Origin of the sequence: Ehrlichia japonica (assembly GCF_000632845.1) — a bacterium.
Classification (GTDB): Bacteria; Pseudomonadota; Alphaproteobacteria; order Rickettsiales; family Anaplasmataceae; genus Ehrlichia; species Ehrlichia japonica.
This window is the reverse complement of record NZ_CP007474.1, coordinates 1,038,088-1,095,758: the sequence shown is the minus strand read 5'-3', so window position 1 is coordinate 1,095,758 and position 57,671 is coordinate 1,038,088. Positions and strand designations below refer to the sequence as shown.

General features: G+C 30.5%; 50 protein-coding genes, 5 tRNA genes and 1 pseudogene. 33 read left to right on the top strand and 23 right to left on the bottom strand.

Annotation, left to right across the window (positions count from 1 at the left end; all coding sequences use genetic code 11):
• Positions 1-28 precede the first annotated feature (28 nt).
• From EHF_RS04280 to hemA, 3 genes are all read left to right on the top strand, one after another.
• A tRNA-Lys gene (locus EHF_RS04280) sits at positions 29-102 on the top strand.
• 27 nt (positions 103-129) lie between these two features.
• A complete protein-coding gene (gene tyrS, locus EHF_RS04275; protein ID WP_044195616.1) occupies positions 130-1,380 on the top strand; it encodes a tyrosine--tRNA ligase in 1,251 nt (416 codons plus the stop codon).
• Between the two features lie 43 nt (positions 1,381-1,423).
• The gene (gene hemA / locus EHF_RS04270; protein WP_044195612.1) at positions 1,424-2,620 is read left to right on the top strand and encodes a 5-aminolevulinate synthase; all 1,197 of its coding nucleotides are present in this window, start codon (positions 1,424-1,426) and stop codon (positions 2,618-2,620) included.
• 10 nt (positions 2,621-2,630) lie between these two features.
• Here the strand turns inward: hemA and EHF_RS04265 are convergent, their stop codons facing one another.
• A complete protein-coding gene (locus EHF_RS04265) occupies positions 2,631-2,999 on the bottom strand; it encodes a YraN family protein (RefSeq protein ID WP_044195609.1) in 369 nt (122 codons plus the stop codon).
• Between the two features lie 382 nt (positions 3,000-3,381).
• On the opposite strand from EHF_RS04265, the gene secF reads away from it, so the two are divergent.
• A complete protein-coding gene (gene secF, locus EHF_RS04260; protein ID WP_044195608.1) occupies positions 3,382-4,263 on the top strand; it encodes a protein translocase subunit SecF in 882 nt (293 codons plus the stop codon).
• 543 nt (positions 4,264-4,806) lie between these two features.
• Here the strand turns inward: secF and EHF_RS04255 are convergent.
• A tRNA-Cys gene (locus EHF_RS04255) sits at positions 4,807-4,881 on the bottom strand.
• Positions 4,881-5,780, bottom strand: a complete 900-nt coding sequence (locus EHF_RS04250) for a class I fructose-bisphosphate aldolase (RefSeq protein ID WP_044195607.1) — start codon at positions 5,778-5,780, stop codon at positions 4,881-4,883. The genes EHF_RS04255 and EHF_RS04250 overlap by 1 nt, the downstream gene beginning before the upstream one ends.
• A gap of 367 nt (positions 5,781-6,147) precedes the next feature.
• Here EHF_RS04250 and EHF_RS04245 point away from each other — a divergent pair, with 367 nt between their 5' ends.
• The 7 genes from EHF_RS04245 (at position 6,148) to EHF_RS04780 (ending at position 9,804) form a co-directional block, all read left to right on the top strand.
• Entirely contained in the window at positions 6,148-7,356 is a 1,209-nt protein-coding gene (locus EHF_RS04245; protein WP_044195605.1) for a pyruvate dehydrogenase complex dihydrolipoamide acetyltransferase, read from the top strand.
• A gap of 609 nt (positions 7,357-7,965) precedes the next feature.
• Entirely contained in the window at positions 7,966-8,115 is a 150-nt protein-coding gene (locus tag EHF_RS04790) for a hypothetical protein (protein ID WP_156928275.1), read from the top strand.
• A gap of 31 nt (positions 8,116-8,146) precedes the next feature.
• Entirely contained in the window at positions 8,147-8,323 is a 177-nt protein-coding gene (locus EHF_RS04785; protein WP_156928274.1) for a hypothetical protein, read from the top strand.
• Between the two features lie 538 nt (positions 8,324-8,861).
• Positions 8,862-9,239: a DUF3514 domain-containing protein gene (locus EHF_RS04235; protein WP_044195600.1), complete on the top strand. Its 378-nt coding sequence runs from the start codon at positions 8,862-8,864 to the stop codon at positions 9,237-9,239.
• Positions 9,240-9,250: 11 nt separating this feature from the next.
• On the top strand, positions 9,251-9,469 hold the full coding sequence (locus tag EHF_RS04230; protein ID WP_269493483.1) for a DUF3514 domain-containing protein: 219 nt from the start codon (positions 9,251-9,253) through the stop codon (positions 9,467-9,469).
• Positions 9,405-9,596 carry a DUF3514 domain-containing protein gene (locus EHF_RS04925; RefSeq protein ID WP_084475755.1) on the top strand — a complete coding sequence of 64 codons (192 nt, stop codon included), beginning with the start codon at positions 9,405-9,407 and terminating at the stop codon, positions 9,594-9,596. The genes EHF_RS04230 and EHF_RS04925 overlap by 65 nt, the downstream gene beginning before the upstream one ends.
• Before the next feature lie 70 nt (positions 9,597-9,666).
• Positions 9,667-9,804, top strand: coding sequence for a hypothetical protein (locus tag EHF_RS04780; RefSeq protein ID WP_156928273.1), 138 nt, complete (start codon positions 9,667-9,669; stop codon positions 9,802-9,804).
• Between the two features lie 270 nt (positions 9,805-10,074).
• Here EHF_RS04780 and EHF_RS04225 read toward each other — a convergent pair whose 3' ends face one another.
• Positions 10,075-10,356 (bottom strand): hypothetical protein, encoded by a 282-nt coding sequence (locus EHF_RS04225; protein WP_044195594.1) that lies wholly within the window; start codon positions 10,354-10,356, stop codon positions 10,075-10,077.
• Positions 10,357-10,634: 278 nt separating this feature from the next.
• Here EHF_RS04225 and guaA point away from each other — a divergent pair, with 278 nt between their 5' ends.
• The 3 genes from guaA (at position 10,635) to gshA (ending at position 15,674) form a co-directional block, all read left to right on the top strand.
• The gene (guaA, locus tag EHF_RS04220; protein ID WP_044195592.1) at positions 10,635-12,215 is read left to right on the top strand and encodes a glutamine-hydrolyzing GMP synthase; all 1,581 of its coding nucleotides are present in this window, start codon (positions 10,635-10,637) and stop codon (positions 12,213-12,215) included.
• A 693-nt stretch (positions 12,216-12,908) separates the two neighbouring features.
• The gene (locus EHF_RS04215; RefSeq protein WP_044195590.1) at positions 12,909-14,159 is read left to right on the top strand and encodes a citrate synthase; all 1,251 of its coding nucleotides are present in this window, start codon (positions 12,909-12,911) and stop codon (positions 14,157-14,159) included.
• A 312-nt stretch (positions 14,160-14,471) separates the two neighbouring features.
• Positions 14,472-15,674 (top strand): glutamate--cysteine ligase, encoded by a 1,203-nt coding sequence (gshA, locus tag EHF_RS04210; RefSeq protein ID WP_044195944.1) that lies wholly within the window; start codon positions 14,472-14,474, stop codon positions 15,672-15,674.
• A 369-nt stretch (positions 15,675-16,043) separates the two neighbouring features.
• On the opposite strand, the gene holA is transcribed toward gshA, so the two are convergent.
• Positions 16,044-16,997 (bottom strand): DNA polymerase III subunit delta, encoded by a 954-nt coding sequence (gene holA / locus EHF_RS04205; RefSeq protein ID WP_269493463.1) that lies wholly within the window; start codon positions 16,995-16,997, stop codon positions 16,044-16,046.
• A gap of 370 nt (positions 16,998-17,367) precedes the next feature.
• Between holA and EHF_RS04200 the strand changes: the two genes are divergently transcribed.
• From EHF_RS04200 to EHF_RS04640, 10 genes and pseudogenes are all read left to right on the top strand, one after another.
• Entirely contained in the window at positions 17,368-18,600 is a 1,233-nt protein-coding gene (locus EHF_RS04200; protein WP_044195584.1) for a lipoprotein-releasing ABC transporter permease subunit, read from the top strand.
• Between the two features lie 44 nt (positions 18,601-18,644).
• Positions 18,645-19,388, top strand: coding sequence for a hypothetical protein (locus EHF_RS04195; protein WP_232228939.1), 744 nt, complete (start codon positions 18,645-18,647; stop codon positions 19,386-19,388).
• Complete coding sequence (locus EHF_RS04190; RefSeq protein WP_044195577.1) at positions 19,385-20,629, top strand: heme biosynthesis HemY N-terminal domain-containing protein; 1,245 nt, start codon at positions 19,385-19,387, stop codon at positions 20,627-20,629. The genes EHF_RS04195 and EHF_RS04190 overlap by 4 nt, the downstream gene beginning before the upstream one ends.
• A 5-nt stretch (positions 20,630-20,634) precedes the next feature.
• On the top strand, positions 20,635-20,889 hold the full coding sequence (locus EHF_RS04185; protein ID WP_044195575.1) for a DUF1467 family protein: 255 nt from the start codon (positions 20,635-20,637) through the stop codon (positions 20,887-20,889).
• Between the two features lie 361 nt (positions 20,890-21,250).
• The gene (gene atpH / locus EHF_RS04180) at positions 21,251-21,814 is read left to right on the top strand and encodes an ATP synthase F1 subunit delta (RefSeq protein ID WP_044195572.1); all 564 of its coding nucleotides are present in this window, start codon (positions 21,251-21,253) and stop codon (positions 21,812-21,814) included.
• Positions 21,815-21,816: 2 nt separating this feature from the next.
• Positions 21,817-23,343, top strand: a complete 1,527-nt coding sequence (atpA, locus tag EHF_RS04175) for a F0F1 ATP synthase subunit alpha (protein WP_044195569.1) — start codon at positions 21,817-21,819, stop codon at positions 23,341-23,343.
• Between the two features lie 27 nt (positions 23,344-23,370).
• Positions 23,371-23,871, top strand: coding sequence for a transcription elongation factor GreA (gene greA, locus EHF_RS04170; protein ID WP_044195567.1), 501 nt, complete (start codon positions 23,371-23,373; stop codon positions 23,869-23,871).
• Positions 23,872-23,888: 17 nt separating this feature from the next.
• Entirely contained in the window at positions 23,889-24,527 is a 639-nt protein-coding gene (gene ribB / locus EHF_RS04165; RefSeq protein WP_044195564.1) for a 3,4-dihydroxy-2-butanone-4-phosphate synthase, read from the top strand.
• Positions 24,528-24,548: 21 nt separating this feature from the next.
• A complete protein-coding gene (gene smpB, locus EHF_RS04160) occupies positions 24,549-24,995 on the top strand; it encodes an SsrA-binding protein SmpB (RefSeq protein ID WP_044195562.1) in 447 nt (148 codons plus the stop codon).
• Between the two features lie 412 nt (positions 24,996-25,407).
• Positions 25,408-25,641: pseudogene (locus EHF_RS04640) on the top strand (F0F1 ATP synthase subunit A); the annotation flags it as partial.
• A 190-nt stretch (positions 25,642-25,831) separates the two neighbouring features.
• Here EHF_RS04640 and EHF_RS04155 read toward each other — a convergent pair.
• Positions 25,832-28,252, bottom strand: a complete 2,421-nt coding sequence (locus EHF_RS04155; RefSeq protein ID WP_044195559.1) for a valine--tRNA ligase — start codon at positions 28,250-28,252, stop codon at positions 25,832-25,834.
• Between the two features lie 597 nt (positions 28,253-28,849).
• On the opposite strand from EHF_RS04155, the gene EHF_RS04150 reads away from it, so the two are divergent.
• Together EHF_RS04150 and ygfZ are read left to right on the top strand one after the other, a co-directional pair.
• A complete protein-coding gene (locus EHF_RS04150) occupies positions 28,850-30,787 on the top strand; it encodes a heme lyase CcmF/NrfE family subunit (protein ID WP_044195557.1) in 1,938 nt (645 codons plus the stop codon).
• 398 nt (positions 30,788-31,185) lie between these two features.
• Complete coding sequence (gene ygfZ, locus EHF_RS04145; RefSeq protein ID WP_044195942.1) at positions 31,186-32,022, top strand: CAF17-like 4Fe-4S cluster assembly/insertion protein YgfZ; 837 nt, start codon at positions 31,186-31,188, stop codon at positions 32,020-32,022.
• Positions 32,023-32,459: 437 nt separating this feature from the next.
• Here ygfZ and purF read toward each other — a convergent pair whose 3' ends face one another.
• From purF to EHF_RS04095, 11 genes are all read right to left on the bottom strand, one after another.
• Positions 32,460-33,848, bottom strand: coding sequence for an amidophosphoribosyltransferase (purF, locus tag EHF_RS04140; protein ID WP_044195939.1), 1,389 nt, complete (start codon positions 33,846-33,848; stop codon positions 32,460-32,462).
• Positions 33,849-34,086: 238 nt separating this feature from the next.
• A complete protein-coding gene (pth, locus tag EHF_RS04135; RefSeq protein ID WP_044195554.1) occupies positions 34,087-34,668 on the bottom strand; it encodes an aminoacyl-tRNA hydrolase in 582 nt (193 codons plus the stop codon).
• A gap of 15 nt (positions 34,669-34,683) precedes the next feature.
• Positions 34,684-35,316, bottom strand: a complete 633-nt coding sequence (locus EHF_RS04130) for a 50S ribosomal protein L25/general stress protein Ctc (RefSeq protein WP_044195551.1) — start codon at positions 35,314-35,316, stop codon at positions 34,684-34,686.
• A gap of 663 nt (positions 35,317-35,979) precedes the next feature.
• Positions 35,980-36,672, bottom strand: coding sequence for a ComF family protein (locus EHF_RS04125; protein ID WP_044195549.1), 693 nt, complete (start codon positions 36,670-36,672; stop codon positions 35,980-35,982).
• A 4-nt stretch (positions 36,673-36,676) separates the two neighbouring features.
• Entirely contained in the window at positions 36,677-37,822 is a 1,146-nt protein-coding gene (gene dapE / locus EHF_RS04120; protein ID WP_044195546.1) for a succinyl-diaminopimelate desuccinylase, read from the bottom strand.
• A gap of 617 nt (positions 37,823-38,439) precedes the next feature.
• Positions 38,440-40,146, bottom strand: coding sequence for a cation:proton antiporter domain-containing protein (locus EHF_RS04115; protein WP_044195543.1), 1,707 nt, complete (start codon positions 40,144-40,146; stop codon positions 38,440-38,442).
• Between the two features lie 16 nt (positions 40,147-40,162).
• Positions 40,163-40,744 (bottom strand): thioredoxin family protein, encoded by a 582-nt coding sequence (locus EHF_RS04110; protein WP_044195540.1) that lies wholly within the window; start codon positions 40,742-40,744, stop codon positions 40,163-40,165.
• Between the two features lie 102 nt (positions 40,745-40,846).
• The gene (locus tag EHF_RS04635) at positions 40,847-41,281 is read right to left on the bottom strand and encodes a CopD family protein (protein WP_084475745.1); all 435 of its coding nucleotides are present in this window, start codon (positions 41,279-41,281) and stop codon (positions 40,847-40,849) included.
• Between the two features lie 552 nt (positions 41,282-41,833).
• On the bottom strand, positions 41,834-42,832 hold the full coding sequence (locus EHF_RS04105) for a pyruvate dehydrogenase complex E1 component subunit beta (RefSeq protein ID WP_044195537.1): 999 nt from the start codon (positions 42,830-42,832) through the stop codon (positions 41,834-41,836).
• Positions 42,833-43,269: 437 nt separating this feature from the next.
• Positions 43,270-45,225 (bottom strand): hypothetical protein, encoded by a 1,956-nt coding sequence (locus EHF_RS04100; RefSeq protein ID WP_044195535.1) that lies wholly within the window; start codon positions 45,223-45,225, stop codon positions 43,270-43,272.
• A gap of 32 nt (positions 45,226-45,257) precedes the next feature.
• Positions 45,258-45,339, bottom strand: a tRNA-Leu gene (locus EHF_RS04095).
• Positions 45,340-45,431: 92 nt separating this feature from the next.
• Between EHF_RS04095 and tldD the strand changes: the two genes are divergently transcribed.
• Positions 45,432-46,835, top strand: coding sequence for a metalloprotease TldD (tldD, locus tag EHF_RS04090; protein ID WP_232228985.1), 1,404 nt, complete (start codon positions 45,432-45,434; stop codon positions 46,833-46,835).
• A gap of 520 nt (positions 46,836-47,355) precedes the next feature.
• On the opposite strand, the gene ychF is transcribed toward tldD, so the two are convergent.
• From ychF to EHF_RS04075, 3 genes are all read right to left on the bottom strand, one after another.
• A complete protein-coding gene (gene ychF / locus EHF_RS04085; RefSeq protein ID WP_044195529.1) occupies positions 47,356-48,444 on the bottom strand; it encodes a redox-regulated ATPase YchF in 1,089 nt (362 codons plus the stop codon).
• Positions 48,445-48,751: 307 nt separating this feature from the next.
• Positions 48,752-49,273, bottom strand: a complete 522-nt coding sequence (ispF, locus tag EHF_RS04080; RefSeq protein ID WP_044195526.1) for a 2-C-methyl-D-erythritol 2,4-cyclodiphosphate synthase — start codon at positions 49,271-49,273, stop codon at positions 48,752-48,754.
• A gap of 230 nt (positions 49,274-49,503) precedes the next feature.
• Positions 49,504-50,256, bottom strand: a complete 753-nt coding sequence (locus tag EHF_RS04075; protein WP_044195523.1) for an IspD/TarI family cytidylyltransferase — start codon at positions 50,254-50,256, stop codon at positions 49,504-49,506.
• Positions 50,257-50,495: 239 nt separating this feature from the next.
• Here EHF_RS04075 and EHF_RS04070 point away from each other — a divergent pair, with 239 nt between their 5' ends.
• The gene (locus tag EHF_RS04070) at positions 50,496-51,791 is read left to right on the top strand and encodes a hypothetical protein (protein WP_044195521.1); all 1,296 of its coding nucleotides are present in this window, start codon (positions 50,496-50,498) and stop codon (positions 51,789-51,791) included.
• A gap of 92 nt (positions 51,792-51,883) precedes the next feature.
• On the top strand, positions 51,884-53,200 hold the full coding sequence (locus EHF_RS04065; protein WP_044195518.1) for a hypothetical protein: 1,317 nt from the start codon (positions 51,884-51,886) through the stop codon (positions 53,198-53,200).
• Positions 53,201-53,377: 177 nt separating this feature from the next.
• Here EHF_RS04065 and purE read toward each other — a convergent pair whose 3' ends face one another.
• Together purE and EHF_RS04055 are read right to left on the bottom strand one after the other, a co-directional pair.
• Positions 53,378-53,878, bottom strand: coding sequence for a 5-(carboxyamino)imidazole ribonucleotide mutase (gene purE, locus EHF_RS04060; RefSeq protein WP_044195515.1), 501 nt, complete (start codon positions 53,876-53,878; stop codon positions 53,378-53,380).
• Positions 53,865-54,314 (bottom strand): TlpA family protein disulfide reductase, encoded by a 450-nt coding sequence (locus EHF_RS04055; protein WP_232228938.1) that lies wholly within the window; start codon positions 54,312-54,314, stop codon positions 53,865-53,867. The genes purE and EHF_RS04055 overlap by 14 nt, the downstream gene beginning before the upstream one ends.
• Before the next feature lie 411 nt (positions 54,315-54,725).
• On the opposite strand from EHF_RS04055, the gene EHF_RS04050 reads away from it, so the two are divergent.
• From EHF_RS04050 to EHF_RS04045, 3 genes are all read left to right on the top strand, one after another.
• Positions 54,726-55,028: an integration host factor subunit alpha gene (locus EHF_RS04050; RefSeq protein WP_044195509.1), complete on the top strand. Its 303-nt coding sequence runs from the start codon at positions 54,726-54,728 to the stop codon at positions 55,026-55,028.
• Positions 55,029-55,040: 12 nt separating this feature from the next.
• Entirely contained in the window at positions 55,041-55,421 is a 381-nt protein-coding gene (locus tag EHF_RS04630) for a MerR family transcriptional regulator (RefSeq protein ID WP_084475744.1), read from the top strand.
• Positions 55,412-55,490 (top strand) — tRNA-Pro (locus EHF_RS04045). Before EHF_RS04630 ends, EHF_RS04045 begins: the two co-directional genes overlap by 10 nt.
• A 384-nt stretch (positions 55,491-55,874) precedes the next feature.
• Here the strand turns inward: EHF_RS04045 and EHF_RS04040 are convergent.
• Positions 55,875-55,962: transfer RNA gene (locus tag EHF_RS04040), tRNA-Ser, on the bottom strand.
• Positions 55,963-56,208: 246 nt separating this feature from the next.
• On the opposite strand from EHF_RS04040, the gene EHF_RS04770 reads away from it, so the two are divergent.
• Positions 56,209-56,976: a TRP47 family tandem repeat effector gene (locus tag EHF_RS04770; RefSeq protein ID WP_052349285.1), complete on the top strand. Its 768-nt coding sequence runs from the start codon at positions 56,209-56,211 to the stop codon at positions 56,974-56,976.
• The last annotated feature ends 695 nt before the right edge of the window (positions 56,977-57,671 follow it).

Here is a 57,671-nt window from a genome sequence, read left to right as displayed (position 1 = left end):
TGTAGATACTTAATATATCTTTAGTTGAGATCCCGTAGCTCAGTTCGGTAGAGCGTCTGACTTTTAATCAGTAGGTCGCGCGTTCGATTCGCGCCGGGATCACTGGTTTTTTAATAATCTGTTTCTAAAATGAAGTTCAAGTCTCAGTTCTTAAGCTTTTTATATTCTCGAGGGTATTTTAATCAATGTACTAACGTTAGTGCCTTGGATCAATTAATGGGCCAACAATGTATACGTGCGTATATAGGATTTGATTGCACTGCTAAAAGTTTACATGTTGGTAGTTTGGTGCAGATTATGGTTTTAAGGCACCTTCAGAGGTTTGGTCATAAACCGATAATATTGTTAGGAGATGGGACAACTAAAATAGGTGATCCTTCTGGTAAGGATAAGTCACGAATAATGCTGTCTGCTAATGAGATTGAGGAAAATACGTTAGGTATTTGTGAAGTATTAAAGAAGTTTATTGTATTTGGCGATGGAACACACGATGCGTTGTTAGTACGTAATGCTGAATGGTTAGATGATTTAAATTATATAGAGTTTTTAAGAGATATAGGTAAACATTTTTCCGTAAACAACATGTTGACTTTTGATAGTGTAAGATTGCGTTTGGAAAGAGAACAAAATCTTAGCTTTTTAGAATTTAATTACATGTTGTTACAGTCATATGATTTTGTAGAGTTAAATCGACGTCATAATTGTTTACTACAAATAGGTGGCTCTGATCAATGGGGTAATATTGTTAATGGTGTGGAATTGGGCAGGAAGTTAAGATTACCAGAACTTTTTGGCCTTACTACTAATTTAGTACTTACAAGCTCAGGTGAAAAAATGGGTAAGACTGCACAAGGTGCAGTGTGGTTGGATGGTAATATGTATAATCCCGTTGATTATTGGCAATATTTTCGTAATGTTAAGGATGAAGATGTAGGTCGTTTTTTAAGGTTATTTACAGACTTATCTCTTGATGAAATAAAAGAGTTGGAGCTTTTACAAGGACATGAGATTAATGAGGCAAAGAAAATATTGGCTACTGAAGCTACTAAAATCTGTTACGGAGAGCAAATTGCTCAAAGTATTGCTAATGATGCACTTAAAGTTTTTGAGCATAATGATGATTCAGGTTTATCAGCTTTTTATGTGAGTAGGTGTGATATAGAGTTAGGACTACCTATAATAAAATTACTTCAAATATCTGGGATGGAAAAAAGTAGTAGTAGTGCTAGAAGATTGATTAATGGTAAAGGATGTAAAATTAATGATGTGGTTTTGCTAGATATGAATTACAAGTTATCTTTAAAGGACTTTTGCAATACATACTATGTTAAATTGAGTTGTGGTAAGAAGCGTCATTTAAAGATAATGTTAGAGGAATGATTTTTGATTAGGTTTTATATTAAAGCACAGGGTAAAAGGAATTATGATAAATTATGAAGAAATCTTTTTTAACCGAATTAAGCATATAAAAGATGAAGGTCGATATAGGGAATTTACTGGATTTTCACGTATTCCTGGTCAATTTCCTTATGCTATTGAATGTAGTGTAAATAATGTAGTTACTCTGTGGTGTAGCAATGATTATTTAGGTATGGGACAAAATGAACATATGATTCTTGCTATCAAGAATTATGGCAGTAGTGTAGGTGCTGGAGGTACAAGGAATATTTCTGGAACTACAAAAGAAATTATTGAACTTGAAGAGTCATTAGCAGATTTACATAAGAAACCAGCTGCTCTAACTTTTGTATGTGGTTATGTTGCAAATCAGACTACTATTAGTACATTGCTTTCTGTGATTCCAGATATTGTGGTTTTTTCAGATGAAAAAAATCATTCTTCTATGATAGAGGGGATCAGAGTCAGTAATAGAGCAAAATATATATTCAGGCACAATGATGTTGGTCATCTTGAAGATTTTTTGAAATCTGTTGATATATCTGTGCCTAAAATTATAATATTTGAATCTTTATATTCTATGGATGGAGATGTAGCTCCGATTTCGAAGATTTGTGATTTAGCCGATAAATATAATGCAATAACTTATTTAGATGAAGTGCATGCAGTTGGCATGTATGGAAGCCGTGGTGGAGGTATATCAGAGCAGGAAAACATATCTGATAGGATTACAATCATTCAAGGAACGCTTTCCAAAGCTTTTGGGGTTATGGGAGGATATATTGCTGGATCAAAAAATTTAGTGGATGTTATTAGAAGTTTTGCTCCTGGCTTTATTTTTACTACAGCATTATCCCCGCTTATTGCATCATCTGCTAGAATAAGTGTTGAACATTTAAAAAATAGTTCTATTGAGAGAGAAAAGCAACGTGAAGTTGTTAGTAAAGTAAAGGAGTCTTTTTCTAAGGCTGGGATTAATTTTGTTAAAACAGATACACATATCATTCCTATTATTATAGGTGATTCAATGGCTTGTAAGAATATTTCACAGGTATTGCTTAAGGAGTATAAGATATATATACAATCTATCAATTATCCTACTGTGCCTGTAGGTACGGAAAGATTAAGAATTACTCCAACACCTTGTCATACGGACGAGATGATAGGTGAATTAACTCAAGCTTTAGTTAGTGTTTTGCGAAGATTTAAAATAATGGATTAATCAAAGCAAGTTAAAGTTCTTGCCAAGCATGTGGAATATGTATCAATCCTTTTGAAAGTGAAAGAAAATATAAATCAAATCTTATATTGTATTCTTCAAATTTTGTATGGTACGTAATAAAGTGTTTTGCTACTCTGATAATAGATCTTTGTTGCTTGTTGGTGATAGGAATCTCTGATCTAAATATACTGGTTTTAACTTCTATAAAAACTAAGTGTTTGTTCTTAAGAGCAATTATATCTATTTCTCCTAGCACGCATTTGTACCTGTGTTTTATAACGTGATATCTTTTGCACTTTAAAAACCAAATTACTACTATTTCTCCTAAATATCCTACAATGTTGTAAATGAAATGCTTATAATTCTTAGTGTAAAACACTGTGTAATGATGAAATGATGAATAAACCAATATACCAAGTTTCTTATGTAGAAGAAACGTTTTTGTGTTTGTTATATTTATGTAAACTTATAAAGTGAATTTGCATCTATGTTTTATAATATGATATCTTTTACACTTTAAACACCAGATTACTACATTTCTCCCAAGTATCTCGCAATGTTAAAAATGAACGGTCTGTAGTTCTTATTGAGAAGAGTATATAATGGAAGTATTGGTAAAGTTACTATACAAAATTTTTTTAATGTAGGAAAAAATAATAATTATATATTTTTAGTGTTTATTGCATTATAGGAAAGTGTTTTTTCTTGAATAAGCATTAGAAATCACATAGGCTTAGTAAGTTAATTTATAGTTTTGAGTAGTGGTTTTTCTTAGTGGTACAAATATAAATTTTTCTAAGTATAGGATATATGCTGTATCTTGTAGTGGTGTCCTCATGCTTGTTTCAATATTGCTTGTTTTATTGAAAGGTATATACTTTGGTACAGACTTTGCAGGTGGTATAATAATCGAACTTCGTGCGAATCAAATAGATACTAAAAATGTTAATCTAAAACTACAGGAAAATGGTTTTATAGGTTTCTCTGTTCAAGGTTTTAAAAATAATGATAAAGAATTAATGATTCGTTTTAAGAGTGAAAAAAATTCGAATCAATTGCATGCTATTGAAAAGATAAAAGGTGTATTAGAAGAAATACTAGGTGAAGTAACTTATTTAAAAATAGATTATGTTGGGCCACAAGTTGGGTATAAGCAGATTTTTGAAGGGTTATGCGCAATAATACTTTCATTGTTAGGAATGTTTTTATATTTGTGGTTAAGGTTTCAGTGGAGGTTTGCATTAGGTGGTGTTTTAGCTCTAATACATGATGTTGTTTTAACATTGGGGTTAATTAGCTTATGTAATATTGAGTTTAATCTTTCTTCGACTGCGGCAATCTTAACAGTTATTGGTTATTCGGTTAATGATTCAGTAGTAATATATGATAGAATTAGAGAATTACTTAAGAAGAAAATACAAAAAAAGCTACCTGATATCATTAATATGAGTATTAACGCTACTTTATCAAGAACAATATTGACGTCTGGTACCACTATGTTAGCATCTATCCCTTTAATGTTATTATGTCAGGGTACAGTTAGAGAATTGAGTATAATTGTGTTTTTTGGTATAGCGGTTGGAACATATTCATCAGTATTTATAGCGACAACATCTTTATCTAATAATATTAACAAAGCTTAGAGGATTATAAGTGCTGTTTTATAGATAGCAACAATCTTTATCTAATAATATTAGCAAAGTTTAGAGGATTGTAAGTGCTGTTTATAGGTAGCCACAACTTCTTTATCTAATAATATTAACAAAGCTTAGAGGATTATAAGTGCTGTTTATAGATAGCAACAATCTTTATCTAATAATATTAGCAAAGTTTAGAGGATTGTAAGTGCTGTTTATAGGTAGCCACAACTTCTTTATCTAATATTATTAACAAAGCTTTTGAATATTTTGTTAAAATTTTTCCTCCGATTAGTAATCGTAGTGTTTTGCTAGTGTAGTAATGGATAGGCTTATTGTATATAAGATTTTTAATTTTTTTATGACAATAAAACTTTCAATGCATAATTCCAACAATAAGTTGTATTTTATCAAGCAATAATTTAAGTGTTATTTTATGTTTTGAGGCAATATTTTAAAGAAAAGATCCTCAAAGAGAATTTGTGGTGGGGTTTCAATAATAGAATTTGTTACAATCAAATTTTACAAAGAATTTCTTATATTAGAAATTGGAGGCCAGGACCGGAATCGAACCGATGTAAAAGGATTTGCAGTCCTCTGCATGAACCATTCTGCCACCTAGCCTAACTGTTATAAATTTTTACTATTTTTCCTATCATTGATATAGCATTACTTTTTGATCTTTGGAAGGAATTACGTCCTATAATCGATCCATCTCCTCCACCTAATTTTATTGACTGTATTTCTTTAAATAATTCTTCATCAGTTTTTGTTTCTCCACCCGAAAAGACAACTAACCTCCTTCCTGCAAAGCAGGATAATTTTATATATTCTATCCTTTTTTCTAAAGATGAAATATCATAAGGTATAGGATCTCGTTCTATATGATTTGTTGGTAACTTGACTTTTATGATATTTGCTCCAAGTGATGCTGCAATATGTGCAGCATATGCTACTATATCTATTGCTGTTTCTCCTTGTTTTGAAATATCATTTCCTCGTGGATATGACCATATTACAACTGCTAACCCTGCTGCTTTTGCTTCTGCAATAAGGTCTCTTGTTTCTCGAATCATAGAAAAGAAATTATGAGAACCTGGGTAAATAGTTATTCCTATAGCTGAACATCCTAATTTTAACGCATCCTTTATAGAAGAAGTTACCACTTGATCCAGATTATTTCTTGGAGAAAGCAGTGTAGAGCTATTTAGTTTAAGTATAAGAGGTATAAGACCAGCATAAGTAGATGCTCCTGCTTCAAGCATACCAAGTGGAGCTGCATATGCGCTAAACCCACTTTCAATGGCTAATTTAAAATGGTAATGTGGATCATAAGATTGAGGATTTTGTGAGAAGCTCTTGGTTGGTCCATGCTCCATTCCTTGGTCGACGGGTAATATTAACAACTTCCCGCTACCAGCTACCTTACCATGTAACAACATTCTTACCAGGTTTGCTTTTACCCCTGGATTCTCGCTTTCGTAAAACCCCAAAATATCTTGAATACGATTACTGGCTAGCACAAAGTTTCTATACGTTAAACAAATATAATAATATTAGCAAGTTTTTTGTCTACTACAAGAAATAAAATGTGTTTGCATTAGTTTAACTTATATATTGATGACGGAAGGTATTCATAAGTAGCTTGTATAGATGATAATTGATAGATAGATTATTAATGTATACCATGGGGGTGTATTGTATAAGTTGTGTCAGATTTGATATAATTTTACTAGTTTAACTTAGGTCTATTCGGAACAATTGGAAATAATGTGCTTTAAGTATAAATTATTTATCCCTATTGCTTAGAATAAATGGTGCCTATAATGGGATTGACAATACATGCCTAATACTGTAATGGTGTATAAAAGATTTTTTTGATGTTAAATAATGCCAATAGAAGTATTGATGCCTGCTCTTTCTCCAACTATGAAAAGTGGGACTATAAGAAAGTGGTATAAGTCAGAAGGGGATGTAGTCAAATCAGGTGATATAATAGCTGATATAGAAACTGATAAAGCTGTTATGGAATTTGAGTACACAGATGAAGATGGTATAATGGGCAAAGTTTTCTTTGAAGAAGGAAGCAAGAATATAGAAGTGAACCAATTAATAGCATTAATTGCTGTAGATGAACAAGATTTAGTCGGAATTCATTCATATAAGAGAAGTGATGATATCCCTAAAGATGAATCGGTTACATCACAGGTTAGTCAACAGGTTGTAAATACTGAAATGTTAAATAGCCCTTCTGATTCATGTAAAAGAATTAAAATTAGTCCTTTAGCCAAAAAGATTGCTTCCGACCTATGTGTTGATATCAATTTAGTAAAAGGAACGGGTCCTTATGGAAGAATTGTAAAAGCTGATATACTAGATGTTGTAAATCAAAAAGGTAATGTTTCTAATTCTTCTGTAGAGAGTTCTTTTACTGAAATTAGTAGCATGCGTAGGGTAATAGCAGAACGTTTAGTATATTCTAAACAAACGATTCCTCATTTTTATGTTTCGATAGATTGTTTGGTAGATGATCTATTAAAGCTAAGATTAGAAATTAATGCTGAAAATCCTGATAGTAAAGTTACAGTAAATGATTTCATTATTAAAGCTGTTGCTATGAGTATTAAGAAATTTCCTGAAATTAATGTATCTTGGTCTGATGATGAAATAGTTGTATTTCATAGTGTTGATATTTCAGTTGCTGTATCTATTGATAATGGACTTATTACCCCAATTGTTTTCAATGCAGATAAAAAATCTTTGTTAGAAATATCAAGTGAAGTTAAAGTATTAGCTAGTAAAGCTAAGTCTGGCAAATTAAAACCAGAAGAGTTCCAAGGTGGAGGTTTTACTGTTTCTAATCTTGGTATGTTTGGTATTAAAGAGTTTTATGCAATTGTTAATCCTCCACAATCCTGTATAATGTCTGTTGGATGTTCTGAAAAGAAAGCGATAGTTATTGATGACCAAGTATGTATTTCAAATGTTATGACAATAACATTATCTGTAGATCATAGAGTGATTGATGGTGTGCTAGCAGCAAGATTTTTAAATTGCTTTAAGTCTTATTTAGAGAAGCCGTTTTTAATGTTGATATAGACAATTTTAAGCCTTACATTACTCTCATTGGGTTGTTTTTGTATTTATATTGAAATAGTTGTATATCTATCTTAGCTTTTTCATATGCTTAATCTACATTTCCTTTAGTTGTTAAACTGTTTGAACAAATAATATTTATCTGACTGTGTTTTTGTTGCGTATCAATTCACTGTTTGATATGTGTTATCTAGGTAACTTTGAGAAAAAGAAATGGTGTAAATATATAATAAGGTTGGATTATGTATATTTATTCTTAGCTAGGTTTCTTTTAAGATTTGTGAGGTTTATTTATGAAACTTCTGGAGAATTAGCTATCTTGAATAAGGAAATATTACCACTATGTTTAGAGTGTATTGTTTTAATTATATTTGTTAAAAGTAATTTTTTGCTTTTTCATATAGTTAGAAAGTTAGGATAATGTGTTGTATTGTTTTATTAGGTAATTCTCTTACGTGAATGGGTAGTAATAAAACTACTATATTGTTTAAAAGAATCAGTAAATTATGATATACCCTAAAGTAACTAACCTAGCCTATCTTTTCTGGCTATTAATAAGGTGTATTTCTGATACTTCCTATAAGTGGTGCTGTTATTTCTGTAGTGACGTTAATGAATGATGATGAAACTACAAAAGCTGTATCGAAGTCATCTGCTAAATCTAGTAAAAAGAGAAAATCGAAGAGTAAGAGAATCAGTGATGAGTTGGAGCAACAGTTGACACAGCGGCTCTCTAATTTAGAGCTTGAACTTCTATGCTAAAGAGTGTTATAGTAACGGAAGAAACAGGCTTGTGTGCTATAACAAAGAAGAGACCAGGATTAGATCTGGTCCTGTATCAGGAAATCTAATAGCATTGTCCAATAGGTCTTCTAGAAGAAGTCACGAAAAATTAAGAGACACTAAGAAAGATCCTCTTTTTAATGTGTCAAAAAGTTGTATTCAAACTGAAAAATTTCTTGTGTTGTAAGTCATGAGGAGGCTGTTAATCAATCACAAAATTTGGAAAGTAAGTATTAAAAGAAGGCGCAAAGCCAAAGATTCGTGGTGATCAAGCCTCAGGAAAACCTTTAAGTAGGAATGTTGGGAAGGATAGTATTTATGGACTTAAGTAGTGCTAGTTCTATGGCGTCAGTGAATTGTACTGGCAAGTTAAAGTAAAGACACTGGGTTCAAAGGAAAAAAGCTCTAATGAGCAGAATGGAAAAACAAGCTGCTTAAAAGGTGAGGGAGTTACTACAAAATCAAAATAAGACTACAGAAATCTCTAAGGGCAGTTGGCAGTGTTACGCTTCCTAATAATGTTGAGGCTGAATCATCAAGTACTAGCTTAAACGGACTACAGAAGGAGGAGGATATTAACACCAGTAACGTTTTGCCTGTAAAACATCTTATGTGACTCTCCCTCGTGTTTTCTTACATGCTGAGCAATGGTCTGCTAAAGAGTCTAGATACAGTATAATGCGCTTCCAAGGTACTCTAATATTTTGTAAGGATGCATACGGAATATGGCTCTTAGTTTTATGGTAAATGTGTTTGATGTGCATGAGAATAAGCAGGTTATGCTTAAGAGTGAATACAAGTGTTTTTTTGTCGGCCGCCGGGTAACTGAAAATTTGCCCCTATGTGCCTTCGTAATTAAACTGGGAGCTCTTGAGCATATGCTAACTAGATTTTATCAAGCTTGTGTATATAATAGTGTGAAATATTGTGCAAGTCATTTTGATAATCAAAAATTGGTAGATAGTATGATTATTAAATTGCGTGCTGCAAGTCATTCTCAGTTAATATCTCCATTAACACGACCAAGTACAATTTTCTATAATTATGTAAGTTTTCTCAACATCAAACTACTTATAAGCTGTATCCTAGTAAGTTTTATGTGAACTTACTAGACATGTGTTGTAAATTTGTATGCATGTCAAGTGCAAGTAAGAAATTTGCGAGCTTAGTAGATCTTATAGTATTATCTTGTGTTACGTGTTTTGGACAGATGTATCATGTGATGGTTAAAGCGGAAAGTTTTGTTGGAAAAATCAAGATAGGAAAGGATACAAAAGCTAATTGCAAAAGGACATATAGGAAAAGAGTTACTATTTCGTACTGTAGCCTTTAGTCAGTGCTCTTGCAGTATTAGGAGAGCATTTAGGCATTTATATCACCCAGCGAAGAATCATGTACATGAAATTTCTGGACTCAACATTCCATGGAGTATCATGCGACGATGTCCTAAAGGGTTTTGATGATAAAGTAAACATCATATGGATACAAATTCTATGAATTTTGATCTTATTGTGGCTAATATAGTACGTTATGCAAAAAACGTTTCTGTTAGATAAGAATGCTCTATCTCTTATACGACAAGATATAGACATGTATTATAAAGTGGTAGAAAAGGAATATCTAACAATGGGATATGACTCATCTTGTGATTACCAAAATCTAAGTTAATATTAGATATTTACAAATATATGAACTTGTGAATGTTTTAATAATAATTATTAGAAGGCCTTCCATTATTGATTTTTTATTGCAGTTTACACAATCATATACTGTAGGGAAGAAATGAATGTTTATCTAAAGTTTTTTATAAACGGTATAGCAATATAATAGCTATAAGCATTATAAACATCAAAAATTTACAATGCTTATAGAAGTCTACATCAATGATATGTAGTTTTATTAATGGGGAAGTAGTCAATATGCTGAAAGGAATCCTGTTCATTGGTCAGATGCTACCATGATTTTTTGCATGTGTGGCATCATAATTTTTATAAAATGCTTCACTAATTCTTCTTGCTGATTTTGTGATAATGTTTTTTGCTCTGTATTAAGTGCAGAAGTAATTAAAGGTGTTAATACCTTATTTAGCTCTGGAATTGCTGATTTAACTTCTTTTTTTATACATGCTTTCATTTTTGGATCTATTTTTGTTTTGCATCCTTTTTCAACATAATCCATAGCGCTATCTAAACTTTCATCTAAAGATAATTCTTCATTCATGTGGTTGTACCTAAATTTATGATTAATTTAGATTTTATTCTATATTTATTAATAAAATCATAATTCTTGTTGAGAGGTGACTTTTTTGGTATAGTAATTACATTAATACGAGTCTTAAAAGATCTGCATTGTGTTTTAAGTTTGTTATAAGTGCTTAGTGTTGTTTTATGTAGCAATATTAGATAGAAGCTCTTCCTTATGTTATGAATTGGTAAGTTTTTGTTTTACGAATTTATAAAAATGAATTTTTATTTTTCTGCAATTATGAGGTAACATAAATGTCAAGAGTAGCAATTATTGATTTTGGGTCGCAATTTACGCAATTGCTTGCTAGGAGAGTGAGAGAATTAAATATTTATTCTGAAATTTTTGCACATGATGTAGTATTCGATCGCATAAAAGACAGTAAAGCATTTATTTTGTCTGGAGGGCCTAAGTCAGTCTTTAATTTGACAGAGATACCTAAAATTGTTCATGATATTATTGAATTAAATGAGAGAACTTCTGTTCCAGTGTTGGGAGTATGTTATGGATTACAACTTTTGAGTAATTATTTCAAGTCAACAGTTGTGCAGAGTTATGGTAAGGAATTTGGAAAAGCTACTTTAAATATTGTAAAAGGGTCAGAAATAATAAAAGATGTATGGAAAGTAGGAGAACAGGCTTCCGTGTGGATGAGTCATGCAGATAGTGTGTGTGATGTTCCATATGGATTTGAAGTCATAGCATATAGTGTATTGAATAATACAATTGCGATGATAAGCAATGAAAAAAGAAGAATTTATGGAATGCAGTTTCATCCTGAGGTGTATCATACTCCAGATGGTATAAAGTTACTTGCTAATTTTGTAAAGATAGCAGATTGTAAGAATAGTTGGACAATGGATTCTTTTTTAGATGATCAGCAAAATCTTATAAAGAAACAAGTAGGGAATAAAAAAGTAATAGCTGCGCTTAGTGGTGGTGTAGATTCTAGTGTTGCTGCAGCTCTAACTTATCGAGCAATAGGAGATCAATTGTGTTGTATCTTTATTGATAATGGATTACTGCGTTATAATGAAGCAGAAAAAGTAAGGCAGTTATTTATTGATCAGTTTAAGATTCCTGTAACTATTGTTGATAAATCATCGATATTTTTGAATAGACTTCAGTTTATTACTGATCCAGAACAAAAGCGAAAGATAATAGGAAAAACATTTATCAAAGTGTTTGAAGAGGAAGCGAATAAGATAGGAGAGGTAGAATTTTTAATGCAAGGTACCATATATCCTGATGTTATAGAGTCTGGTGGTCCTGCTGAGAAAGAAAGTGTAACTATCAAATCACATCATAACGTTGGGGGGTTGCCTGATGTAATGAAATTACAACTTGTTGAACCACTAAGATTTCTATTTAAAGATGAAGTTAGATCATTAGGAAAGAAGCTTGGTATATCGAATGAGATATTAAGACGTCATCCATTTCCAGGTCCTGGTTTAGCAATTAGGATAATAGGTGAAGTTACTCAAGAAAAAGTAAGTATGTTACAAGCTGCTGATGAGATATATATCGATCTTATAAAAAAATATAACTTGTACGATATTATATGGCAGGCATTTGCAGTGCTATTACCAGTGAAAACAGTAGGGGTAATGGGTGATAGTAGGACCTACGGTTATACTTGTGCTTTAAGAGCAGTTACTTCTAGTGATGGTATGACTGCAGAATGTTTTCCATTTGAAGTAGATTTGGAAACTAAATTAGTCTTCTATGAGTTTCTTAAGGATGTTAGTAATGCTATTGTAAATAATGTTCAAGGAATTAATAGAGTGGTATATGATACTACATCTAAACCTCCAGCTACAATTGAATGGGAATAGATAATTGAAGAACTTAGAAGTTTAGATATGCTTTTATGTAATAACTCCTAGAGTTGTCTATTATATAGGCGGTTTGCTGATGAGCATGTAAAATTTTATAAGAGAAGCTAAAATGATTTGCTGAAGTTAGTAAATTAGTGAAAAAATTTTAGGTTTGTTAAGGCTAATCATGTTAGAAGTTTATAGTAGTTGTAGGTTTATACTAATTTGAAGAAATTATCTGTGCCATGTTTTATAAATTAAGAAAAGATTAAATCTTATCAGTTTTTAATAGTCAACGTATTTTTATAATATGACAGTTTTATTAATAATTGATGTTGGATTTTCATAGGAGAATGTTAAACGGAAGGAGGAATATATTAATAATAGCTTTGAGGAAATATAATAAAGTGTAGTAGAAAGTTATAGTTGTTAGTGATAGCTTTAAATAGAGTGTGGTTAGAACTCAGTCATATTTTAGGTTATAAGTATTTATATGTGAAATTAGGTTATTTTACGAAAAGTTAAAAATTAGTATTAATAATATTATAAAATTTTATATGTAAGTCCCTTAGAAAAGATAAAGTTTTGAGTTTAATATATACAAATTTGCATTACTTTCTGATAAAATTTAAAGTGTTTGGATTTTTAATATTTATCTGTTTGTGTTATATAAGCAAAGTATACATCATTATTATTAATTTGGGTGGAATTATGATCAAAGAAGCAACATTAGAATTGGATGGGCAAAAGATAAAATTACCAGTGTTGTATGATACTAATGGAGATAAAGCTGTAGATATTACTTCTTTGTATAAAAATACAGGAATATTAACTTATGATCCAGGTTTTATGTCTACTGCTGCTTGTGAATCCAAGATTACGTTTATTGATGGAAATAAAGGTATATTGTGTTATAGAGGACATAACATAGTAGATCTAGTAAATAAAAATAAGAGTTTTGTAGAAATAATATACTTGCTATTTTACGGTGTTTTTCCTAGTGCTGAGGATTTACAAAATTTCACATTACAAATTTCTCAAGAATATATGCCTCCTCAGGTAGTTTATGATGTTATAAAATCGTTTTCACAAGATTCACATCCTATGTCTATATTAATGGCATGTTTCTCTGCCTTAGCATCATATTATCATGATCAAGAAGCTGATAAAGATGAATTAAAGTATGCTAAATTAGCAGTGGCTAAAATTGCAAGTATGGTAGCGCTGATTTATAGATATATAACTAATCAGGATTTCATTACAGCTGATACAAAATTATCTTACAGTAAAAATTTTGTGCATATGATGTTTGATATTTCTTCTTATAAATTCACTCAGGTTGTTGCTAAAGCTTTAGATATTATCTTTATATTACATGCTGATCATGAGCAAAATGCTTCTACCGCTACTGTTAGGTTAGCTGGTTCTTCAGGAGCAGATTTATTTGCTTGTTTAGTAGCAGGAACAGCAACTTTATGGGGTCCAGCTCATGGTGGAGCAAATGAAGCTGTAATTAATATGTTAATGACAATTGAAAAACCAAGTAACGTAAAACAGTTTATTCAAAAAGTGAAAGATGGTAGTAAGACTACGAGATTAATGGGTTTTGGTCATAGAGTATATAAAAATTATGACCCACGGGCTAAAATTATGTGTAAAATTTGTAGAGAGGTATTAAATGATTTAGGTATAGATGATCCATTATTAGAAGTAGCGGTAGAATTAGAAAACATTGCATTACAAGACAGCTATTTTATTGAGCGTAATTTATACCCTAATGTAGATTTTTATTCTGGAATTATTCTAAAAGCTATCGGAATTCCAGTAAGGATGTTTACTACATTATTTGCACTGGCTAGAACGTCTGGTTGGTCTGCTCAATGGTATGAAATGGTGGCAAATAAAAATTATAAGATATGTCGTCCGCGTCAGTTATATACTGGTTATATTTCAAAAATCTAGTTTTTGTGCTATTGTTATTAGATATTTACGCTGGTGTATCAGTATTAATTACGGATTTGGTAGAATGAGTATGTCTTAAAAATTATTATGTATCTATTCAGTACATAACCCTAAATTTAGGAGTGTATGTAATGGAAATATGTGTTAATTATATAAGAGTTATCTTGGGATATGAAATATAGATATGATATCAAAAATTATGTACTATAATTATAATGTTGCATAAGCAGGATTTTAGTATGCTTAACTATGGATAATTATCTAAGATATTGATATTATGTGAATTTGCTAGCAGTGGTTTTATTAGGTCTAATGACGATAATTGTTGATACATTAAATGATATATTCAAAAAGTATAAATTAGATATAGAGAATTGGTTTTCTAGTAAATTTTCTAAGTATAATCCGGTTTTAAATGTTTCGGTTGATTTAAGGATATCTGATTATAAAATTGCTCCTGTAGATACTAACATTTTTCCTGCAGGGTATAATAATTTTACTAAGCAATCACAAAGTTATACTTCTCAATTGTTAAGAGAGTATATAGTTAATCGCATGAATTGTAGTAAGGTTTTAATTGTAGCAGAGAATCATACGAGGAATCTAAAATATATTGATAGTTTGATTACTTTAAGAAATATAGTTGATAATGCAGGTTTTATTGTTGAGGTAGGTGTATGTGATATAAGTCAAAATGTAAAACTTATGTCATCAACTGGACATGTGATAAATTGTTTATATCTTACTAATGATAATGGTATACTTCAAGCTGGATACGGATTCATAGCTGATCTTATTTTGCTTAATAATGATATGACTAGTGGAATTCCTAAAGTACTGCAAAATCTAAAATATCAAAGCATTATGCCATCTTTATTCTTGGGTTGGTTTAATAGAAGTAAATCTAATCATTTTTCTACTTATGAAAAGTTATCTAGAGAGTTTTGTGAGAATTTTAATATTGATCCTTGGTTGATTTCAACATTGTTCTCTAATTGTAGTAATATTTGTTTTTTAAATGGTCAAGGTATTGATAGTATTGCTAGTAAAGTAGATGTAATTATTGATAAAGTACGTGATAAATTTCAATTATATAGTATTAAAGAGCAGCCATACGTGTTTATAAAGGCGGATAATGGTACTTATGGTATGGGAATTGTGGTGGCTTATTGTGGAGATGATGTCTTAACACTCAATAAGAAAAACCGTAATAAAATGAAAAAAATTAAAGATAGTAAGATTGTCAATAATGTAATAATACAAGAAGGTATTACGACTAGAGAAATCTTTAATGGTTATGTGGCTGAACCGTTAGTTTATTTTATAGGTCATACTCCTTCATGCTATTTGTACAGATATCATGCTGTGAAAGATAGATTTTCTAACTTGAATTCTGTAGGTTGTGATTTTGTAGATGTAAGTTATAGACAACAAGACATGTTATGTTGGAATATAATTGGGAAAATAGCTGCTTTAGCTGCAGCAATTGAGATGCATGATATATGTAAGTGTTAATTAATGAAATAAATTAGATATTAAATTACTAATGCTAATAATATTTAATCTTAAGAATATAGCTTGTTGATTAAGTAGATCTGTTTATTAACTGAAAACTGTGTGCGTTGTATAATGATATAATGTATATGTTGCATAATTAACATATAACAAAATTTCTAATGTTTTGAATATCAATTTTATCAAATGCTGTATAGGTAAGGGTGTCTGTATCTGGGCATTAGCCATAGTATCTTGCTTACATATATAAAACAGATAAAAGCCTAAACACTTTAAATCTTATCAGGAGTAATGCAAATTTGGATATATTACATTTAGAATTTCGTCTTTTTTAAGAGGTATAATGTTAATAACACTAGTCCTACTATCTTATTTAGTAATAATCATTGCTGTAAGATAATATTTGAATATCATTTCTTGATTTAGATCTGATTTTTTGCACTGTATTTCTATTTCTACTAATTTTCTTATTATATTGTTAACTTCAGAATGTGAAATTGCAGATATGTGTTTCTTTATTGTAGGGATTGATTTGAAAAATATAGGGGGATGTATAGACTTTAATACCTGGTTTATTGGTTCACCGTTTTTTACGGTTCTTATTAAGTATTCTAACCTTAAAAAATATTTAATAAGAATCCTTATTAAGGCTATTGGGGTGAATTTGTTTTTAAGTAATATGTCAGAGAATTTTGTGAAATTTTCTAGATTTTTTTCTGCAATGGATACACATAGATCTTCTGATACTGGGTCTATTTCTGTCAATAAACTTTCTTGGATATTTTGAGTTGTTAAATTTTTGTCATTCCCTATATATAACATAAGTTTTTCAAGTTCTGGCTGTAGTGCATTGCAGTTTTGTGATAAAACATTGTGTAAGTACTGTAGCGTTATACTGTTGTAGTATATTTTATTTTTCGTTAGAAAATCTGATATTATAAATGTAAGATTATCATTATCGTCTTTATAACATCCTATAGAAGCAGCATTTTGTGAATTATCGTAATATTGTCTTAAGGTGGAATCAGTAGATAATTCTCCAGAAGTTATAATGACATAGTTGTTACCTATATTGTTGTTTAAGATGTGTTTTAGCTCCTGAGAGATAGATTTTTCTCCATTAGCTAGTATAATCAATTTGTTTTCACAGAACATAGATATTGTGGTTAATTCTATAAATAATGTGCTAGGATTTTTATTTACTGTAGGGAAATCAAGATTACTTATAGTAAAATCAGAATTTATATTAACATGATTGATAAATTTTTCTTTATACATGTTAATTTTACCATAATCATTGCCATAGATAAGTATATTGTTCACAGATTGTGGACTGTTAAAAAAGGAATATAATTTTGATGATGTAATTTTCACAGCATTTATTTTACTAGAGTAAACTTAAAGATATCTCAGTAAGGTATGTTTTGACAATCTATTTTAGCAGCATTTTCAAATATAACTTAATGTGCATACTTTTAGGAGTTCAGGTACTACAATGAGTGTAAATCCAATATTTATGTAAAATCTTAAATACGTTGTTTTATGCTTAAATTGATAAATTTTTACATAAATATATAGCATATACAATATTGTTTGTTTACAAAATGTTTATAAATTATTAATTATCAGTAATGTAATTTTGTATTATCATCTTAATGATTGTAAATTAATAATATTATTTTGTCGGTGTAAGATGTGGTTTAAATTTGAATTGATGTTAGCACTACGTTATTTACAATCTAGTAGTAGTGGGTTTTTGTGTTCTATGATTACTATGTTATCTGTAATAGGAATCACACTAGGAGTTGCTACATTAATTATAGTTATGTCTGTCATGAATGGGTTTGGAGAAAAACTGTTGAATTGTGTAGTAGGATTAAATGGTCATATAGCAATTTATTTTAATGATAATATTAATTATGATTATCATGATATCACAAGGTTAATCAAGGAGATTCCTGGAGTGAAAGATGCTGTTTCTATTACTGAGAATCAAGCTATGATTAAGTCTAATAGTAATGTATCCGGAGTGATAGTTCGAGGTATAGAAAAGCAAGATATAGAGCGTAATGATATAATAGCAAACAATATAGTTAGTGGTAGTATTGCTGAATTTAATGATGGTATTGCTATAGGTATAAAATTAGCTGAGATTTTACATGTAAATTATGGAGATAAACTTACTATTATATCATCAGAAAGTATATCTACAGTTATAGGAAACATACCGCGGATGAAAACCTATAAGGTTGTTGCAATATTTGATGTTGGAATGTATGAATACGATAGTACATTAGTATATATGCCTTTACATGCGTCACAGTTATTTTTCCGTTATGATAATAGAGTTAAAAGTATAGAAGTATCAGTTCTTGATATTAATAAGTCATCAGAAATACTGGACATAATAGAAAGTAAAACAAATATGAAGGGTGAAGATTGGAAAATGCAACAAGGCAGTTATTTTCATGCATTGAAAATTGAAAGTAATGTAATGTTTTTTATATTGACTTTAATTATAATAGTTGCAACATTTAATATTATTTCAAGCTTGTCTATATTAGTGCAAGATAAAAAGGCAGCAATTGCTATAATGCGTACATTAGGTGTGACACGTTGTGGTATACTCAGAATATTTTGTATGTGTGGGTTTTTTATAGGGTTTATAGGTACAATATTAGGTTGTATAGTAGGTGTAGTAGTTTCTTTGAACATTGATGAAATTAAAAGTATGTTAGAAAAAATTAGTGATAGTAATATTTTTGATCCTATAATTTACTTTTTTGATACCTTGCCTTCTGTTTTATTAGTAGAGGATGTGGTGAAAATATCATTATTATCGTTATTTCTATCTCTAACTGCAGCTATGCTTCCTGCTAGAAAAGCTGCTTGTCAAGATCCAGCAGATATTTTACGGCATGAATAGTAGGGGTTAATATGGTGATGAGGGCAGTATGGGGATGGTTTTTTATGATTTTGATAGCCACTTCTTGTTCTATATGTGCTGTTTTTTCTTATTTAGATGTAAAAAAAGACCTAGCTGTATTTAGTCAACAGTATAGAGAAGTGATGGAAAATGATGTACGGTCTGTTTTAGTACAGGTAAATCAGAGTTTGCTTAATTCATATTTAAGTAAACAAAAGGAAAATTGTCCCGTGCAACGTATAATTACGTCAGAGAATAATGATATTATAAGCTGTTCTAGTGAAGAATGGCTTGCAAAGCTTTTGTTGTCTGTCATTAATTTAAAAGAGGCATTTTTGGGGGATATATCAGTAAAAAGTATAATCTACTCAATAAAACCTATGTTACTTAAACTTGATGATAATAAAATCAATGAGGCTGTGGCTGAGATTGAAAGATTGGATAGCAAAAAATTGACTACATTCAGTAGATTGAAATTCTCATTCAAAAAAATAGCTCATGAGTTACATTATTTGCGTTCTAATATGGTCCAAAAAGTTTTTTTTAAATGGATTGTAGTAAAAAATCAGCAAGATGTACTGCTTCATAATTTAAAAGAAGTAGAAGGCTATCTTGATGCTAGTCTTTGGAGTGATGCATTAAACTTTTCTAAGAAGGAGTTATCATCTGTTGCAGAACTAGAACTATGGATACAACAGCTAGAAGATATAGTATCTATGGAAAAGAACATATCAGTGATATATGATCAGTTATCAAAATATATAATTAAGTTACCTGGTGTTTCATGATTACAAGCGTTTTAATCTTTGTTGTTGTTGCACTTATTGTAGGATTATGGGGAATAGATTGCGATGGGATTATCAGAATAGATTGGTTGGGCTATGATATTGAAATAAATGTCCTTTTTACATTATTTATCGTTGCTGTTGTTTTCCTTCTTTTAATTCTACTAATGAGGATTATTTTTTGTATTTCTCGATGTGTGTATAGGTATGGAAGGAATTTGCAGAGTAAAAAAATGACCTTATTAGAACAAGGTTATATGTATTTAAATTGTGGAGATATTGAAAGAGCAGAAAAGAATATAATAAAGCTAGGAAATTTTAATCATCCATCTTTATTTTTATTAAAAGGAAGGGTTTGTTTTGATAATAAAAAGTATACATTAGCTGAGAAATATTTCACGCAATTTACAAAGGTTGTTCCGGTTATAGATACATCGTTAGGTGTATACTTGTTGAGTGTTATTATGCAAACACAAGATCAGATCCAACAGCTGAGTTTATTAAGGAAAATGCTGGAAGTTTTTTATAAGCAATCGTGGTCAACTATTTTTAAGTTAGAAATATACCGCATTTCTAGAGATTGGAGTAATGCGATTGAGGAAATGAAGAAGGTAATGAAATTAAGGATAAGTTTACCCTATAATATGCAAGAAATGCTTAGTATATTTTATTATGCTTTAGCAAAACAATATTATGATCTTCAAAAGTATGATGATGGTTTAAAGGTACTTGATAACATTAAGAATTGTTCGCAGTGGTATAGTACTGCTGTTACATTACTTAAAGCTCAGTTTTATATAGATACTGATAGAAAACGTAAAGCAGTGAGTATTCTTGAATACGAATATCGTACTAATCCGCATCCTGATATTGCAAATTTCTATTTAGACATCATGCAACATAATAGTCATGCTGTACATAAGTTATACAGCTTTAATACTGGGTATTACTTTAGTATATATCTTATAGCACAGGATGCTATAAATTTAGGTGAGTATGATGCAGCAATGAAATATTTAAATCATAGTTTCAAGACTCAAACTTATATTTCTTTGTACTTTTTAATGCTGAAACTAAAAGTATTATCACAAGATCATAGTGAACTCTTGTATTGGGTAGATAAAATTACTAAAGATGCTATAGCAGATAAACATTGGAGCTGTGCGAAGTGTAAGTATACTCCTACACGTTGGCATTATGAGTGTGATCATTGTAAAAGTTTTAATACCATAGTTTGGATTTAAGTTATATGGTTATTGAAAATATTGTATTTTTTATAGTATCTTGGTGGGTTATTTTATTTTTAATATTACCTATAAAGGTTAAGGTTTCTGATAATCCAGTAGTTGGTATTGCAAGTAGTGCTCCTGTTAAATCTTATTTGTTTATTAAGTTAATAATTGCAACTGTCACATCAGCATTACTTACTGGCTTATATATTTATTTAAAGATTAAAGGATACATAAATTTTGAATATATATATGATCTAATCACTTTTATATAAAGACATTAGTAGTAAATTTGAACTGTAATCGAAGCTTCAGTTTGTATAATATGTATGTACTGAATTAGTTCAGTTAAGGTGTTACTTGAATGTATAAATGCTAATTTAAAATTGAAATTTATGTCTTAATACATTATAGTATGTTTTATTATTAAATGATATATATCCATTGTTTACAAATCAGTAGAGTATTTTGTAAGTAGTGAGGAAGTGTTATTATTAATTGAGAAATTTTGAATATTTATTAAGTATAATTGCTTAGGAGAATAGCCGGTTATCTTGTTCGTTAAGATATAAAATACTTGACTGGTGCTACTATAATGTATAACATTTTGCTGTTTTGTGTTTCCTTTAAAATCTTATGACTCAATATAGAGGTGGACATTTAGTATCTTGTTATGCTCAAGCATTATTTAGTGTCTCAGATAATGTAGACTCTATTTATAAAAGTGTAAAGTTTGTCATGAATCTTTTTGAGATTTCTAATGATGTCTTTCTATTTTTGTCTAATCCTAGAGTGTTAAGAGAGTACAAGGTAGAGCTTGTTAAAGTAATAGAAGGTTGTGTTGACCCTATATTAGTCAAGTTTATGTTGGTTGTTATTGAAAATAATAGAGGGAATATATTATTGCAAGTTTTTGGTACATTCCTTGATTTAGTAAAAAAACATAATAGAGAAGTGGATATCTCTGTTACTTCATGTGCTTTACTAACAAAGCAAGAAAAAGAGGGTATATGTAATGTATTATTTGAGAAATATGGGAAAGTTGTTAGTATCACAAACAATATAGATCCTAGTATTTTAGGTGGTTTTATTATTAGGGTGAATTTTGACGTGATAGATGTCTCGTTAAATAGTTATTTACAAAGTTTACGAGAACTTAGTAAAATGGCTATACGTAATATAAGTGAAAGTAAGGTATAATAATGAATAATACTATATCTCCAGGTGAAGTGTTAAAAGTTATTAAGGAGCGTATTGAGAATTTTGATAATCAAGTAAAATCTGATAGTGTAGGTGAGGTTATATCTATTAAAGATGGTATAGCTTTGGTATATGGATTAGAAAAAGCGAAATTTGGAGAAGTGATAGTTTTTGCTAATGGTATTACAGGTATGGTATTAGGGTTAGACTGTGATACTGCTAGTATAGTTGTGTTTGGCGATGAAAGAAGCGTTGGGGAAGGTGATACTGCAAAATGTACAGGAAAATTGATGGATGTTCCTGTTGGGCTAAAATTACTAGGAAGAGTAGTTGATGCGTTAGGTAATCCTATTGATGGTCTTGGTAATATTGATAATAATATTAGATTGCCAATAGAAATTAAGGCTCCAGGTATTATTGCAAGACAGTCTGTTACCGAACCTTTGCAGACTGGTATTAAAATTATAGATATGTTAATACCAATAGGACGTGGGCAACGTGAGTTAATTATAGGTGATAGAAAAACAGGAAAAACTGCAATAGCAATTGATACTATTATTAATCAGAAAGCACATAATGATACAGCTTCAGAAAAGGAGAAAGTCTACTGTGTTTATGTTGCAATAGGACAGAAAAATTCTTCTGTTGCAAGAATAGTTGACAGGTTGCGTATAAGTGGAGCTTTAGAATATACAATTGTTGTTGTCGCTGGAGCTTCAGATACTGTATCGTTGCAGTATCTTGCCCCATATGCTGCTTGTGCAATGGGAGAGTTTTTTAGAGATAATGGAATGCACTGCTTAATTGTATATGATGATCTGTCAAAACATGCTGTTGCTTATAGGCAAATGTCTTTATTGTTAAGACGTCCTCCAGGTCGTGAGGCATATCCTGGTGATGTATTTTTCTTGCATTCTAGATTATTAGAAAGAGCAGCTAAAATGTCTGATAAGGAGGGAGGTGGTTCGTTAACTGCTCTACCAATAATTGAAACGCAGGCTGGAGATGTATCTGCTTATGTTCCAACTAATGTGATTTCAATTACTGATGGTCAGATTTTCCTTGAGTCTGAAATTTTTTATAAAGGATTCCGTCCAGCTGTAAATGTTGGGTTATCTGTTTCAAGGGTAGGTTCTGCTGCACAAACCAAATCTGTAAAAAAAGTTTCAGGTTCTGTGAAATTAAGTTTAGCACAGTATAGAGAGTTGGAAGATTTTGCAAAGTTTGGATCTGATATTGATGTACATTCTAAGAAAGTATTAGATAGGGGTAGGAGGATGATGGAATTGTTAAAACAAAAGCAGTATTCTCCGTTATCTGTAGCAGAACAAGTTGCTGTGGTATTTGCTGGTACAAGTGGTTGTTTAGATGGTATTAGCGTAAATGATGTGAGTAAATTTGAAGAAATACTTTTGAAAGAACTTAATGAAAACTATCCAGATATTTTAGGTAGTATATTAAATAATTTTACTGATGATGTAAAAGATTTGTTATTAGATATTATAAGTAAGATTACTTCTAAGTTTTGAGTAGTTCTGTATTATTAGGTATGGCTTATGAATGACTATATGAATGCGAGATTTCCTATTACAAAAAGTGGATTTGAAAAACTTGAACTAGAATTAGAGTCATTAAAACATGAGAGACCTAAGATTATTAAGTCTATTTCCGAAGCACGGGAGTTGGGGGACTTATCTGAAAATGCAGAATATCATGCTGCTCGTGAAAGACAAGGGTTAGTAGAAAGTAAAATAATGGAGTTGGAATCAAAAAAATCTAGGGCTGAAGTTATAGATGTTTCGAGTTTGTCTGGAGATACTGTTATGTTTGGGGCAACTGTGACTATGTCTATATATGATGAACAAACTGGTAATACTGATGAAGTGGTTTATCAGATTGTTGGTGAATATGAAGCTGATATTTCAAGACAAATGATTTCAATAAAATCTCCTTTAGTTGTATCTTTGTTAGGAAAAAAAGAAGGTGATATTGTAGAAGTTAAGACTCCAAAAGGTGATTATAGAATATATAAGATTATAAAGATTGAATTTATATAAAGAAGGTGAGAGGATTAATGGGTATTATTGTATCAGAAAGTTCAAGTTTTATCTCTCCTATAGAGCATATTATTGAAGATGCTAAACAAGGTAAAGTGTTTATTCTAATTGATGATGAGCAGAGGGAAAATGAAGGTGATTTGGTAGTTTTAGCGGAGAAAATAACAAGTGATGTAGTTAATTTTATGATAACTCATGGTAGCGGTATTGTGTGTTTATCTATTACAGAAGATTTCATGTATAAGTTAGGATTAGAATTTATGCCGAGGAGGCATGTTAATGATAATAGTGCATCTTTTGCAACTTCTATAGATGCTCGTTATGGTATTACAACTGGTGTTTCTGCTCGTGATAGAGCCCATACTATACTTACAGTTGTCAGTGAAAATGTTACAAAAGATGATTTTGTAACACCTGGACATATCTTTCCTATTGTATCTAAGAAAGGTGGGGTATTAGAAAGGTCTGGCCATACAGAAGCAAGTGTTGAAATTGCAAAAATTGCAGGATCAGCTCCAATAGCTGTGGTGTGTGAATTAATGAATCCTGATGGAACAATGTCAAGAATGCCTGATATTATAGAGTTTTCTCAGCGTTATAATATTAAAGTTACTAGTATAGATAAACTTATTCAATATGTAAAAGCAAACTGGTAATATTGGGAGTACAATTTTTCTGTGGATATCATAGTTGAAAATCGTAAAGTAAGATTTAATTATTTTATTATTCAGGAATTTGATGCGGGTATTGTATTAGTTGGTAGTGAAGTAAAGTCTTTGCGACAGAGAAAAGTAAGTATAGCTGAAGCGTATGTTACTGAAAGAAATATGGAGTTATGGTTATGTAATCTGCATATTTCAGAGTATAATCAGGCAAGTGCTAGGAATCATAATCCTACTAGGCCTAGGAAGTTGTTATTAAAGAAAAAGCAAATATATAAAATATCTGGAAATATGAAGAATGATGGTTTTACTGTTGTGCCATTGTTCTTATATTTTAATGATAAAGGGCTAGCGAAAGCTAAGATTGTTATTGTAAAAGGCAAGAAGCTCCATGATAAAAGAGAGACTATCAAAACCAGGGATTGGAATAGACAAAAAAGTCGAGTATTACGTGGTGATTAATGTGATATTAAAAATATAAGCGCTTCATACATATGTATGATGTAAAGCTTATTACTCTGAGTTTTTAAAATGGGGAAGAAAAACAACATATGGTAGTTAGTGATGTAGAAGCTTCATATGTAAAGTTTATAAAGCAGTATGGTATTTATATTTTGGTTGTTTCTATAGAACCTTATAAATTGAGTTGTGTTAAATTGTTTTATTTATTGGTTATAGTAAGTATGTTATAGATGCTTTGAAATATCATGTATTTTTTATACAATAATACTTATTTAGAATCAATTTATAGCAGAAACGAAGTGGTTTATATGTTTTTTGATAACTTGTATTGTAAATAATTTTGGAATTTATATATCGATATGTTTTATTATAAAGTGTTTACTACCCTCTATATAATGTCTTTGTTTATTGTGTTGGATTAACGAAAGAACATATCCTGCCAAATATAGTACAGTTAATTATTGAGGTTATTTATAACTTTATCCTTTCAACAATAGAAAGTAATGTTGGTAAGGAAGGATTGCAATATATACTTTTAGTTTTCACAATATTCACATTTATTAAATAACATGTAATTTACTAGGTGTGCTACTCCCATAGGGTTTATTGTTGGCATATTGCAGTAACATTTACAATATCTATGGTGGGGTTATTTTTATATAGCAAAAAGTTTCAAATTAGAGGTTCTTATAAAAGGTATACTGGGTTAGTTGAGTCCAATGGTAATTTTATTTATATACTGTGTATCTTATAAATCTATTAAGGTTGTCTTGCTGCTGATATGGTAACATGACATGCTGTGTTATTAATCTTTCTATAGGGAGCTTTATCAGATTTTACTCGTTAGCAAATTCTGCTGATACTAGAAATTTTTCTTCATTAGTATCAATTATTGATTTATTAACATAGACTATGTGATCAGCATTACAGACGGCTTTTAAATCATTTTCTAATGAACTAGGGAAATTACAATTCTGACTGCTGATGATTAGTTTATTGATTTTATATTTGACAGATAATTGAGCATTTGCTTTTAGTTTGCGTACTTGATTAAGAATTTCTATAAAGTCTTCTCCTAATAATTCATCTGACTCGCTATACAAACCTGAATCTGCAATAGGCCAATTATTGTGGTTATGAATTGAATTGTTGTTGCTATAGAGTGTGTTGTATATTTCTTCTGTAATATATGGTATAAAAGGTGCTAACATTTTGAGTAATTCTCTTAACACGAATGATAGAGTATGTATTGCACTTAGGGTTTCTTGGCTGTTAACCTCTCCATATGCTCTTTTCTTAGATAATTCGAGATAATCATCACAGAAATCTTGCCAAAAAAAAGATTCTATATATTCAAGTGCTATACAATATTCAAAAGAGTTAAAACTTTCTGTTGCCTTAATGATGACTTTATATAGTTTTGATAGTATCCACTTATCCATTGTTTCTTTTATGTATCGTAAATCTACTTCCGAATACTGATTGACAACCATTGAAACAAATTTACTTGCATTCCAAAGCTTAGTAGTAAACCTCTTACCTAATTTTAGAATTTCACTAGAAAATGTAGTGTCTGCTCCTAATTTAGAGTTTGCAGCCCAGTAACGTACTACATCTGCTCCATATTCTTCCAAGAGTTTATTTGGAGTCAAAACATTTCCCTTTGATTTACTCATTTTTGTTTTGTCTTCTGCAAGGCACCATCCACTAATCATAATGTTTTCCCACGGTATATCATTGTTGTAGTAATAGGCTTGCAAAATAGTATAAAATGCCCAAGACCTTATAATTTCATGACTTTGAGCTCGTAAATTGGTAGGTATTGTAGATGTATTATGGAATTGAATAGATAATGAGCTAGTAGCCCAAGTGTCCATTACATCAGTATCTGCTTCTACTTCTGTATCTTGATATCCTTCAGGTAAATCATTTACTGGGTCTACTGGCAGCTTATTAATATCAGGTAAGATAACTTTTCCATCTTCTTTAGAATACCAAACTGGGAATGGTACTCCAAAGTATCTTTGACGTGATATACACCAATCCCAATTCAATCTTTCTATCCAAATTTCTATTTGCTTACGCATCGACTTTGGATGCCAGTTAATTTTTTGTACTTGTTGTAATAGTTCTTGCTTTATTTCTACTACTTTAATAAACCATTGATGGCTTAATAGTATTTCAATAGGTGCTCCTGATCTTTCTGCACATTTAACATTATGAATAATTTCTTGTTTGTGTCTTAGTAAATTATTCTGATCTAGTATTTCAAGGATTAATGCTCTAGCTTTTATTATTGATAACCCATGTAATTGGTTACATACACTTTGTCCTTGGGGTGTATTGCTAGTTAGATTATATATAGTACCTGATTTACTAATGATAATCTTAGTATCTAGATTGTGTTTATTCCACCAGTATACATCCATTTCATCTCCGAATGTGCAGCACATTACAAGACCAGTTCCTTTGTCTATTTTTACTTGGTCATCTGGTAATATTTTTACTTTATTGCCAAATATTGGTACTATCACATTTTGTCCGAGAAGATGCTTATATCTTGCGTCTGAAGGATGGAAAAATACAGCAACACAAGCTGGCATAAGTTCTGGTCGGGTTGTTGCAATATTTATTGGAATACCTGTTTCTGTAGAAAATGTGATTGTATTCATAAAAGATGATATCTCATTTTCTTCAACTTCAGCACGTGCTATGGCTGTTTTGTCAATGCAATCCCAGAATATAGGTTGTAATTTTCTGTATAATTTCCCTTTGTTATATAAGTTTATGAATGATGCTTGAGATATCTTTTGTATGTTTTCACTGATTGTATGGTACTCTAAATCCCAATCATAGCTAATTCCGATGGATTGAAAAAGTTGTTTAAATTGTATTCTAAATTCGTGTGATACTTGTCTACATATTGTATTAAATTCTTTACGGCTAATATCTGTTGCACGTATTTTCTTTGTTTTTTCTACTAACCGTTCTGTTGGTAACCCATTATCATCGAATCCTATAGGATAAAATACATCTTTTCCAAGCATGCGCTGATATCTTGCAATAAAATCTGTATGACAATAACTAAAAATATGCCCCATATGTAATTGTCCAGATATTGTTGGAGGAGGAGTATCAATTACAAATTGATTGTTCCCTGAGTTTTTCCATTTGTATAGCTTTGTCGTGTTCCAAATTGTGTTATATTTTGTCTCTATATCTCTGAATTCGTATTTATTATTGAAAATAGACTGCATTGTAAAATATTTTACTTACTTTTCTCCTTCAAGTATAGAGAATTGCTAGTCTTGAAACAATGATAATTTTATTAATATACTGATGTAATTTTTATACATAACCATATATTATGTAATTGTACTATAGCAATGTATTGTTATTAGTTAAATTGACAAAAGAGCCATTATAACTACTTAATATTATTTTAATTGTAATAGTGATTTATTCTGGAATTTGGTGGATACTATAATAGTTTTATCATTGAAAGAGAATTACATAGAAGCATTTATATTGTCCAACACCGTTGTTTGTATTACATAAGTTTTGTTGATTGTTTTTTACTGAAGGAATTTTTGTATTTTATTGTGTAAGGTTAATGTATTATTTAATGATTTTTTGATCTTTATTGAAATGCATAATTAATGCTGATGTTGTAAAATGACATCTTAATATGCGGTGATCAAATGTTTTGAGCTTACATTGTAGTATACCCCTAATACTTAACTTACTATAGTTGTTTTTTTGACTTTAAGATCAATAAAGCTACGCTTTGCAAGTTTTTATGAAGGTCTTATAATGAATAGTTTTTATTTTTTAAGTATTGTTAAAAATTTATAATGATTAATTTAATAGAGCTTCCGCTTTTGATGGCGTGTATATTTTCAATAGTTTATCCACTTATTGTTAATATATCTTTTTGTTGGTCAAAAGTGCTTACAGTATTGATATTTGTGCTGACAAGTGCTGCTGTAGGATTATTGTTGTATATACACATTATTGATGATTTTTCATTCTGTAATGTGTACTACAATTCACATACAACTAAACCTTTATTATATAAGATATTTGGTATTTGGGGTAATTATGAAGGCTCTATCTTATTATGGGTGTGGGTAATAAGTCTATATAGTTTTTTATTAGAAATTTTCCTTGATGAAGATGATTTTAAAAGAGTATCTGTATCAATACAACATATGATTAACTTTGGTTTCTTATTGTTTACTTTATTGGTAGCTAATCCTTTTATGAAGATGTCTACTATTGAATACGAAGGATTGGGTTTTAATCCTATATTACAAGATATGGGGTTAATGGTACATCCTCCTATTTTATATTTAGGGTATGTAGGATTTAGCGTAGTATTCTCTCTTGCTATGGCTGGTGTTATTACTCAAAAAGATAGTGTAAGATGGGCAGTAGTTATAAACAGGTGGACTCTAACTGCATGGTCTTTTTTAACTTTAGGAATAGGGTTAGGTAGTTGGTGGGCATATAGAGAGTTAGGTTGGGGTGGATTTTGGTTTTGGGATCCGGTTGAAAATGCCTCACTTATGCCATGGTTGTTAGGAACAGCTTTAATTCATTTGCTGCCTTTAGTTAAAAAATTTAATATATTTTATAATTCTGCGATTTTATTATCAATTTGTTCATTCGTGATGAGTTTAATTGGAACGTTTTTAGTAAGATCTGGTGTTTTAATTTCCGTTCATGCTTTTACTAATGATCCAGAAAATGGATTCTATATATTAGTGTTAATTGGTATAATAATTAGTAGTGGAATAATGAGTTTTATTTGTTTTATAAAGAAATCTCAGGAAAAAAAATATAATTTTTTGTTTTTGTCAAAGGTTACAATGTTGCTGTTTAACAATGTTCTACTGTTAACAGCATTTACTATAGTGTTTATTGGAACTATATATCCTATAATCTTAGAGTTTATTACTGGAGATGTTATTGCTATAGGTGCACCATATTATAATTCTTTATTTAGTTATTTAATATTTTGTACTTTGTTACTAATGATAATTAGCTTAGGATTGGATAAGGAAAGAAATAAAATTTTGATAGAAAATTTTAAGTTTTCTGGATTTATTACTTTGCTAATTTTTCCCTTTATTATGGATAATAATTTTTTCATTATTCTAATACTTCTATTATCAGTTTTGTTATTTCTGTCAGTATTAGAGGCATATTGTAGGAAAGTGAAAATATTTATAGTACCGTTTTGTAATACTGTAAAATTAGCTAAATCTTGTTCTAAAAAGTATTATGCTATGCTGATAGCGCATATAGGTGTTGCTGTTTTTATGTTTGGAGTAATTGGTTCTACTGTGTGGGGTGAAACCTATGAGCTTTATATGAAGGAAAATAGTTCCATTAATGTGAAAGATTTTCAAGTTATTTTGTCTAGATTATCTTTTATAAAAAATGAGAATTACAATGCTATCCGTGGAAGATTTTTAATAGTAAAGTCTGGTGAAATATTGGGTAAGATATTTCCTGAAAATAGGTTCTATATAGTTGAAGGAGTAAGGAATACTGAAAGTGCTATATATAGGCATTGGTTGTCTGATATTTATGTCGTTATTGGTGATATAGATAAGGCAAGAGGTATAGCGGTGAAAGTGTATTATAAACCTTGTGTAAATTTAATATGGATGGGGTTTTTGTTAATAGCATTTGGTGGTATTATAGGACTGTTTTCTAGTGGTATTGTTACAGGGAAATCTTTAATGCTTAAAATGTTAAAAGCCAATAATCCTTCTTGTATATAAAAAACATGTAGTTATATTATTATGGATGTGAAAATTCAAATATGTTGTTAGATTCTATTCTTTTAGAACAGCCTGGAATTGTAAGAATGGTTAAGTTGCTTCTTCCTCAATAGTAATATAGGATAGTTTTTAGATAACACATTATGTATCACTGTAAGTGGAGTAACCTTAAAATCTATTTGTAGAAGATATGATAGTGAAGCAGATAACAAACTAGTTTGATGTTTATATGTAGTAATAGTATATAGAATAATAAGAACAGTTTTATTTGAATCAAGGATAGTATTATATGAACAGGTATGTGTTAAATTTAATAATAACACGAATTAATAATTGCATGGTTACTTTTTATAGCCAGAATTGGATTAAAAGTTTGAGTAATGAAAGTATGGAGGGGTATGAGCAAATTTATAATTTTGCCTAATAGAAGTATTATAGTCTTCCAGGGTATGGCTGCTAAGCAACTACTAAATCAAACTACAACAAATAACATTTTAAATCTGAGTCAGAATAAATCTCTCTATTCTCTGCTTTTAAACCCTAGTGGTAGATATATGTATGATTTCTTTGTTGTTCAATACGGAAAATATGTATTGTTAGATTGCTGTAGTACACAGAAGGAAGAAATTATACAAAGGTTTTTATTATATAAATTACAGTTAAAAATAACAATTAAGGAAAAAAAACACTACAAAGTTGGAGTGTTTATTGGAGAGCATCATGATAAAAGTGAATGTGGATATACTTATTGTGAAAATGATGCTGTATTCTTTCAGGATCCTAGATTGTCTAAACTAGGCTTGCGTGTAATATTCGATGAGTCGAATGAAATGTTTAGTGACCTAAAATATAGTGTTGGGGAATATGAAGATTATGAACTATTAAGGATTAGTAATACTGTTCCAGATTGTAGTAAGGATATGATAAAAGGTACTTCATTTCCTTTACAGTTTAGGATGGAACAGTTGAATGCAATTGATTTCAATAAGGGCTGTTATATAGGACAAGAAACGGTAGCACGTATGTATCGTGCTGGAATAAAGAAAAATATATATACTGTGGTTTCTGAGCATGAATCTTTTTGTGATACAAAAGTTATGTGTGATCAACAAGAAATAGGTAAATTGTTATCTCATGTTGGTAATATAGGATTGTGTTTATTGAATATTAATTCAAGGAATGATTTGTGTAATTTAGAGATTGGTAGTGTTAAAGTTAAGGTTCTGCTCAGTTAATATAGTTCCTATTATATTCCTGCTTTTTGTAAATTACTTTTATAGGGTATATAACTGTAGTGTTTTTGTGAATTGATAAGATAAATGAGTTACTTGTAATTATGGAAGGCTAGCTGATTTTTTGAAATAAGATCTATGACTAACTTTGCTATAAGAATTGTGTGTATGTATAGAAAATAGCCTTTATTCCTTGAGTAATCCTATAAGTCTAAGTTATTTTCATTTCATAAGGAAGTAATTAGTAGAGAATTATTGTCATGGTTTTATGGCCATATGGCTTAAAATGTACTTTTGCCTTAATAAGAATCTGCTATTCCATTTTCCTATGGGGTAATCTCCAGTAAAACAAGCATCACAATAAGTAATTAATAGAGAATTATTATCATGGTTTTATGGCAATATGGTTTAAAATGTACTTTTGCCTTAGTAAGAACCTGCTATTCCATTTTTCCTATGGGGTAATCTCCAGTAAAACAAGCATCACAATATTGAGGTAGGGTATTATTGCGTTTTGTATTGCATATTGCCTTATACAGACCATCTATACTTAGAAAGTATAGACTGTCACAACCAAGGGTGTCTTTAATTTCTGATTGTGATAACCTATTAGCTATTAATTTTGATTCTTCTGGAGTATCTATTCCGTAAAAACAAGAGTTTACGGTTGGTGGACTAGAGATCCTTAAGTGTATTTGTTTAACTCCTGCTTTATGTAGTAATGTTATTATGCTTTTTAATGTTGTGCCTCTGACAAGGCTATCGTCTATTAGGATTATTATTTTGTCTTTTAAAATGGAAGAATTAGCATTATGTTTTAGCTTCACTCCCATGCTACGAATGTAATCATTAGGTTGGATAAAAGTTCTGCCTATGTAATGATTTCTAACGATTCCAAATTCAAAAGGTATTTTTGTGTATTCTGCAAATCCTAATGCAGCTGGTACTCCAGAGTCTGGTACTGGTACTACCATATGTGTATCTTTCGGGGCAGGATACTCTATTGCTAGTTCTTTGCCTATGTTTTTGCGTATTTCATATATAGACTTGTTTCCTATTATACTATCTGGTCGTGCGAAATATACATATTCGAAAATACAAAAACTTGATTTTTGTTTTTTAAATGGAAAAGAACTTATTAAAGAGTTGTTTTTATCAATTGTAATGAATTCTCCTGGTAATACATCTCTTACAAATTGTGCTCCAACTATATCTAAAGAGCAAGTTTCTGAAGCTACAATGTATGAATTATCTAGTATACCTAGTACTAGCGGTCTAATTCCGGCTGGATCACGACAGCATATTATGGTGCCGTTTATTAATATTATTAAAGAATATGCTCCTTTGATAGTCTTTAATGCGTCGATGATGTTGTTTAATAAGGTATCTTGTGTATTAATAGCAATTAAGTGTGCGATTACTTCTGTATCAATATCTGATGAAAATATACATCCTCTTTCAGTAAGGAGTTTTCTTATCTGTACTGCATTGATAAGGTTACCATTATGAGCTATTGCTAGTTTCCCAAATTTACAATCTAAAGTTATTGGTTGAACACCGACTTTACTTCCACTTGTGGAGTAACGTATATGTCCAATTGCAGTTTCTCCTAATAGAGAATCTATCTTTGGCTGTTGATTAAATATGCTGTTAACTTGTTTATTCGAATAGTGACAATAAAGCTTGTTGTCTTCTGATGTTACTATGCCAAATGATTCTTGTCCTCTGTGTTGGAGTGCATGTAATCCTAAAATGCAATTGACAGCAGCGTGATTGTTATTTTGTATTGCAAATACTCCGCATTCTTCGTATATTTCGTTAAATTGCATAGTTAGTAAAATAGAAGTTATTAACTGATATTTTAACATAGAAATGCAGAAACTTTAATAAATTATCTATAAATTATTGTTGTAGTTGTAGTATGGTAGTGTAAGTAATAAAATTTTTATGATATAAGAGTGTTTTGCAATATTAAATATGTTTTAGCTATACAATTGAAAGTAAGATAAAAGGCTGTTTATTATGTTATGATTTGGATACTAATAGAAAGTCACAATACTAAATGTATTATGTTAAAATGTCTTCATATTTTGGAAGATTTTTGAATTTTTCCATAAATGTTAGGTGGTCGTTTTCTAAAAGTAATGTAATGTGTTCTGCTACGTAGGATACAGTATTACTTACGGCATTGAGATTATGAAAGCGAGATAAAACATAGCATGATAAATCCATCTTGTGTTTAGGATGTCCAATGCCAAATCTTACTCTCCAATAATCTTTACCGAGTAAGCTATCGATTGATTTAAGGCCGTTGTGTCCAGCATTACCGCCATTTTTTTTAACTCTTATAGTACAAAAGTCTATTTCTACTTCATCGTGAAGAATTATTATATTGTCTAGTGGAATCTTATATAAACTGACTATGCTCAGAATAGGAGCTCCTGAGTTATTCATAAATGCCCAAGGTTTTACAAGAATAACTTTATGTGATTCAACATTGCCAGTTGATATTAGTACATCATTTTTTTCTCTAAAGTCTGGGAAATGAAATTTTTTTGCCACTGCATCTACAATCATAAACCCAACATTATGGCGGGTTAGTTCATACTTTTTGCCAGGATTACCTAACCCAGCTAACAAGTGGAACATAAGGACCTTAACAGATTAATGTTCTGATGATGGAGCAGTAGATGTAGATTCCTGATTGCTTTCACTTTCTTTTTCCGTACTTGCGCTAGAAATTGTTACTATTGCTGGATTATGTTCCTTCATTACAACGTTTACTTCTGGAGGAAGATTTAAATCACTTACGTGTATAGAGTGTCCTGCAGTTAAATCAGATAAATCTATTTCTATATTTTGTAATATAGCGTTGGGAGAACACTTTATAGATAAGGTGCGATGTAATATATTTAACACTCCACCTCTCTTAATGCCTATACATTTTTGCTCATTTGTAAATATTAAAGGTACTTCTATCTTTATTTCCACCCCATAATCAATAAACTGAAAATCCACATGTTGTATTCTGTCAGTTACTGGATGTTTTTGCACATCACGCATTAGTACGTATTCTTTCTTATTATCTATTTCAAGTTCAATCAGATGTGTTGACAGAGCGGCAGATCTATACTTACTTAAAAACTCTCTGTCCGATAAAGATACACTTAGGGAGTCGCGATCTTTACCGTATATTACTGCTGGTATTTCTCCGCTGAGTCTTAGTGCGCGTGAAGGACCTGTACCTACATCTTTCCTTAAGCTTGCATTAATTTTAACTATACCTTGATCTGTCATTAAAAAATCCTTTTGAAAACTTTTTTGATTTAATATCTCTGAATCTTATATTCTTACCATATTAAGATGATATTGCAATATAAAAATTACTATATTGTCTTTTTATTCAATACTGATTAGTAGGGAGGTATTAAGGTTTTTTAGGTTAGAATATGTTCGCGATTTTAGTAAGTGCTATGGAGATAGCATTATGTAGTTTGTATATAGTGAAGTTAAATTCTAATATTTGAATAATGCAGTATAGGGTGAATAAAATGAATTTTGTGTATAGTAAGTACTGAAGTAATGTATTTCTTGTATATGTATAAGCTGGGATTTTATTAGTTATATGTATAGGTTTTTGCCTATGACAACTAAAAGCTTATACTTAATATACCAATTCAAAATTTTTTATAACTCATTAATTTGCATTTGTAACATGTGAATGATTTCTAATATGAAAAATATGTGCAATTGTGTGTCTGGGCTTTGATTATGAAAATAGCAGTTAGATTGTAAATCAAAGTTTTTTGTGTCTTATTAATTTAAGTAACAACTTACGTTAGCAGTAGTAAATAATGCAATTTCTATAATATGTAAGATAAAGCAATGTAAGCAAAATTTAATATAGTGAGATATTTTAATTTTTTGCTATGAGAATGTGGAGTCATACCTTAGAAATTGCTATAGTGTTCTGGCTAATGTAATCACTCTAACTTCTTTTGCACCTGATTCTACAAGTTTATGTGTACAAACTCTAGCTGTTATTCCAGTTGTAATCACATCATCAACAAGTAGTATAGTCTTGTTATCAATTAGATGTTGATTTTGTACTATAAAGGATTTTGTAATGTTTTTTTCTCTCATTTTACTAGATAGACTATATTGTGGTATTGTATCTACAATTCTTTTTAGTGCAAAAATTTCTAAAGGTATATTACAATGTTTACTTAAAGCTTTTGCAAGAAGTGTGGCTTGATTATATTTTCTTTTCCACAGCCTTTTTTTGTGTATGGGGACGGGTATTATAGTAGTAACGTTGTTAAATAAGCCTGAATTTTTATTATACATCCACTTTCCATAGGTTTTTACATGTAATGTGTTGTCAGAGAATTTCAGGTTTAAAATCATGTTTTTACTATACTTATTATATGCAAATACGGATTCTAATTTTGTAAATTTTGGTGGGTTAGTTATACACTTTCCACATATTGATACCTCATCTGGTAAACTGCATCCACATGCGGTGCAATAGTTACCAGATAAAAAATCTATGTTACCTTTACATGTGCTGCATAAGTCATAATCATCAGGAATTACATATCCACAATTTGCACATGTTTTAGGAAAAATTGTATTTAAAATCTTATTTAGCACCTAGTTATTGAGATAGATTAAAAAACTGTCTTATGAACTCTTCATATATGTTACTAAGCTTATTTATGTCATTTACAGATGTATTTTCATTTATTTTATGCGCAGTGTCATTTTTTAATCCTAATTCAATTACAGGGCAGAAATCTTTTATAAATCTTGCATCCGAGGTTCCACCAGATGTGCTTATTACTGTGTTTTCTCCAGTTACTTTTTTTATAGCTGTAGATAACATGTCAGAATATTTACTTGGATAATTGATGAATGGTTCTCCAGATACTAATGTAAACAGTTGGTATTTTTGTGTTGTTTCAGCACAAATATTATTAACTATATTAAATATTGAATCGGAAGTGTGTATGTTATTATATCTAATGTTGAGGTGAGCAGTAATTGTCTCTGGAATAACGTTACCTGCTGTATTACCGACGTCAACTGACGTAATTTCACAATTTGAAGGTTGAAAATATTCATTTCCATTATCAAGGACTGTATTGTTTATTTTATACAAAATATTGATCATATTATTTACTGGATTTTCTGCAAAATGTGGATAGGCAACATGTCCTTGTATTCCATTGCACACTATCTTGAAATCGATTGATCCCCTACGACCTATTTTTATAGTGTCTCCGACAAATGATTGACTAGTTGGCTCTCCAACCAAACAATAATCAATTTTTTTGTGATTATCAGTTAACCATTTTAATATTGCTGGTGTTCCATAATCAAAATATTTCCCTTCTTCATTCCCAGAAATCATGAGACTAATAGAACCATTCACTTGATTAAAATCCAATCTTGATACTGCTGCTATAAAGGCACATATGGCAGATTTCATATCAACAGCTCCACGTCCATAGATGATATTATCTTCTATATGTCCAGAAAAAGGATCAAATTTCCATTTTTTCAGATCTCCTGTTGGCACTACATCTGTATGTCCTGCAAAACATAGATTTGGTGACTCAGTTCCTAGTTGTGCATATAAATTACGTACTTGTATTTCATCATTTCCAAAAGTTAAAACATGACATGTAAACCCGTACTGTGATAACGTGTTTGATAAAAAATCTATAGCACCATTATCTGTTGGACTAATACTAGGAAAGGATATTAATGTTTGAGATAATGCTACTGGGTCAATGATCATGGATAAACCTTATGCAATGAAGTATCCGCTCATTATACATTGTTATAGTCAATTTTCAATATTTGCATTGTAATATGTTCGTTGGTCCATAGTACTTGATATGTTACTATAGTTTTGTGTGTAATTTATAAATTACTCTTTGAGTCAAATAGTAATTGTTAAGTCATTGCATATGGATTGAACAATCTATGGGTGGGCTTATAATGAGTTCATTAAGTCTAGTATAGTTTTTAAGTGTGCTATAAGCTTGTATGTAATCTATAAACTTAACTTTTTGCGTTTAAATGCTAATTGTTAAGTCATTGCATGTGGATTTGGTTGTATGGCCAAAGATTGATATTTGTTTAGTGTTAGAAAATACCTAGTATTCTAAAAATAAATGCTTTATTTTAACATAATAGTATTTATATAAAGGTTCTAGTAATATCTAGTGTTGTTATGATATTGTCTATGTAAAATATTTGTAAAGAGGGTATTAGAAAAATTGTAACTTTGGATTTCAAAATTAAATAATTATTTCTGATTAAACATTGTTCCTTATTCTAAACATACATATATAGCCCTTTTATCAGGTAAAATAGGCTATCATTATTTCAATAGTTAGTCATGGAAATGGGTTATTCATCTTCTTTATTTGTTACTGCATCATAATTTACCATTCTAAACCTATCTTTTAACAAAGAAATGGCATGGCTGCTAAATCCAGTGTTGCTTAACGCTACAGCACCTAGCTGTAATCCTACTTCATAAGTTTCGGGAATTAAATAGTGTGCTCCAAGCTCTTTGTATATTTCAACATTACTTAAATCAGGTAATCTTACGATGATTATTATGTGTGGGAAATTCTTTGCAACTAGGGAAATAATCTTTTTTATAGTAACTTCATTGTTAATTGCTACGATTATCATCCGAGCCCGTGATATTGCCATAGACTGTAAAGTATTTAATTTTGTCAAATCCCCAAGATACACAGGAAATCCTTCATCTATTCCGTCTTTAACGATTTTGGGTTGAATATCGGATGCAATGTAATTTACATGTTCAGCAACTAGTACTTTTGCAACCATACGTCCCACTCTTCCAAAACCTACTACTATCACATGTTGATCAAGGTCTTTTGTATCTAAAGTAAGCTCTTGAGAATTTAAAGATATTTTCTTTTTAGTAATTAATTTTGATATCCAGTCTCCTAATGTTGCTAACAATGGGGTGAAAGCCATGGTTACTGTTGTGATCATCATAAGAGTTTGTGCTAGATCACTAGACAGTACGTTTTTCTCTGCTGCAAGGCCAAATAAGATAAAAGCAAACTCTCCACCTTGAGATAGCAATAACCCAGCTTGTAGGGCTGCTGCTAGTTGAAATCTGAAGAACCTACATAATATAAAGATTATAAAAGACTTAAGTGCTATTAGAGATATAGAGGCTAATGTTATTATAGGTAGTTTGTTGAGTACAAACTTGATGTCAATTGACATCCCTACTGTCATAAAAAATAATCCTAATAGTAGCCTTTTGAATGGGAGAACAACTTGTTCCACGTCGTGTCTATACTCAGTTTCTGCAACAAGAAGCCCTGAGACAAACGCTCCTAATGCCATTGATAAATTAAAATTTTCTGTTATAAAAGCTGCGCCTAAAACGATCAATAATGTTGTTGCTATGAAAATCTCATTGCTTTTCATTGCTGCAATAGTGTTAAATAAAGGCCTGAGTAATAATCTTCCTGTAATAAAGATTAAAGTTAAAGCAATTGCTGCTTTTATGAAAGAGTATAGTAATGATACAGGTATACTATGATGTGATTCTCCTGTTAATAAGGGTAATAACACAATTAACGGAACAACTGCAAAATCTTGTAATAATAACACGGCTATTGATAATCTACCAACCTGAGTTGATTGGTACCCCTTTTCTTGTAGTACTTGTAACACTATTGCTGTTGAGGAAAGGGCTAAAGCGCCTCCTATTATAATAGATCCTTTGGAATCTACCCCGAACTTGTTTGAAATGTACCATATTGCTAGTGCTGTTACTATAACTTGTAGAGTTCCAAAGCCAAAGACATGCAATCGCATGGCAATTAATCTTTCAAATGTGAGCTCAATCCCTATTAAAAATAACAGAAAAACTACTCCAAACTCTCCAAGATTCTGTATAATTACAGATGATTCTACTAGATTTAGGCCATGTGATCCTATAAGAGTACCTGCAACAAAGTACCCTAGTACAGGGCTAATATTCAATTTCCAGAATAGAATAACTATTACTATAGCTGCTGAAAGGAGAGTAATTATATCTAATAAGTACTTAGAATCATGCATAGAAATCTCTTAAAAATTAGGTGACAAACTTATAATCTTGAGATTTCCATTTTATGGAACAACCAATACTTGGTTTTTGGTTTTCAGGTGATTTACCTGTCTGTGCAATGAATTTCATAGCATTGAATAGGTCTCTATCTTCTTGCTTACTATTCACTTGATTTCTTCCTGAAGCATCAAATCTTCCTCTGTAACACAATTCTAATTTATTGTTGAATCCGAAAAAATCAGGCGTACATACAGCACCGTAACTCCTTGCAATTACTTGGTTTTCATCTATTAAATATGGGAAATCAATACTATATTCTTGAGCAAACTTGATCATGTTTTCGTATGAATCCTCTGGATAAGTAGTGGTATCATTTGGCATAATTGCTACACTATAGATATTATAATTATTCTTTAGCACATTAACGTCATACACTAAATTGTTTATTATTGTCTTAACGTAAGGACAGTGATTACATATAAACATTATCAATAGCCCACTGCCTTTATGACAGCTACCTAAACTATATAGATTGCCATCTATAGATTTTAATAAAAAATCCCTTGCAATGAACTTTTTATTTACTGGAGGGGTATTGAGCGCTACCATAAACTACATTTCCAAACTATAAATAAGCAAACCTGCATCCTACTTTAATTGTAGAATACAATCTTTTAAAGTCAAATTTAATTATATTGATTTTGACTAAAATTACATAAAGGGTTTTACTACAACCATAATTACGATAACCATTATTAATAAGGTCACTAACTCATTAAGACACTTGAAGTATAATGAAGATTTGGTGTTATTTTTTGTGATAAAGTCTCTTCTATGTTTAAATAACATAATGTGTATTATAAACATTAGTATGACACATGTCACTTTTATCTTGAACCATAAAAAGTAGTATGCTTCTGTAATGAAGGATAAAATTATACCAAGAACTATACTAGAGACCATAGCTGGGTTGATTATGTAGAATAATAGCCTTTTCTCCATGGTGTTAAGTAGATTGTAGCTATCAGAATGTAGGGCAACTTGAGCGTGATATACATATAATCTAGGTAGATATAACATACCAGCCATCCAGGTAACGATTGATATTATATGAAATGCTTCAATCCAGTGTTCGTAATCTATCATTATAAAATCAGTATATGAAAACTCTTTTAAGTATATATTATCTTTTCCAGGATACAATTAGAATATTTACAATAGATATGTAAGTTTTTATCTTATTTCATAAAACCATGACTTTTTAAATAAATATATTTATAAAAGCGACTTTTAAATACTTAATTATTCCAATTTATAATTGAGATTTGTAGGTAAGGATATATATTTTTGATTTTAGTATCGGTGGTATATAGTTTTTTAGGTTTTATGTTGCTAAAACATGAATAGTATTTAATATTATAAAAAATATTTTAAAAAATTTATTACATAAAAATGAAAAAAGATTTGACTTATGTAGAGTTTTTTGTAATAAGCTTTCAAAATATGGTTTTATTGTGAATTGATAAAATTCTTGACTCTTAACTTATTATATAAAAATACCATAGATTATAGTAGTATCGATTTGTTAAGATAAAGTGCATTCTTTGAATATAGTAATTCTGAGATTTGATTGTAAAAACAGAAGAGCCTAAAATAGTAAAAAATAATTAAGAAGTGATACTTTAATAGCTATAATATTTATCGATAATTACGGATACATAAAGTACGTGCTGCCTCTAGTATGTCTTCAACTTGTGGTAATGCTAACCTTTCAAGGTTTGTAGCATAAGGTAATGGAACATCTTTTCCAGTTATTCTTATCATTGGAGCATCCAAATCGTCAAAGGCATGTTCCATGATTAATGCAGCTATCTCAGATCCTATTCCTGAATATGGCCAACCTTCTTCTATACTAATAATTCTATTTGTTTTTTTTATAGAGCGTAATATTGTTTCTGTATCAAGAGGACGTAAGGTTCTTAGGTCTATAACTTCTGCGTTTATACCTTCTTTCTCTAAGAATTCTGCTGCTTCTAGTGCAAGTTTAACTTGTAGAGAAAATGCTGTTATTGTAATATCAGTTCCTTTCTTAACTATAGCAGCTTTACCAATTTCAATTATATAATCCGATGTTAATACTTCATCTGATACTTCGTGCTCATGCCCATATGCGATCTCATTTTCAAGGAATATGACAGGGTTTAAATCTCTTATAGCGGCCTTTAATAGACCTTTGCAATCTGCTGCAAAATATGGAGATATTACTTTCAATCCCGGAATATGTGCATACCATGAAGCATAACATTGAGAGTGTTGTGCTCCTACTCTTGCAGCTGCTCCATTAGGACCTCTAAATACAATAGGGCAATTCAATTGTCCTCCAGACATATAACTGGTTTTAGCTGCTGAATTGATAATTTGATCTATTGCTTGCATAGCAAAGTTAAAAGTCATGAATTCCACAATAGGTTTTAATCCGGCGAATGCAGCGCCTACTCCTATTCCAGTAAACCCGTGTTCAGTGATTGGAGTATCTATGACTCGGTCAGATCCAAATTGGTTAAGTAACCCTTGAGTTACTTTGTATGCACCTTGATATTCCCCTACTTCTTCTCCCATGATTAATACTGTATGGTCACGTTCCATTTCTTCACGCATTGCTTCACATAATGCTTCTCGTACAGTTAAATTTTTCATAATTTAGCAATCTTGATAACAGCCTTGAATAATTATATGTAAAAAAGTACATATGCAAACAATATTGTTTGCTTGTATGGTATTTATTTAAGAAAAATAGGCAAGCAAGACGAATAGTGACTGCATATCCTTACATTAGATAAATAATTTGCTATTACTTATAAATTCAGTTTCCATAATTTGAATATTAATTGTGTAATATAAAGTATGAAGCTTGTTATATTATTTGTACTACAATCAGGGCTAAATGAATTAAAAAATTATATTAAAGTAGGAATGACGTCGATGTTTTTGAATATGTAATGTATATGAGGATTAACATATATTAGTTATATATATTTAAGATATACTTAATAAAATTGTAATAGTCGGAAGAAATTAAAATATATAATTTAGGACACATCGATATCGTTTATATGTGCGTATAAATTAACATGTTATATAACGTTATTTTTACTCATGCTTTGTTTATTGTGATGTTGTTGAATATCACTTGTAGTATTTTCTACAAGGGTATTAGGGGCTTTAATATGATAGTATGATATAGTTCCTATAAGTGCTATTATACCAAGACACAAAATACCTACCATCACTACCTGATTAATTTTTGTTATGTCTGTATAATTTGCAAGAAACCTATTACTAAGTGCATAGTATACTAGAATGATAGATGCTGTGAATAGACTAATGCCTATAACAGCAAAAATCATATTTTTCTTATAGTGATCTTTATTTATTAGTTTATTTGTCTGGGAAGATTTTGTAACTTTTCTCAATGTAGGTATGCCTTGTTGTGCTGTTTTTGTATAATTACTTGTTTGGGGGATAGAAGGGAAGGATTCACATTTCTCTTGTAGGTTTGCTTCTATAGAAGAGGCTCTTGTTATTGGTGTTACAGCGTGTGAAGTAGAAGGTTGTGTCTGACTAGATGTTTTAGTGGTGGGATCTGGTAATGTGTGTGTTGCTTTTTCTTTTAATCTGATTTCTTGGCTTATTTGGGATATTTGTTTATCAAGAGATGATGTTGTTAATTCTGTATCTTGTGTAAGTTCAGTTTGTGGTTTGGTTTTTGAATCAGCTTGTGTAGCAGATGGAGAAGTTTGTATAGTTGGTAGGGTGCTTTTTGATATACTCTTGCTAGGAGTTATGTGTAAGTATATGTTGTATTGACTAAGTGTGCTGTGAATTCTGGTGTCAGTACGTTTTTTAAAAAACATCCGTGAGACAAAATTTGACTCAAGTATATCACACATACTAAATAATATTTCCCTGATCTCAGTCTCAGTATTAGAATCTAAGGGGTAGGACTTTGAGGAACAAGATTCTGCCGTTGAGTTAACTGCAAGTTCGGCTTTTGTTTCTTCTTTTGGTGAAAATTCTATTGATAGTTTCAAGTGTTGTTTTTCATATAAACTACTGAAAAGATTCGCATAGCTGGATACTTGTTTACAAAACTTTTCTTCTGTAAAACTATTAAAATTTACTTTATAAATTGCTGTATGTTTGTTTGTTGTGGATTGATTATGATATTTTAAAGAACATTCTTGCGGATTGGGTAGTGTATTTAATTTTTGATGAGCTACTTGATAATATGTTGTGTCAGAATTATTGTATTGAGTGTTGCATAAATGTTTAATGAACATTGTAGGCAGTGTAGTGGATGTTATTAGGCATGGTGATATTTGATCATTCGATGTTCTACTTTGTGGATTTCTAGTATGAAGTACAGCTAATTTAAGGTCTGTTGGTTGAGCTTCAGGAAATATATTCGTTATTGGGGATGTGTTGTATAAGTTTAGAAAGTAATGAAGTTGTGATATGTCCCTTATGACAGGCAAGTTAGTAGTTAGATAATGGTTTAATTTTTCTATGTCAAATGATATATTGAATGTAACATTAAAAGATAAGGTGAATGATTGCTTTAAGCACACTGTAGAATGTTGCTTTAATTCACCAGCTATAAGCTTATGGAGAACAGATTTTAATGGAGTTACAATTGTTATTTTATCAAAAGAAATTTGTGATAAAATTCTCGTTGCTGATATTGGAATACTTTCTGTTGTGTTATTGATGTGTATTTTAAAACTTAATAATTGTTGTGTTAGTAATAGGTCCTCTGCAGGTAAATCTGAGTTATATGGGAAAATGAAGTTTGCTACAATGTAAAATTGCAAAAAGTTGCATAAAACTTGACAGATGTTACTTGTATTAGTGCGTTTGAGCTCTTCTGTGTTATCTAATGTATAGTGTATTTTTAGCGATTTTTCTAATATTTCGTGTGATATACTGTGCGAAAATTCTGGGAGGATTGACTTTCCTAATTCTGTGATGACGTTAGCAACTTGCTGGTTGATAGGATTAGGTTTTTGTTGTGTTTCTGAGGATGTAAGCATATGAGCTAATAATAAATTATAAAAGAAATAAGTGCCCGAAAGAAGAGTTGAACTTCCACAATATGAAATTACTAGCACCTGAAGCTAGCGCGTCTACCGTTCCGCCATTCGGGCATATAGTAGTTGATTTATTAACAATTGTACTATAATATGTTAATTTTATCAAATTAAATCTTATGGTTGTAGATATATCTAAAATAGAACAGATGCTTCTTGCTCATAATCAAGTTAATGAGAGTACTGTAAATCACATTGTTAGTGATTGTTTATGTGTAGCAGATGGTGGGGAATTGTTTCTGGAAATGTGTGTGTCAGAAGCTCTTGGCTTTGAAAATGGAATTCTAAAATATGCAGATTTTAATTCACATCAGGGATTTGGTTTAAGATCGTTTTGTAAAGAATTGACCACTTTTGTTTGTTCTTCTGAGATTACTGAGCAGGAAATAGTAAATGCTGCAGCTTTAGTAAAATCTATTAACAATAGTAATAACGGTGGGGTTATACATTTAAACAAAACAAAACCTCTACTATATCCTGAGACCAACCCTTTACAAGATATGGCTTTTGATCTTAAAGTAAAACTTCTACGACAAGTTGATGATTACTTGCATAGTAAAAGTCCATATGTAAAGCAAGTGAAAAGTTCTCTTAGTGGACAATGGCAAGTAGTTTATATTATTTTGCCTAATGGTAACAAAGTTTATGATGTTAGGCCACTTGTAAGATTTAATGTGTCTGTTATTTTGGAAAAGAATGGAAGAAAAGAAAGTGGTTCTTCAGGTCATGGTGGTAGAGCTTCCTATGGGGAATTTATTGGTGATGGCAAATGGCAAATAGTTGCTGATGAAGCATTACGTCAAGCGTTAGTTAATTTAGAATCAGTTTCTACTCCTGCTGGTGAAATGACAGTGGTTTTGGGTCCCGGATGGCCAGGAGTGTTATTACATGAAGCTGTGGGTCATGGATTAGAAGGGGATTTTAATAGGAAACAAGTTTCTGCTTTCTCACATTCTATAGGTAAAAAAGTAGCAGCAAAGGGCGTAACTGTTGTTGATGATGGTACAATACCAGGACGCAGAGGTTCTATTAATATAGATGATGAAGGTGTTCCATCAAGATACAATGTATTAATCCAGGATGGAATATTAGTGAGTTATATGCAAGATAAAATGAATGCTAACCTTATGGGTACTACTTCTACTGGAAATGGGCGTAGGCAAAGTTATCAAGATGTTGTGATGCCACGAATGACAAATACATATATGTTGCCGGGTAATTATTGTCCAGAAGAAATAATTGCAAGTGTTAAAAAAGGTATATATGCAGTTCACTTTTCTGGAGGACAGGTAGATATCACATCTGGAAAATTTGTCTTTTCAGCTTCTGAGGGTTATTTGATAGAAGATGGTAAAGTTACACATCCTGTCAAAGGTGCTACAATTATAGGTAATGGTCCTGATGTTTTAACAAAGGTGTCGATGATTGGAAATGACTTGAAACTTGATTCTGGGATTGGCACTTGTTCTAAAGATGGACAAGATATACCTGTTGGTGTAGGACAGCCAACTATTAAAATAGATAGTATTGTTGTTGGTGGGACAGAAATCTAATTTTGAAAATTACAACTGTGTGAGTTTATATAATATTGAAGGTCGTATTATTAGTATATTATATTGCGAAAGGCAAGTTTTTGTATTTTTTCAGTATTTAAAATAATCTAGTATAGTTGATTTTTAATATGGTAAATATATATGAGATTATAGTTATAGGATCTTAATATATATGACTCTGTTTAATCAGTTATGATTTTTTCCCAAGTAGTAATCCTATTTGGGTATGTGTTATATTATATAGAAATACTTCCATTGTATCCAAGTGCCAGCAATAGATCCAGTAGAATTAGATATGACTAATCCATGTGATAATAAATTTGCAGGATATTTTGTTGTTTATAATGTAGGATTGTATGTATATGAATAATTCAGAAATTAGGGTAGAAAATTGTGTGTATGAATGTAATAGTGTTGTGAATAAGTAATGTAAGATTATATAAAACACCTAATAGTAATGAGAGTATAGTAAAAACCATGTACATTACTAACAATAGTATTAAAGGGATAGAATGAATGTTTATTTATTGTGTCTAAAGTGTATTATATCTCCATCTTGTACTACATAGTCTCTTCCTTCAAACCTGATCTTACCAGCCTCTTTACATTTTGCCTCTCCATTATATTTTATGTAGTCATCAAAATTAATGAGCTCTGCTTTTATAAATCCTTTTTCAAAGTCAGTGTGTATTACGCCTGCGGCAGTGCTAGCAGTAGAAAATCTTTTTATTGGCCAAGCACGTGCTTCCTGTGGTCCCAAGGTAAAAAATGTGATCATATCTAGGAGATCATACATTGTTTTGACTACAGATGTTGTACCGGATTCTTGTAAGTTAAATTCAGTTAGAAAAATTTGTTTTTCTTCCTCTGTTTCTAGGCTTGATACATCTGCTTCTAATTTTGCTGATATACAACAAAATTTATTGTGTTTTTTTTCTGCCATAAGTCTTACTTTTTCTGACAAAGCATTACCACTGGTAACGTTGGATTCTTCTACATTGCATACGTACATCATAGGTTTTGTTGTAATAAGTTGTAATTGTTTTAAATCATCACCTAGATGTGTTGCACTTTTTGCCAAATTTCCAGCTTCTAAGATACTTAGTACTTCTAATATACTGTCTAACTTTTTTCTTGGTTCTTTATTACCTTTTACAGCCTTTTCCATTGCAGGTAAACGACGTTTTAAACTTTCAATATCAGCTAGAATTAACTCCATTTCTACAATCTCTGCATCACTTATTGGATCTACAGTTTGATTAACATGACTAATGTTTTGATCTCCAAAACATCGTAGTACGTGAATAATAGCATCTACCTCTCTTATATGACTTAAGAATTTATTTCCTAGTCCTTCACCCTGACTTGCTCCACTAACTAATCCAGCAATATCAACGCATTCTACTTGATTATATATGATTTTTTTAGAGGATGCCATTTTTGCTAATGTTTTTAATCTGTGATCTTGTACTATTGCTTTGCCGATATTTGGCTCTATTGTACAGAATGGATAATTTGCAACCTCTGCTATCATAGTTTGTGTTAGTGCATTAAATAAAGTTGACTTACCTACATTAGGTAGTCCAACAATACCACAGTTTAATCCCATAATAATAATCAATAATCGTAAATTAAGATTGTATCATTAATTACTTACTTATGGTACTCATAAATTATAACAAGAAAATGTTTGTTAATGTTTTTATACTGCATTTGCTGTAATTTGAAAAATGGGAAATAATCTATAGTATTATTTATTTTCATTGTAAGTTACGTGATGTTTATGCTTTTAACTATTAACTTTTATAGATTTTTGTTTATATATGAGGGAATATGAACACTATAAGTTGTGATTAGTATGTTGCATGTCAAATGTAGTGTTGTTTTATTTATACTGATAAGAAATAATGCTATCACTAACTTTGTAAACAACATAGAACTATGGCCTGAGCAGCTATTCCTTCTTCTCTGCCAAGAAATCCTAGTTTCTCTGTAGTTGTTGCTTTGATGTTAATGCATGATGGATCTGCCTTTATAAGAAATGCAATATGTTCTTGCATTTCTAATGCATAAGGCATAATTTTTGGTTGTTCACATATGATAGTTATGTCAGCATTTGAAATAGAATATCCTTTTTTTTGTGCTTTTTTTTGTGCTTCTATTAAAAAGTAGTCGGATTTGATATTTTTCCATTTATTATCTGTATTTGGAAAGTGCTGACCTATACTTCCGCATCCCATTGCTCCTAGTATTGCATCTGTTAAGGCATGTAGTCCTACATCTCCATCTGAATGAGATATGATCTTTTTATGAAAATTGATTTTTATGCCGCATATTGTAATGAATGTATTGATGTTGTGATGGGGTGTATTGTCAAATTTGTGTACATCGTAACCTATTCCAACCTTAAACATTGGTTTATTTATATGTTGATTCATGAGTGATTTTTATTTCAGTTAAAAACGAACTGGTATTCTTATACTATATTTTTACAATTATGAAATTGATTTTTATGCTGCATATTGTAATGAATGTATTGATGTTGTGATGGGGTGTATTATCAAATTTGTGTACATCATAACCTATTCCAACCTTAAACATTGGTTTATTTATATGTTGATTCATGAGTGATTTTTATTTCAGTTAAAAACGAACTGGTATTCTTATACTATATTTTACAAAGATGAATACGTTGTTGTTTTAGAGTGTTGTTCTCATCATAATTTATATATTCTCTATATAAGATTGCTCTGTGTAAATCTTCTATAGTTGTAATTTTAAAGTTGTTATAATCTCCTTCAATCGTCATTATTGGAATATTGTAGTTTATCATGAGGGATGATTCATCTGGGAATTCCCTGTTAGGTTCAGTATTATGTGCAATTCTATGATATAGCAATATATCATTATATTTATATGCTTGTGGCGTTTGAACTGATTTTATAGTATTTCTATCTATGTTTTTGATAACAGTGTTGTCTTCATGTATTATGTGAACAGTATCGATTATTGAGAGCACTGGGATAACTCCTGAATAATGCGTTAGTATTGATTCCATTCTATCTAGCATTTTTAAATCTACAAAAGGACGGCATGCGTCATGTATTATAACAAAGTGTGGGTTTATGCTTTGAAGACTCTCTAATCCAAGACGCACAGAGTCTTGCCTTCTTTTTCCTCCATAGACAGGTGGTAATAATTTGTTATTTTGTATTTTTTGTAAGCAGCTATTATATAGGTGTTGATGATTTTCCCTAATGACTACTTTTACATGACTAATCTTCGGATGTGAGATCATGTGGTTGATTGTACTGCAAAGTATGTTGTCATTACCTATTGGATAATACTGTTTAGGAGTGGTACCCGACCTAAACCTATTGCCGTGACCAGCTGCAACAATTAACAGTATGAACTTATGCATATACTCAATGCTCTTTTATATGATGTTTATAAACTTTCTTTCAAGATTATTTATTTTAGATAATATTATTATAATTACACAACATAAATGTTGTGTAATTAAATTTATTTTTATTAACATGCTGAAATATAATCCTTTACAAAGATTAATAATTGCTATACAATTAGGTTAATATTTTAGTTACTACATATTATAAATTAAATATATTGGCACATTTATGACATCGAATTGTATAATAGATGAGAATACTTAAGGTGATTCCTGATAGACTCTCTAGTGTAGGAAAGTATGTGATTTCGGATAATAGTAAAAAATCATTAACAAGGCAATTATTTTTATTAAATTTTCGTATAAATGTTGTACTTGTGATCCATATGTTGTTTTTAATAATATTGTTTGATGTTACATGTTTACAAAAAAAGCCTCTATATGTTGTTTTAACTACGCTAGGTTTGGTAGCTATATCTTCTATTGCATTGATATATTTACTCTGTAGAAGGTACGTGATAAGTAAAAAAAAGAATGAAGTAGATTTCGAAGTAATGTCTAGCGATATCGAGTCTCTTAGATCTCTACCTCAAGAATATGAATCGTTTGAGAATTTATTGAATGCCACAGATTACTTGGAGAAAAAAAATAGATTGGAATCCATAAAACAAGAAGATTTACTTACTAATAATGGTGTTAATAATATAGCTGATCTTGGAGTTAAGATTGAGAAAAACATACAAGATTTGATGAAACATTATAGACATAGAATGCTTGAAGTATGTAGAGAATTGAAAGATATAGAGAGTGATATATCTCGAGTCACTAAACTACCTATATCCGATCCTAATTTTTTCACTAGAAATGAAGAAACATTAAAAGTTTTATTGGAAACACGCAAGTTAATAAGTAAACAAAGGTATGAAATTGATATTCTAGCAAAGAGCTATTATGAGAGAATATTAACTATAATAACAACTGTTATTAGAATGATAAAATCTTCTCAAGAAAATGACGTGAGTTCTCTTTTTGATAAGGATAGTAGTACTCTGAAAGAGTTAAATGCTGTTTTGATTAAGGCTGAATCTATGTTTCAGAAATTGAATAAGCAAGAGGTCAAGTGTCCTTCGTTTGAGGAGTTATATAGTATTGTATGCTTTATAAAGTCTTTTATCTCAAGTACATTGTATATACCGAAAAAGGATATGGTAGAAGAAGTTGAAAGTGTAGTTAAGGAAAAAGCTAAACAAATACAGAAAGTTATGAAGAGTATATTTTCTGCTTTTAATGATCATGATCATGATGTAGTTAATCAAGAAAATGATGAAACTTTGCTTAAAAAAAATATTTCAGAAAAGGATACGGTACTTGTTGCACAGTTACTCAAATTACAAGATGTAATGTTAAAATTGTGTTTTGTGCAACTTGAGAGATTACATAGTATTTCTACAGCATCTAGTATAGATTGTGATATTAATGTAGCTACATCTGATGTTGTAGTAGGAAGGTTGCAGAATGTATCATTTTATGATACACTAAGTAAGTAATCGGGGTGTTTTTGAGTGATATTTTTACTCTTTCTTTAATGCATACCCTGAGGTGTGATGTTTATTTAATTCATTAATAATTGTGAAATAATATGCTTCTTGATAAAGAATTCAGTAATGTAGATAAAATTTTTAATTGTTATTTTAAGCTTTCTCAGCATAACAAATTAAGGTCGAAACATAATATTTTTTTAGGCATAGGTATATATGTAGCTATGTTAGTTAATCTGATGTCTATTGTGGTGTTGTATCATCATAGTGAATTTTTTCTGCCAATATTTAAGGGTAAATACAAATTATTTAGTGCAAATGTACCTGTTTTTTTTTCAATAGCATTAATTATTGTTATACCATCTTTTATATTATTGTGCTTCTTGATTTATAAGATGCGTACAGCTCAGAACATAACTGAGCAAATTACGGATGAGCTTGATGACCTTATGAGTTCTGCTAAGAGAATTTGTGGCCTTTTAAAGTATGAATTAGATGCAAATAAGGAGAGTGTTAATGCTGTAATGCGTAATTATGAATACTTGGAAAATAAACAGGCTGCTCTTGCGGATAAATATAGTGTTAATTTTAATGAACTTAATGCTGAATGCTCAAGACTTGAGGAATTGCTTTCTCAAACTACAGCTACTGCGAGTAATAAAATTAAAGTAATGCAGGATACAGTTGGAGATATAAAAGAAAAGCTGACTCAATTATCTGTTTATCATAATAGTGCTAGGGAAACAGAGACTCAGTTATATGACTGTATCCTGCGTATATTGAAAGCAGAGGGTGCAACTTTAGAGAAAAAAATACAATTCCTTCAAGAATTGCGTATTGACTTATCAACACCGGCAATTAGCACCGATAGTCTGAAATGTGATGTATGCGTTATTATTGCAGACATAAAAAAGAAAGTACCAAAGCCAAAAATAGCAGCTTCTTTTTTACCTTGGAATAATAACTCACTATATGATTGTATGTGGAGATTCCATGATTATTTGTCAATGCTATCATCAAAGATAGATAAGTGGCAGACCGATACGTGCAACACTGGTTCTATCGTTGATGCTATAAAGGCTCTGGAGGACTTTTGTAGAGATTTTAAAGAAAAAATGGAACTGTGTAGAGGTAGTAATCTGCAGCAATTGAAGGCTATTGGATTTGTACAAGTACCATCACTGCAAATACGTATGCTGCGCTTTTTGCTTGGGAAACGCTCTACTGTTCTTACAGATGTGTGTAGATCTCTTCAGGATTTTGCTGTACAGGGGATTGGTGATCTGGGTAATAGGGGGGAAGATGATAAGGGAGATGATTTTTGCATACTTGGTGATGATAGTACAGCTAGTAGTGATGTGCTAAGAATGGAAGACATTGTAGTAAGTGGAAGTACTCATAGCTTGCATCATTCGTAGTAATAAATATCTCATACTGAAGTATGGGCTGTGGATTGTAGGTTATATTAAAGTATAAAACCTTTTTGATGTTCTTTTATATTTTAATAATTATGCACTTTTCATATAATGTACATAAAGCAGTTTATTAGCTTATTTTTAAATATTATAAAATCAGAATTCTGTTCTTAATGAAGCTTATAATATATCTGGAGTTAATTTTACTGAGTCAGATAAATTCTTTCTCCATGTTTTTAACTTCTTTCTAATTTCATCGTTTTCTAGAGATAAAATGGATGCTGCCATTATAGCTGCATTATATCCTCCTGATGATCCTATAGACATTGTTGCTACAGGTATTCCTTTGGGCATTTGCACTATTGATAATAAGCTATCTATTCCGTTTAAGTTACTGCTTTTTATAGGTACTCCTATGACTGGTATGTGTGTTAAAGATGCTACTAATCCTGGTAAATGAGCTGCTCCTCCTGCTCCTGCTATAATGACTTTGAAGCCGTTGTTTTCTGCGGATTTTGCAAATGTGTAAAGTCTTTCTGGTGTCCTATGAGCAGATATAATCATTACTTCATGAGTTATGTTAAGTTCTTTTAGAATTGATATTGAATTATTCATTGTTGAAAAATCTGATTGACTTCCCATAATGACTGCAACGTTTGTAGTGGTTTTATTGGTTGACATGGTATTTCTCTATAACATCTTGAATAATTGATTTCAGCTTGGGTACGCTATCTATATTAGTTATTGGATCCATTCCATTATATAAAACTGCTATGTAGGGGATATGATGATCAAATGTTATGCCTTTGGTAGTTAAATGTGACAATAGTTTTTCCATGTAACTTTGGGGTACATTATATGGAGTAAAATGTAGATTACCTTGCTTAGATAAGAAGGATAGTAACTTGGTTTTGTCTTCATCTAATGAAATAATGATTGGGTTAATATTCTCATTATCGGTAATAACCTTATTAATTATTGGTAACTTTTTTATGCAGCTACTACACCAAGATGTGTAGATTACTATGACATTTACTTTTGAATCTTTTATTGTTAACATCTCAGACAATGCTGCATCTGAATTAATTTCCTTAATTTGTAATAGCGTATCTGGCATGTTACGCTGTATTTGATAGTAGGAGGATATCTTGTTGATAGTAAGTGCAATAAATAAACAAATAATACAAGTGAAAAATACAAAGTGTTTGTTATTCATAAACGTTACCTATTTATATTTTTATGTATGGCTTTTAACAAGCACTTGGAATTTTACTATATATTATATAGTTGCTTGCTAAAAGATAATTTTGATCTATAAAGGTTATTTTAAAGTTATAGTTTAAAGTAGTTTAATGTCTTTTTATAAATTTATTAAATTAAGTAAACACGAGATTAGAGTGGTGGTGTAGAAAAATTAATTAGATGATAGTTTTTTGTTTCTGTGCTTAGTATATTTGTAGAATATAATCTTGAACTTTTTATCTAATAATATAGAATAAAAAGCATTAAGTTTTAAGTTATTTGTGATATGACTCAAACTCTTACTAAATCGAAGATAGCAGAAGTTATTAATAGAGATGTAGGGTTGTCTCGTGAGGATGCTTCATCTATTGTTGGGAAAATTTTAGATGAAATGGTAAGTGCATTGGTGAAAGATCGTATATTAAAAATATCTTCTTTTGGTACTTTTAAGTCTTATAAAAAGAAAGCACGTATGGGTCGTAATCCAAGAACTTCAGAGGAATTTGTTATTAAAGAACGTAATACTGTATCATTTTATCCGTCAATGCTTGTTAAACATTCGATTAATAGTGATGGTGATACAGAATAAAAGGTGAAGTTAATGAATGAGGAGAAGCTGTTACAAAGTGAATACAGTGATAAGCTTAAAACAATAGGCGAAGTTGCAAAAGACTTAAATGTTGAGCAGTATGTGCTAAGGTTTTGGGAAGAAAAATTTCCTCAAGTTAATCCAATTAAGCGTCGTGGTAGGAGATTGTATTCACAAGTTAATATTGATACTTTAAAATATATTAAACATTTATTATATGATAAGGGATATAAAATTAAGGGTGTGCAGCAAGAACTAAATAAAAAAACTGCTAAGGTTAGCAAAGACAATAATAATGTAGACCACAGTGTTTATAAAGAAAGTTTGGTTAGGCTACTAGATGAGATGCTGAACTTGAGAGATAATTTATTAAAGAAGCTAAACGGAATGTAGCGCAGCCTGGTTTAGCGTGTCAGTCTGGGGGACTGGAGGTCGTGGGTTCGAATCCCATCATTCCGACCATTTGTTTGATGTGAGTATTAAAAAGTAATTTTTATTCTATTTTTTAAACTGATATTATTCTTTACCTTGGTATCAGTAAGTAGTATACGTGGTTATAACTAAGAATATATAGTTTTATTATTATATATTTTAAATGATCTTATATGAAGTTCGTGATAATTTTCTAATGGAGGATAATAATAAAATCTATAAATAGTATTGTAAATACATGATATATTACTTTAGTTGTAAATTATAATAACATTATTGAATGTGTAGGTTGTATTAAAATTTTAGTAATCTTTATATATTTGCTGTTTTTTCCCTTCTACTATAACAGTATTAATGAGAAGAGTAACAGCTACATAATATTATGAAAAATATATGGATATCACAGCGAAAGCACGGATGGAGTGGGATTCGAACCCACGGTACGCTATTAACGTACGTCAGTTTTCAAGACTGGTGCCTTAAACCGCTCGGCCATCCATCCGGTTTACTTGTAGCATAATATTTAAAATAGTGCAATATCTCTTTAATTTGATTGTTTGAATTATGAGTGGTGCTGAACATTAGTAAATTAATGCTATTGACATGAAAAATAAAGACAATGATATCATATATCGATTGTTTATATAATACAAATGTTTCTTTTTTGCTGCAGAGAAAGTTAATTTAAAACAAAATTAACACACTAAATTGTATAATTAGAGCATGCTATTTTACTAATGGTTATTGTATGCTTCATTTAACAACAGAGATTAATAATATTGATTTCTCTAATAACTTACATATTGATAGTGGAGACAGGTTTGTTGTTACAAGTAATGACATGCAGCTTGATGTTGGACAAGAAGCTGGTCATGGTTATCATCTTTTATTCAGAAATAATGGTCATGTTATATCAGATTTCCATGGTGTCACAGCTGAGAGCTTTATATTTGATATAAAGAATCATAATTTAAAAGCCTCTTTCTTAGTTGATCTTATGGCCCCTTTTGAAGGGTTGAATCAGACTAACCATCCAGACTTCTTGGTTAACATGCATACTGTAAGTGATTGTGTTTCAAGTAATCATGATTCTGATTGTGCTTTTAATGGGTCACACAGTCATGGTACACATGCAAGAGGTGAAGTTGGATCTTTGCCTGCAGGCATAAAATCTGCAATGGATCAAATCGTATCTCCAAATGAAAGTATAACAGTTCAATCTCCTGTAGCAGCAGAGTCTGTAATATTACCTGCTGTTGCAAATAATGCATCTGACAATTCAATAGTTTCTGAAAATGTTAATGTACCTGAAAGTGTAGTATCTGCATCTAGTATTGATGGTGTATCTGAAGATACAGAAGATTCTAACGATACTATTGCATCTTCGCAAGTAAGTTCTGAAACTCAGCCTAGATCACGCTTGTTGGAAATGAGGGATATTATTCGCGACCCTGAGTCTTTTGCACGTGAAGAACAAGTAGCTGCTCAATTTGGTGGTAAATACTTTTATTTCTAAAAACAAAATACTAATTTAATTCTTTTAAATGTTATAAAACTGTAGAAAATATTTCTATTCTATACTGTACTAATTAAAGGTTTAGCTTCTATTTTTATAGGAGCTAAGCCGTGGTTGTATAATAAAATTATTGTAATCTTAATAGGTGCAGAATATATACTGTTTTTTGTGTTTATGTTGTAGTATCGAGTGGTAAGTTAGTCTTTTTTAAGTTAATAAATAAACTTTTTATTTACTCTTATTATTATTACTATAGAAGTGTGAGGATTGGTTTTTAACTTGTAATGTGTAATTCACTTTTATAAGTTTTTGTTGATTAGCCGTACCTTTTTATAATGTAATTGCTCAAAAATGTGTAAGAAAAGTTGAGTTATTATATGCTTAAGACTATCTATCCTATAAGATTAGCTATACCATAAAGTTTTTCAGGACTATAAAGAGTGATATAATCTCACAAATGTACCAATTTGTAAGAATGGATTTTTGTTTTTTCATATAGTGATGTTAATGTTAGACGCAATAAAAATCTTATAAGTTATTAACTATTTTATTACTATTTTGGCATATTAATAAGCTTAACTATTAAGGATGTCTATCGTCAAATTGCAAATATTACACCTGTAGTGAATATATGGCACCTATACTAACAGCTTTTGTTACTAAAGTAAGGGTGCTATATAAATTCTTTAATTTCT

What these genes read in the sequence shown, in the direction of transcription:
- purE (WP_044195515.1), bottom strand. Translation starts at nt 53,878, where the DNA reads ATGTCAACCAATAAAACCACTACAAACGTTGCAGTCATTATGGGAAGT.
- EHF_RS04150 (WP_044195557.1), top strand. Translation starts at nt 28,850, where the DNA reads ATGATTAATTTAATAGAGCTTCCGCTTTTGATGGCGTGTATATTTTCA.
- EHF_RS04185 (WP_044195575.1), top strand. Translation starts at nt 20,635, where the DNA reads ATGGTTATTGAAAATATTGTATTTTTTATAGTATCTTGGTGGGTTATT.
- EHF_RS04110 (WP_044195540.1), bottom strand. Translation starts at nt 40,744, where the DNA reads ATGGTAGCGCTCAATACCCCTCCAGTAAATAAAAAGTTCATTGCAAGG.
- EHF_RS04780 (WP_156928273.1), top strand. Translation starts at nt 9,667, where the DNA reads ATGCAAAAAACGTTTCTGTTAGATAAGAATGCTCTATCTCTTATACGA.
- purF (WP_044195939.1), bottom strand. Translation starts at nt 33,848, where the DNA reads ATGCAATTTAACGAAATATACGAAGAATGCGGAGTATTTGCAATACAA.
- EHF_RS04245 (WP_044195605.1), top strand. Translation starts at nt 6,148, where the DNA reads ATGCCAATAGAAGTATTGATGCCTGCTCTTTCTCCAACTATGAAAAGT.
- EHF_RS04155 (WP_044195559.1), bottom strand. Translation starts at nt 28,252, where the DNA reads ATGCAGTCTATTTTCAATAATAAATACGAATTCAGAGATATAGAGACA.
- ispF (WP_044195526.1), bottom strand. Translation starts at nt 49,273, where the DNA reads ATGAATCAACATATAAATAAACCAATGTTTAAGGTTGGAATAGGTTAC.
- hemA (WP_044195612.1), top strand. Translation starts at nt 1,424, where the DNA reads ATGATAAATTATGAAGAAATCTTTTTTAACCGAATTAAGCATATAAAA.
- tyrS (WP_044195616.1), top strand. Translation starts at nt 130, where the DNA reads ATGAAGTTCAAGTCTCAGTTCTTAAGCTTTTTATATTCTCGAGGGTAT.
- EHF_RS04075 (WP_044195523.1), bottom strand. Translation starts at nt 50,256, where the DNA reads ATGCATAAGTTCATACTGTTAATTGTTGCAGCTGGTCACGGCAATAGG.
- EHF_RS04635 (WP_084475745.1), bottom strand. Translation starts at nt 41,281, where the DNA reads ATGATAGATTACGAACACTGGATTGAAGCATTTCATATAATATCAATC.
- dapE (WP_044195546.1), bottom strand. Translation starts at nt 37,822, where the DNA reads ATGATCATTGACCCAGTAGCATTATCTCAAACATTAATATCCTTTCCT.
- ribB (WP_044195564.1), top strand. Translation starts at nt 23,889, where the DNA reads ATGGGTATTATTGTATCAGAAAGTTCAAGTTTTATCTCTCCTATAGAG.
- EHF_RS04050 (WP_044195509.1), top strand. Translation starts at nt 54,726, where the DNA reads ATGACTCAAACTCTTACTAAATCGAAGATAGCAGAAGTTATTAATAGA.
- tldD (WP_232228985.1), top strand. Translation starts at nt 45,432, where the DNA reads ATGCTTCTTGCTCATAATCAAGTTAATGAGAGTACTGTAAATCACATT.
- EHF_RS04100 (WP_044195535.1), bottom strand. Translation starts at nt 45,225, where the DNA reads ATGCTTACATCCTCAGAAACACAACAAAAACCTAATCCTATCAACCAG.
- EHF_RS04770 (WP_052349285.1), top strand. Translation starts at nt 56,209, where the DNA reads ATGCTTCATTTAACAACAGAGATTAATAATATTGATTTCTCTAATAAC.
- EHF_RS04235 (WP_044195600.1), top strand. Translation starts at nt 8,862, where the DNA reads ATGGCTCTTAGTTTTATGGTAAATGTGTTTGATGTGCATGAGAATAAG.
- guaA (WP_044195592.1), top strand. Translation starts at nt 10,635, where the DNA reads ATGTCAAGAGTAGCAATTATTGATTTTGGGTCGCAATTTACGCAATTG.
- ychF (WP_044195529.1), bottom strand. Translation starts at nt 48,444, where the DNA reads ATGGGATTAAACTGTGGTATTGTTGGACTACCTAATGTAGGTAAGTCA.
- EHF_RS04630 (WP_084475744.1), top strand. Translation starts at nt 55,041, where the DNA reads ATGAATGAGGAGAAGCTGTTACAAAGTGAATACAGTGATAAGCTTAAA.
- EHF_RS04200 (WP_044195584.1), top strand. Translation starts at nt 17,368, where the DNA reads ATGTGGTTTAAATTTGAATTGATGTTAGCACTACGTTATTTACAATCT.
- EHF_RS04070 (WP_044195521.1), top strand. Translation starts at nt 50,496, where the DNA reads ATGAGAATACTTAAGGTGATTCCTGATAGACTCTCTAGTGTAGGAAAG.
- pth (WP_044195554.1), bottom strand. Translation starts at nt 34,668, where the DNA reads ATGTTCCACTTGTTAGCTGGGTTAGGTAATCCTGGCAAAAAGTATGAA.
- EHF_RS04105 (WP_044195537.1), bottom strand. Translation starts at nt 42,832, where the DNA reads ATGAAAAATTTAACTGTACGAGAAGCATTATGTGAAGCAATGCGTGAA.
- EHF_RS04055 (WP_232228938.1), bottom strand. Translation starts at nt 54,314, where the DNA reads ATGCCAGATACGCTATTACAAATTAAGGAAATTAATTCAGATGCAGCA.
- EHF_RS04215 (WP_044195590.1), top strand. Translation starts at nt 12,909, where the DNA reads ATGATCAAAGAAGCAACATTAGAATTGGATGGGCAAAAGATAAAATTA.
- EHF_RS04130 (WP_044195551.1), bottom strand. Translation starts at nt 35,316, where the DNA reads ATGACAGATCAAGGTATAGTTAAAATTAATGCAAGCTTAAGGAAAGAT.
- EHF_RS04230 (WP_269493483.1), top strand. Translation starts at nt 9,251, where the DNA reads ATGTGTTGTAAATTTGTATGCATGTCAAGTGCAAGTAAGAAATTTGCG.
- gshA (WP_044195944.1), top strand. Translation starts at nt 14,472, where the DNA reads ATGACGATAATTGTTGATACATTAAATGATATATTCAAAAAGTATAAA.
- atpA (WP_044195569.1), top strand. Translation starts at nt 21,817, where the DNA reads ATGAATAATACTATATCTCCAGGTGAAGTGTTAAAAGTTATTAAGGAG.
- EHF_RS04195 (WP_232228939.1), top strand. Translation starts at nt 18,645, where the DNA reads ATGATTTTGATAGCCACTTCTTGTTCTATATGTGCTGTTTTTTCTTAT.
- EHF_RS04065 (WP_044195518.1), top strand. Translation starts at nt 51,884, where the DNA reads ATGCTTCTTGATAAAGAATTCAGTAATGTAGATAAAATTTTTAATTGT.
- EHF_RS04790 (WP_156928275.1), top strand. Translation starts at nt 7,966, where the DNA reads ATGAATGATGATGAAACTACAAAAGCTGTATCGAAGTCATCTGCTAAA.
- EHF_RS04225 (WP_044195594.1), bottom strand. Translation starts at nt 10,356, where the DNA reads ATGAATGAAGAATTATCTTTAGATGAAAGTTTAGATAGCGCTATGGAT.
- EHF_RS04190 (WP_044195577.1), top strand. Translation starts at nt 19,385, where the DNA reads ATGATTACAAGCGTTTTAATCTTTGTTGTTGTTGCACTTATTGTAGGA.
- EHF_RS04115 (WP_044195543.1), bottom strand. Translation starts at nt 40,146, where the DNA reads ATGCATGATTCTAAGTACTTATTAGATATAATTACTCTCCTTTCAGCA.
- atpH (WP_044195572.1), top strand. Translation starts at nt 21,251, where the DNA reads ATGACTCAATATAGAGGTGGACATTTAGTATCTTGTTATGCTCAAGCA.
- ygfZ (WP_044195942.1), top strand. Translation starts at nt 31,186, where the DNA reads ATGAGCAAATTTATAATTTTGCCTAATAGAAGTATTATAGTCTTCCAG.
- greA (WP_044195567.1), top strand. Translation starts at nt 23,371, where the DNA reads ATGAATGACTATATGAATGCGAGATTTCCTATTACAAAAAGTGGATTT.